The sequence below is a fragment of the Paraburkholderia sp. UYCP14C genome, assembly GCF_004197395.1.
Classification (GTDB): domain Bacteria; phylum Pseudomonadota; class Gammaproteobacteria; order Burkholderiales; family Burkholderiaceae; genus Paraburkholderia.
The window spans coordinates 55,789-111,949 of record NZ_SELS01000010.1; the positions used below are offsets into that span (position 1 = coordinate 55,789).

Sequence of the window (56,161 nt, forward strand, 5' to 3'; positions counted from 1 at the left end):
GAACGTCGCGACGGTGCCGAAGAGTGCCGATCGCGTGGAGTTCGCGATTCGGCTGCCGGGGCGACCGGAGCCGGGCGGCGCGAATACGCCGGTATGGCTGCCGATCGACGCCAAATTCCCGCGCGAGGATTACGAGCGGCTGATCGAAGCGCAGGAGCGCGCCGATCCGGTCGCGGTCGAAGAAGCTTCGCGCGCGCTCGAAGCGCGGATCCGCGCGGAAGCGCGCACCATCGCGGAGAAGTACGTGGCGCCACCGCATACGACCGACTTCGCGCTGCTGTTCCTGCCTACCGAAGGCCTGTACGCGGAAGTGCTGCGCCGGCCGGGGCTGACGGATCTGCTGCAGCGCGACTATCGCGTGACGATCGCGGGGCCGACCACGCTGACCGCGTTGCTCAATAGCTTGCAGATGGGTTTCCGCACGCTCGCGATCGAAAAGCGTTCGAGCGAGGTCTGGCAGGTGCTCGGCGCGGTGAAGACGGAGTTCGGCAAATTCGGCGACGTGCTCGCGAAGACCAAGGCGCAGCTGGAAACCGTCACGCGGTCGATCGAAGCCGCCGAAACGCGCACGCGCATGATGAACCGCAAGCTGCGCGACGTCGAGGCGTTACCGGGCGACGAGGCAAGCGGCTTGCTCGGCGATGCGCTGTCGGGTGTGGAACCGGATGAGCAATGAGCGGCGAGGCGCTGGAATTCAAGCGCCTTGAGCCAGTTGCTCCAGCGCGTCGCCGGTCACGCGCACGACGCGCCAATCCGGCAACACCGTCGCGCCCATCTTCTGATAAAAGCTGATCGCCGGCTGGTTCCAGTCGAGCACGGTCCACTCGAAGCGCGCGCATTGCCGCTTCACGGCCAGCGCAGCGACGTGTCGCAAAAGCGCGGTGCCGAGCCCGCCGCCACGCTGCGCGGGCTGCACGTAGACGTCCTCGAGATAGAGCCCGCGGCGCCCCGCGAAGCTCGAAAAATTGTGGAAGAACAGCGCATAGCCGACGATGCGTCCCGCGTCTTCGGCAACCAGCGCCTCGATCGACGGCCGCGCGCCGAACAGCGCGTCGTGCAGGCTTTGTTCCGTCACGACGAAGACGTGCGTGAGGTTTTCGAACTGTGCGAGCTCGTACGTGAGCGCGAAGATCGCGCCGGTATCCGCGGGCTCGGCAGCGCGGATCGTCGCGGACATTACGCTTCTTCCGGTGCGTCGGCCAGATGGATTTCGATGCCGCCGAAGCGCGACGCGACCCAGTTGTAGGCGTGGCACGCGATCCACAACAGCACGAAGCCGAGGATCGCGTTCAGCAGCAGCGCGCTGAACACCGTGCTCAGCTCGACCGAGCCGTAGCGCACGAAGGCGACGACCACGCCGAGCAGCACGATCGGCACCGAGAACGTCAGATACACGAGGATCAGCGCTTTGGCCGTCTGTCCTGGTGCGATGAACGAGATCTGTTTTTTCATGTAAGTCAATCCCCAGTGTGTCGTAGTAGTGATAGTGGGTGGAGCGTCGATGAAGTGCTGCGGTGGTGCCGATGTCGTGCGATCGATGTGCCGCGTCGAGCGTCAGATGAGTCCGTCGAACAGCATGATCGACACGCGATCGCCGACGTCGATGCCGCCCTCGTCGTGGCCGAGCACGATGAAGCAGTTCGCTTCGCTCATCGAGCTCAACACGCCCGAGCTTTGCGACCCGGTCGGGCTCACGTGCCAGTGTCCGTGCGCGTCCTGTTCGGCGATGCCGCGCTGGAATTCGGTGCGGCCCGCGCGTTTGTTCACCGCCACGCGGCTCGTCGCGTGAATCACCGGCAACGGCCGTGGCGTCGCGCCGGCCATCAGCAGCAGCGCTTCGCGCACGATCTGATAGAACGTCACCATCACGGCGACCGGATTGCCGGGCAGGCCGAAGAATAGCGCAGGTTTGCCGAGCCCCGCCTGCGCGCCAGACCACAGGCGGCCGAACGCGAGCGGCCGGCCGGGGCGCATCGCGAGACTCCAGAACGCGACGTCGCCGAAGGTCTGCAGCAGCTGCTTCGTGAAGTCCGCTTCGCCGACCGACACGCCGCCCGAGGTCAGCACCACGTCGGCATTGGCCGCGGCACTGCGCAGCGCGGCTTCGAGCGCCGCCGGCTCGTCGCGCACGACGCCGAGATCGAGCGCGTCGACGTTCAGGCGCCGCAGCATCGCAAACAGCGTGTAGCGGTTGCTGTCGTAGACCGAGCCGGCGTCGAGCGGTTCGCCGAGCGAGCGCAGTTCGTCGCCGGTCGAAAAGAATGCGACGCGCAGACGTCGCCGCACGCTGACTTCGCCGATCCCGAGCGATGCGAGCAGACCGAGGTCCGACGCGCGCACGATGCGTCCGGCATGCAGCGCGACGTGGCCGCGCGCGAGATCTTCGCCGGCGCGGCGGCGGTTCGCGCCCGCCGTGACCGCGCTGGCCGCAAAGCGGATCGACGGAGAATCCGCACTGTCGCGCTCCACCTGTTCCTGCGGCACGACGGTGTCGCAGCCGGCGGGCAGACAGGCGCCCGTCATCACGCGCACGCACTGGTTCGCTGCTACGCGGTCCGTGAACGGATGGCCGGCGAGCGCCTTGCCGGCGACCGTCAGTTCGACGCTCTCTGCGCCGCCTCGCATACGGGCCGCAAGCGCCGCGTGATTGAACGCGTAACCGTCCATCGCGGAGTTGTCGTGCGCGGGCACGTCGATCGGCGACACGACGTCGGCGGCGAGCACGCGCTCGAGCGCATCGCGCAACGCCACGCGCTCGACGGCCGCGACCGGCGTCGCCCACTGCCGGACGATCGCCTGAGCGGCCGGGACGGGTAGCGCATGAGGATCGTACTGCGCGACGCAGCGGGAAAAGTCGTTGAGCGTGGTCATGAATGGCTGGGCGTCGCGACCGGAGACGGGCGCGGCTGTTGCCGGGCGGCCGGAGCGGATGTCAGCCGGGGCCTCGATCGCGTTCGAGGTCGGCGAGTTCTTGTAACGAGTTGGCATTGTAGAACGCTCGCTCGTCGGCAAAGACGACTTCGACCGTCTTGTGGCGCGCGTACCACGCGCGGACCTTGCGCTCCCCGGCGGCCAGAAACGCGGCCAGGTCGTCCGCGACGGCAGTGCGCATCAGCGCGAATACCGGGTGCAGCGAGGTTTCGCCACGGGTGTCGACGGTACTGACGGTCGCGATATCGGCGTCGTTGGCGACGAGTGCGTCCGCGAGGCGCGCGGCGAGGTCGGCCGGCAGCCATGGCGAATCGCAGGGCACGCTCAGCAGATACCCGGTGCCGGCGGCACGTAGCCCGGCAAGCATGCCGGCGAGCGGGCCGGGAAAATCGGGGAGGGTGTCGGCGACTAGCGTCGCACGATACGGCGCGCCGAGCACCGCGTAGGTGTCGGGATGGCGATTCGCGCTGATCATCAGCGGGCCCGTCTGCGGCGCGAGGCGCCGCAACACGTGCGCGGCGAGTGCTTCGCCGTGAAGCGGCTGCAAGCCCTTGTCGACGCCGCCCATGCGCGTGCCGCGCCCGCCCGCGAGGACGAGCCCGGTGATCTGTTCGCGGGGGATGGACATGCGTCGGCCGCTCAGCCGCCGATGTAGGACATTTCGACGCGACGCCCGGCCGGCTCGCCCGGATCGGCCGGCTGGCTGCCGCGCAGCTGCGAGTAGCGGTCGCTGCGACCTTGCCAGATTTCGGCGATGGCGGTGGTGATTTCGGCATCGCTCGCACCGCCGCGCAACAGCGCGCGCAGGTCATGCCCGGTCGATGCGAACAGGCACAGGTACAACTTGCCCTCGGTCGACAAACGCGCGCGCGTGCAATTGCCGCAGAACGCGCGGGTGACGCTGGAAATGACACCGATCTCGCCGCCGCCGTCGACATAGCCCCAGCGCTGCGCGGTCTCCGCGGCGCTGTGCGCTTCGAGCGGCACCAGCGGGAAATGCTCGGCGATGCGGTTGACGACGTCGGCGGACGGCAGCACTTCGGTCATGTTCCAGCCGTTCGAGGTGCCGACGTCCATATATTCGATGAAGCGCAGCACCGCGTCCGTGCCTTTGAAATGACGCGCCATCGGGACGATTTCGCCGTCGTTGGTGCCGCGTTTGACGACCATGTTCACTTTGACCGGCGCGAGCCCGACCGCGTGCGCGGCGGCGATGCCGTCGAGCACGTCGGCGACCGCGAAGTCGGCGTCGTTCATGCGGCGAAACAGGGCGTCGTCGAGCGCGTCGAGGCTGACGGTCACGCGGGTGAGGCCAGCGTCCTTCAGGCTGCGCGCCTTGCGCGCGAGCAGCGAGCCGTTGGTGGTCAGCGTGAGATCGAGCGGACGGCCCGCGGGCGTGGTCAGCCGGGCGAGCCGCTCGATCAGGAATTCGAGGTTCTTGCGCAGCAGCGGCTCGCCGCCGGTCAGGCGAATTTTCTCGACGCCATGCGCGACGAACTGCTGCGTGAGCCGCTCGATCTCCTCGAAGCTCAACAGCGCGCTATGCGGCAGGAACGCATAGTCCTTGTCGAACACCGCGCGCGGCATGCAGTAGACGCAGCGGAAGTTGCAGCGGTCCGTCACCGAGATGCGCAGATCGCGCAGCGGACGCGCGAGCGCATCGTGCAGCACGCCGCTAGGCGTCTGCGCGGGGCCGGTGATGACCGGCGCCGTGCTGAGATCGGCAACAGGGATGATGCGTCGGGACATGAAATGCTTCGTCAGATGCTTGAACGGACAGCGGATGATTAATTCTATCGGAAATGCCCGCGGTGGCAGGCGGGAGGCGGGCGTTGTCGGGGTATACGGGGAGCCGCATGACGCGGCTGGCGGCAACGCCAGGCCGCCAAAAGAAAAAGCCCGCCGGAAAGGGCGGGCTTTTTCACGGACAACGAAGCGGCTTACTGCGGATGCTTGACCGTCTCGACCTGTTGCATCGGCGTGCTGTCGGCCGGCGGCAGCGCCTTGCGCTCACGGACCACGCGCGGCGGCTTGATCGTCTGCGCCGCCGCTTCCTGCGCGGCGCGCAGCTTGTCGGCGTCGGTGTTCACCCAGATCAGGCCAGCCTGCTCGAGGATCGGCTGCAATGCGTCGGCCGATACGGCGGGCGCGGCGCTGCGGGCCGGAGCCGGCTGCGGGGCCGCAGCGGCGGGCGCCGGTTCGACCACGGTCGGCTCCGTTGCGACGACCGGTTGCGGTTCGACGATCTCGGCCTGCAGTGCCGGCTCGGCTGCCGGTGCCTCGACGATCGTGGCCGGAGCCGCGGTGTCGAGCGCAACCGGCGCGACTTGCGGTTCGGCCGGGGCGGTCGGCTGCGCTACCGGGGCCGGTTCGACTGCCGGTGATTCGGCATGCGTGGCCGGTTGGACCGCAGCAACCGGTTCAACCGGAGCGACCGGTTCGCTCGCGGCCGGCGCGGCTTGTTCGGCTTGCGCCGGCGCTTCAATAGCCGGTTCCGTCGCCACGGGCTGGATCGATGCCACCGGAGCCTCTTCGACCGGCACGATTTTTTCGGTCTTTGCGGCATTTTCCGCGGCGAGAGCCGGCGTTTCGGCTGCAGCATGCAGTTCGGTCACGACGACGCTTTCCGTTGCGACAGCGGCGACCACCACTTCGACCGGCGTCACGTCCTTCGCTTCGCCGGCTGCAGGCGTGTGCTCGACCGGACGCTCGGCACGCACCGGCGCTTCGTCGCCGGCGGCAACGTTATCGCCTTCTGCTTCCGCGAGGTCCGCTGCGAGATTGCCGTTCACGTCCTCTTCACGCTCGCGACGGCCACCACGACGGCCGCGACGGCGACGACGACGCTCTTCGCCGTCACGCGCGGCCGCTTCCTGATCGACCGGCACGCCGTTTTCACCCGCTGCGTCGCGGTTGCGCGCCAGTTCGTCGGCGGCTTGCGTGTCGGTTTGGGTCAGCGCCGCGGCAGCTTCCGCCTGCGGCTTGCGACGCTCGCCACGCTCGACGCGTTCAGCGCGCTCGCCACGTTCGCCACGCTCGCGGCGCTCACCGCGTTCCTGACGTTCGGCGCGTGCCGCGCCATCGACGGCCTCCGCGCGCTCGGCGCCGCGGGTGTCGCGTTCGCGACCCTCACGGGCTTCACGCGGCTCACGGGCTTCACGCGGCTCGCGGGCCTCACGCGGTTCACGGCCTTCACGTGCCTCACGCGGTTCGCGTTGCTCACGCGGCACGCGCGGCTCACGGCCTTCGCGTGCCTCGCGGCCTTCACGCTCCTCGCGACGCTGCGACGGCTGCTGACCTTGTGCCTGACGGCCGCCGGTCGCGCCTTCGCCACGCGCTGCAGCGTCGCGGCCGCCTGCGCCGCCACGGCGGTTGCGGTTGCGATCGCCGCCACGCTCGCCCGTGCGCTCACCGCGCTCGGTGCGTTCGCCACGTTGCGGACGAGCCTGCTTGTCGGTGGTGGCCGGCGCTGCGGGTGCCGGAGCAGCCGGCTGCATGCCGAACAGATTCTTCAGCCAGCCGATGAAACCGCCGCTGGCCGGCGTCACCGCGACCGGAGCCGGGGTGGCCGCCGGACGGACCGGCGCGCTCGGGGCCGGCTTCTCGGGCGTGATGCCCTTGACCGCCGCTTCCTGCTTCGGCTTCACTTCCTCGGCGCGCTTGCTGTAGCCGGTTTCCGATTCGAGTTCGCGGGCCGCTTCCTCGGCCATCTTCCACGATGCGCGCGGATCGTCGAGGCGCGCGTCGTCGTGACGCAGACGCTCGAGCTTGTAGTGCGGCGTGTCGAGGTGCTTGTTCGGGATCAGCACGACGTTGACCTTGAAACGCGACTCGATCTTGTTGATTTCGGCGCGCTTCTCGTTCAACAGGAAGGCGGTCACTTCGACCGGCACCTGGCAATGGATCGCCGCGGTGTTTTCCTTCATCGCTTCTTCCTGAATGATCCGCAGCACTTGCAGCGCGGACGATTCGGTATCGCGGATATGGCCCGTGCCGTTACAACGCGGGCACGTGACGTGGCTGCCTTCCGACAGCGCCGGACGCAGACGCTGACGCGACAGCTCCATCAGGCCGAAACGCGAGATCTTGCCCATCTGCACGCGGGCGCGGTCGTGCTTCAGCGCGTCCTTCAGTCGCTGTTCGACTTCGCGCTGGCTCTTGGCCGATTCCATGTCGATGAAGTCGATCACGATCAGGCCGCCCAGGTCGCGCAGACGCAACTGGCGGGCGACTTCGTCGGCGGCTTCGAGGTTCGTGCGCGCGGCCGTTTCCTCGATGTCCGCCCCCTTGGTCGCGCGCGCCGAGTTCACGTCGATAGCGACGAGTGCCTCGGTGTGGTCGATCACGATCGCGCCGCCCGACGGCAGCGGCACCGTGCGCGAATACGCGGTTTCGATCTGGTGCTCGATCTGGAAACGCGAGAACAGCGGCACGTCGTCGTGGTAGCGCTTCACCTTGCCGACGTTGTCCGGCATCACGATGTCCATGAAGGCGCGTGCCTGGTCATGGATTTCGGTGGTGTCGATCAGGATTTCGCCGATATCGGGCTGGAAGTAGTCGCGAATCGCGCGGATCACGAGGCTCGACTCGAGATAGATCAGCATCGGCTGACCGCTCGTGCCACTTTGCGACGCGGCTTCGATCGCGCGCCACAGCTGCATCAGGTAGTTCAGGTCCCACTGCAGCTCTTCGGCGCTGCGGCCGATGCCGGCCGTGCGCGCGATGATGCTCATGCCTTCCGGCAGTTGCAGCTGCGCCATGGTTTCGCGCAGTTCCTGACGGTCGTCGCCTTCGATCCGGCGCGACACGCCGCCGCCACGCGGGTTGTTCGGCATCAGCACCAGATAGCGGCCGGCCAGCGAGATGAACGTGGTCAGGGCTGCGCCCTTGTTGCCACGTTCTTCCTTTTCGACCTGGACGATCAGTTCCTGACCTTCCTTCAGCGCGTCCTGGATGCGTGCGGAACGCATGTCGACGCCGTCGCGGAAGTATTGGCGGGCGACTTCCTTGAACGGCAGGAAGCCGTGACGGTCTTCGCCGTAGTTGACGAAGCAGGCCTCGAGCGACGGCTCGATGCGCGTGATGATGCCCTTGTAAATATTGCCTTTGCGCTGTTCGCGGCCGGCGGTTTCGATGTCGATGTCGATGAGTTTTTGCCCATCGACGATGGCGACGCGCAGCTCTTCCTGCTGCGTCGCGTTGAACAACATTCGTTTCATTGAACGGCTCCAGAGCGGCCTCGCCGGCCCAGCTGCGCGGTTGTCAGTCGCGAGAGCGGAGAGGGCAGACGTGCCGCGTCTTATTGTGTTTTCACAAGCACGCTGGAGCGGGAAAGATGGCGGGAGAATTGCCTGAGAGGGCCCCGCCCGATTAAAAAAACAGGCGCGGTGCCGCAGGGCACATGCGAACACGGCTTCAAATCATGGCCTGACACGCCGCGTTTAGCCAGCAGACCTTCATAAGTCTTCGTCCTGTGGAGCTGGCGCGCCAAATGGGCGCGCGAGCGAAGGGCCGAAGTCCGCGGTCATGCCGCAACGGGAAGTTCGCGCAGGCGGCGCGTCTTTTCCTGCTGGGGGTGTCTCGCCTTCTTTTGACGTCGCCATGTCTTGTACTTTCTACAAGACGCCTCGGGCGCACGCCGTATTTTCGCGGCTTGCAGCTTCGTCCAGCAGGGCGTCATACCACCCGGATCACGAAGCTGAAAGCTAAATTCTTTTTTACCAAAATTCCGTTACCGTCGAAGCCGACCTTGACCGAACGCGCCTGCGGGCGCCGTCCCTGCCGGGTGCTGACTTCGTGCGTGCAACTTGTTGCATCTCATTTTCAGGGTGAGCAACCAGACCCCGGCGCAAGTAAAATAACGGTTTATCGCTTGCGCTCGCGCAATCCACCCGCATTCCGGACGCTGTGCGAACACTGCGCCGGTCGTCGCGGACTGCTGGCCAAATTATATTCAGAATGAAAGAGTTAGGCAAAACATCCCAGAGATCGGTTGCAGGCGCGGTCGAAGGCTCGCCTGCGGGCCAGGTTTCAAGCGACCAGGTTTCGCTGATCGAAATCGACGACCGATCGGCCGGTCAGCGCATCGACAATTTCCTGCTGCGCGTCTGCAAGGGCGTGCCGAAGAGCCATATTTATCGCATCCTGCGCAGCGGTGAAGTGCGCGTGAACAAGGGCCGGATCGATGCGCAATACCGGCTCGAACTGGGCGATCTGGTGCGAGTGCCGCCCATTCGCGTCGCGCAGCCGAATGAGGCCGCAGCCCATGTGCCTGTGCCTGCGGCGGGCTTTCACATCCTGTTCGAAGACGAGCATCTACTCGTGATCGACAAGCCGGCCGGCGTCGCCGTGCACGGCGGTAGCGGTGTCGCGTTCGGCGTGATCGAGCAGATGCGCGAGGCGCGGCCGCAGGCGAAATTCCTCGAACTCGTGCACCGGCTGGATCGCGAGACCTCGGGCATCCTGATGCTCGCGAAAAAGCGCGCGGCGCTCGTCAATCTGCACGAACAGATCCGCGACAACCGGATGGACAAGCGCTACTACGCGTGCGTGCACGGCGAATGGGCGAGCGATTGGGGCCGCCGCCGCGCGGTGAAGGAGCCGCTGCACAAGTACCTGACCGCCGACGGCGAGCGCCGCGTGCGCGTGCAGGCCGACGGACTCGCTTCTCACACGATCTTCAATCTGGTCGACCGTTGGCCGGACTACGCGCTGCTGGAGGCGGAACTGAAGACGGGGCGCACGCACCAGATTCGCGTGCATTTGCAGCATCTGGCATTGCCGATCGTCGGCGACGCCAAATATGGTGATTTCGCACTGAACAAGGCGCTTGCGCGCGCCAATGCGAAGCCAGGCATCAAGCGCATGTTTCTGCACGCTTACCGGCTCAAGCTCACGCATCCGGCCACCGGCGCGCCGCTGCAGCTGGAGGCGCCGCTGCCGGCCGACTGCCGCGGCTTTATCGAGCAACTCAACGAACTACGCACTGGGTTCAACCCGGAGACGACTTTGCATGGCTAGAGAGCAATTTGATCTGATCGTGTTTGACTGGGATGGCACGCTGATGGATTCGACCGCGCACATCACGCGCAGCATCCAGGCGGCCTGCCGCGATCTCGGCCTGCCGGTTCCCGCCGACGAAGCCGCGAGCTACGTCATCGGCCTCGGTCTGCGCGATGCATTGCAGATCGCCGCCCCGACGCTCGCTCCGGCCGACTATCCGCGGCTTTCTGAGCGTTACCGCTTTCATTTTCTGGTTAAAGACCAGACCACCGAGCTGTTCCCCGGTGTGCGCGAGATGCTCCAGGAGTTGCGCGACGTCGGCTATCTGCTCGCCGTCGCGACCGGCAAGAGCCGCGTCGGGCTCAATCGCGCGCTCGACCAGGCGCGCCTGACGAGCCTGTTCGACGGCACGCGCTGCGCTGACGAAACTTTCTCGAAGCCGCATCCGGCAATGCTGCACGAGCTCACCCGCGAATTGGGGCAGGATACGGCGCGCACGGTCATGATCGGCGACACGACGCACGATCTGCAGATGGCGCTCAACGCCGGCGTGGCGGGCATCGGCGTGACGTACGGCGCGCATCCGGCGAATTCGCTGAATGCTATGTCACCGAAGTTCGTTGCGTCGAGCGTCAGTGATTTGTCCGGCTGGCTGCGGGAGAACGCATGAGCGCCGACGGCGTGGCTACCGGTGCTGCCGCGGCTGCGCAGGCAGTGCGTATTTGCGCCGCCGACGAACTGGTCGACGGTGGCGACGGCATCCGGCGCGACGCGCGGCTCGGCGGACAGGATGCCGTAGTGTTTTTCGTCCGCTATGATGGCTGCGCCTACGGCTATCTGAACCGTTGTGCTCATGTGCCGATGGAACTCGACTGGCAGGAAGGGCAGTTCTTCGAATCGTCCGGCTTATACTTGATGTGCGCGACACATGGCGCGATTTACGCGCCGGATACCGGCAAATGCGTCGGTGGTCCGTGTCGCGGGGGCAGATTGCGCCCCGTGCAGGTCGAGGAGCGAGATACGCCCGAGGGCCGTGCAGTATTCTGGTTGCCTGACGGCGAGTTGCTGCCGGTCACGCGCTGATTTCCCCTTCAATCTTTCCACTGTCCGCATGTCCGACAATTTGACCCCCGAAAAGGACCCTGCCTCGGGAGGCCGCTCCCGTGCATCCGCCGATCAGCCCGGCTGGGAGCGGGCCGCGCTTGAGCGCATCGCGCTTGAAGCGATCACCGAGCAACGCGCCGCGCGGCGTTGGCGGATTTTTTTCCGCTTCGTCTTTCTCGCCGTGCTGGCACTCGCAATCTGGGGTGTGTTGAGTTTCTCCGGCGAGCGCGTCGCCACGACCGGCCGTCATACGGCGATGATTTCGCTTGATGGCGAGATCGCAACAGATACGAACGCGAACGCAGAAGATGTCAACACTGCGCTCGATTCCGCGTTTGAAGATTCCGATACCGCCGGGGTGATTCTCTATTGCAACAGTCCCGGTGGTAGTCCCGTGCAAGCGGGCATCATCAACAGCGAAGTTCGGCGATTGCGCGGCAAATATCCGTCTATTCCGCTATATGTCGTGGTCGGCGATATGTGCGCGTCCGGCGGATATTACGCGGCCGCAGCGGCGGAGAAGATCTATGTGGACAAGGCGAGCATCGTCGGTTCAATTGGCGTGTTGATGGACAGCTTCGGATTCACGGGCCTGATGGACAAGCTCGGGATTCAGCGCCGGCTGCATACATCGGGTGAGAATAAAGGCTTTTTCGATCCGTTCTCGCCTGAAACGCCGAAGATGGACGAACATGCACAAGCTATGCTAGATCAGATCCACGCGCAGTTCATCGACGCGGTGCGTCAGGGGCGCGGCAAGCGGCTGCATGAGACACCCGATATGTTCTCGGGTCTGTTCTGGACGGGGCAGAAGAGTGTCGAACTCGGTCTCGCGGATGGGTTTGGCGACGCGGATTACGTCGCGCGTGAGATCTTCAAGGCACCAGATATCGTTGATTACACGGTGAAAGAAAGCATTACGGATCGCGTTGCCCGCAAATTCGGTGCGGCGGTCGGCGCCGGAGCGGTTCGGGCGATGGCGCTCGGCGCGAAAATGAATCTGCGTTGAACTCGCGGTAATAAAAGAAGCCCGCGCGCTCGGCCTGGGTCGATCGCGCGGGCTTTGTCATTGTGTGCGGGTTCCAGGCGCGACCAGGCCTTCGCTGCCTGGCCGGTGCCTGCGCTCAGGCCGCCAGAATCAGAAAAATCGCCGGCCGCTTATGCAGGTCGATCTCCGGCTTCTTTTTCCAGTCGGCGACGCTCCGGCTTGCGATCGTTTCGCTCGGCAGCGTCAGGTCGACTGCGACGCAGACGAGCGTCGACGGCACGCAGCTCGCGAGCAACGTATCGAGCAACGCGCGATTCCGGTACGGCGTTTCGATGAAGATCTGCGTTTGCCGGCTCTTTCGCGACTGTTGTTCGAGGTCGCGCAGGCGTTTGGCGCGCTCGGCGGCGTCGACGGGCAGGTAACCGTGGAAGGCGAAGCTTTGGCCGTTCAGCCCCGACGCCATCAGCGCGAGCAGAATCGAACTCGGCCCCACCAGCGGCACCACCTTCACGCCGCGCTCGTGCGCGCGTCGCACGAGCAGCGCGCCCGGGTCCGCGACCGCCGGGCAGCCGGCCTCGGAGACGAGTCCCGCGTCCGTACCTGAGAGCAGTGGGGCAAGCAGCTTGTCGATTTCCCCGGGCGGTGTATTGACGTTCAGTTCGCGAATTTCGATTTCCTGAATCGGCCGTTCAGTGCCGACTTTCTTCAGGAACGCGCGCGTGGTTTTGGCGTTTTCACCAATGTAATAGTGCAGCGACGCGGCGCGGGCGCGCACGGGCGCGGGCAGCACCAACTCGAGCGCGCTTGCGTCGCCTTCGCCGAGCGTATTTGGAATCAGATAGAGCGTGCCGGTCATCGTGCCCTCAGAAGCGGGTAGTTGGCCGCGAGCAGCATGTGCGACAGCGCGATCAGCGGCAGGCCGACGAGCGCGGTTGGGTCGTCGGAATGGATGGCTTCCAGCAGTGCGATGCCAAGTCCTTCGGATTTGGCGCTGCCGGCCACGTCGTAGGGCGTTTCGGCGCGCAGGTAGGCGTCGAGCGCGTCGTCCGGCAGGTCGCGAAAGCGCACCCGGGTGATCACGTCGACGGTTTGCGCGCTGTCCGTCGCGCTGTCGAACAGGCACAGCGCACTATGAAACAGCACGTCGCGGCCGCGCATCGCCTGCAATTGCGCAAGCGCCCTGTCGTGCGTGCCGGGCTTGCCGATCTGCAGACCGTCGTAAGTGGCGACCTGGTCGGAGCCGATCACGAGCGTGCGTTCGCCGTCGAGGCCTTGAGCGACCGCACGGGCTTTGGCTTCGGCGAGCCGCAGCGCGGTTGCTTCGGGCGTTTCACCGGCGAGCGGGGTTTCGTCGATCGCGGGCGCGACGACGTCGAACGGCACCCGCAGGCGTTCGAGCAGCTCGCGGCGATATGGCGAACTCGACGCCAGAATCAGGCGTGGCGGGCGTTTGGAGGAATCAGACATGGTTTGCGGGCAACGGAAGTGACGGGTCGTACGGCGTCGCGCGAGGCTCGCGCACATACGGGCTTAAGTGTTTGACTCGAAAAGACAAAACGGATATGATTTCGGGCTTTTCACGGTATGCTTGCGCTTGAAGGGTCTCGGCGCGTTCAGCGGCTTTCGGCAGTCGGAAGGTTGAGAAGGCGCAGCTAGGTTGAACGCAACAGTCGTGATCCACTGGCTACCTCGCACACCGGATTACCTTCGCGGCGGATCTGATCGTTCTTCGCGAATCACCCCGGCAACATGCTTGCCGACGCAGGAGCGCACATGACTCAACATCCTGGCAAACCTGCAGGTCTGTCCGACCCGCATGAGCTCGATCTGTTCGAATTCACGCGGAGCGGACGTCAGGCCGCGGGTGTCGTGCGCGTCTCGCAACTGCCGCGCATGTTAAACGAAGTCCCGGCGGAAGCGCCAGATCGCGACACCGCGTTCACATGGCAAGCCGAAGGGACGACGCAGCCGGAATTGCAGGACGACGGCACCGAAGGTCCCCAGCCTTATCTGCGGCTGGCGATTCACGGTGCGGCGTGGCTCGAATGCCAGCGGTGCTTGACGCCGTATTCGCAGGCGTTCAACGTCGATGCAACTTACCGGATCGTCAATACGGAGGCGGAAGCCGAAGAGTTTCCGCTCGACGAGGATGAAGTCGAGGTGATCGTCGGCTCGCGCCAGTTCGATCTCATCGACTTGATCGAAGAAGAGTTGCTGCTTTCCTTGCCGCTCGTGCCCAAACACGAAGTCTGTCCTGAAGTGCACGAGAGCCTTGTCTCTGGCGCGGACGGCAGCGAAGGCGAGGGCGACGAAGCCGCGCAGGACGAAAGCGGCGATGTCGGCGAGCCGGACCAGTCCAGCGAACGGCGCAATCCGTTTGCGGCGCTCGAAACTCTGAAGCGCGACGAACCGGGCGGCAAGAAGCACTGAACAGTTGCAGGGGGCGCGATGCGGGCGCATTGGCCATTCGGCCAGTGGTTAAGTCCGTATCGGGCTGTGTTAGAATTCGGAAAATTTTTTGGAGTTTTAGTCATGGCAGTTCAACAAAACAAGAAGTCGCCGTCGAAGCGCGGCATGCACCGTTCGCACGATTTCTTGACGGCAGCGCCGCTGGCCGTCGAGCCGAGCACGGGCGAAGTGCATCTGCGTCACCACATTAGCCCGAACGGCTACTATCGCGGCAAGAAAGTCGTCAAGACGAAGAACGACTAATCGTTGACTGCGATGCGCCCTGTGGCGTTTCGCGCAGCGATCGGCTCGCTTGACATTTTCCCGGTTCGGCAAAAAGGCGGCATTCAACTGCCGCTTTTTTGTGTCTGAAATTCGTCGCACTCCATGACAGTAAAGCTCACGATAGATTGCATGGGAGGCGACCACGGCCCGTCCGTGACCGTTCCCGCTGCCGTCAACTTCGTTCGTTCGCATCCCGACGCGCAGTTGCTGCTCGTCGGCATTGAAAGTGCGATTCGTGCGCAGCTGAAGAAGCTCAAGGCTCAGGATCTGCCGGCGCTGACCGTCGTGCCTGCTACTGAGGTCGTCGCGATGGACGATCCGGTTGAGGTCGCGCTGCGCAAGAAAAAAGATTCGTCGATGCGCGTGGCGCTGAACCGCGTCAAGGAAGGCGAGGCGCAGGCCTGCATTTCAGCCGGCAATACCGGCGCGTTGATGGCGGTCTCGCGTTATGTGCTGAAAACGCTGTCGGGCATCGAACGCCCGGCCATCGCGTTTGCCCTGCCAAATCCCACCGGCTATACGATGATGCTCGACCTGGGCGCCAACGTCGACTGCGAGCCGCAGCATCTGCTGCAGTTCGCCGAGATGGGGCACGCGCTCGTGTCCGGGCTCGAGGGAAAAGACCGGCCCACCATCGGCCTGCTCAACATCGGCGAAGAGGTCATCAAGGGCAACGACATCATCAAACGCGCCGGTGAACTGCTGCGTGCGAGTACACTGAACTTTCACGGCAATGTAGAAGGCGACGACATCTACAAGGGCACCGTCGACGTAATCGTCTGCGATGGCTTTGTCGGCAATGTCGCGCTGAAGACGTCGGAAGGTCTCGCGCAAATGCTGTCCAACATCATCAAGGAAGAGTTCGGTCGGTCGTGGCTGACCAAGGTGATGGCGGTGCTCGCGTTGCCGGTATTGATGCGCTTCAAGAAACGCGTCGATCATCGGCAATACAACGGCGCCGCGCTGCTCGGCTTGCGCGGTCTCGTAATCAAAAGCCACGGTTCCGCCGATGCCTACGCGTTTGAGTGGGCCATCAAACGCGGGTATGATGCCGTCAAAAACGGCGTGCTGGAGCGCCTTGCGCGAGCGATGGAAGAGAATGCGGGTTCTCTCGAACAGGCGGCGCGCGACGCAAGCGGTGCGGGTCACGCAAGCCCGATCGCAGGCCAGCCGGCCGAGCCCTACGCTGCGCAATCCTCGAAGGCATAATGGCTCAATCCACTATCTATTCCCGCGTGCTGGGCACCGGCAGCTGTCTGCCGCCCAACCGCGTCACCAATCAGGATCTGGCTGAGCGTCTCGCCAGTCAAGGTGTCGAGACGAGCGACGAATGGATCGTCGCGCGCACGGGCATCCATGCGCGTCACTTCGCCGAACCGGACGTCACGACCAGCGACCTCGCGTTGATCGCGTCGCAGCGTGCGATCGAAGCGGCGGACATCGATCCGCAGTCGATCGACCTGATCGTCGTCGCCACCTCCACACCTGACTTCGTGTTCCCGAGCACCGCCTGCCTGCTACAGAACAAGCTCGGCATCAAGAATAACGGTGCCGCGTTCGACGTGCAGGCAGTCTGTTCGGGCTTCGCCTATGCAATGGCGACGGTGGACGCCCTGATTCGCAGCGGCCAGCATCGCACGGCGCTCGTGATCGGCGCGGAAACCTTCTCGCGCATTCTCGATTTCAACGACCGCACCACCTGCGTGCTGTTCGGCGACGGGGCTGGCGCGGTGATCCTGCAAGCCTCCGACGAACCGGGTGTGCTCTCGAGCGCGCTGCACGCGGACGGCAGCCATTCGAACATTCTCTGCACGCCGGGCAACGTGAACCGCGGCGTGGTCGCCGGCAGCGCGTTCCTGCATATGGACGGTCAGGCTGTGTTCAAACTCGCCGTCAACGTGCTCGAGAAGGTTGCGATCGAAGCTTTGGAAAAAGCCGATCTGAAGCCCGAGCAGGTCGACTGGCTGATTCCGCATCAGGCCAATATCCGCATCATGCAGAGCACCTGCCGCAAGCTCGGTCTGCCGCAGGAGCGCATGGTCGTCACGGTGGGCGAGCACGGCAATACGTCGGCGGCGTCCATTCCGCTTGCACTCGATGTCGCGGTACGCGACGGCCGCATCAAGCGCGGCCAGAACGTGCTGATCGAAGGCGTCGGCGGCGGCTTCACGTGGGGCGCGTCGGTCATTCGCTACTGAGCGCGACGACGCATCGCAGGGCGCCGCGAGCGGCGCCCGCGCGGCCGGCGTAACCCCGCGCGCCATCTGGCAGCCGCGGCCCGCCGTCACATCCGATTAAACAGAATTTGGGGACGATATGAAATTCGCGTTCGTTTTTCCTGGGCAGGGTTCGCAGGCGGTCGGCATGCTCAACGGATTCGCCGACCACGCAATCGTGCGTGAGACGGTTCAGGAAGCGTCCGACGCACTCAACCAGGACCTCGGCAAGCTGATCGCCGAAGGCCCTGCCGAAGATCTCAATCTCACCACCAACACCCAGCCGGTCATGCTGACCGCGGCCTACGCTATCTATCGCGCGTGGCAGCAGGCGGGCGGCCCGGCGCCGGCGATCGTCGCGGGCCATAGCCTCGGCGAATACACCGCGCTCGTCGCGGCCGGCGCGCTGGCGTTTCGCGACGCGGTGCCGCTCGTGCGTTTCCGCGCGCAAGCAATGCAAACCGCAGTGCCGGTGGGCGAAGGCGGCATGGCCGCGATTCTCGGTCTCGACGACGACACGGTGCACGCGGTCTGCGTGGAAGCGTCGCCGGCGGGCGTCGTCGAAGCGGTCAATTTCAACGCTCCGGCGCAAGTCGTGATCGCGGGCCACAAAGCCGCGGTCGAGAAGGCTTGCGAAGTCGCGAAGGCGAAGGGCGCGAAGCGCGCGCTGCCGCTGCCGGTGTCGGCGCCGTTCCACTCGTCGCTGCTCAAGCCCGCGTCGGATCAACTGCGCGAATACCTCGCGAGCATCGACGTGCGGGTGCCGTCGATTCCGGTCATCAACAACGTCGACGTCGCCGTGGTCAACGAGCCGGCCAAAATCAAGGACGCGCTGGTGCGCCAGGCGGCTGGTGCGGTGCGCTGGGTCGAATGCGTGCAGGCCATGGCCGCGCAGGGTGTCACGCACGTGATCGAATGCGGTCCGGGCAAGGTCCTTGCGGGTTTGACCAAGCGTATCGACGGCAATCTGGTCGGTGCGTCGGTGTTCGATCCGGCATCGCTCGAAGAAACGCTGAAGCTCGTCACAGCGGGCTGAGCGCGCATTCTCGAGCGGGTGTCGACAGGGCAGGGCTCGCTGACGCGACAGCTCTCGACAGACGAATCAACAAGAATCAATCAGCCCTATTTGAAGGGCATCCGGACTGACAGATGGAAAAGACTCTCGACAAGCAGATCGCAATCGTGACGGGCGCATCGCGCGGCATCGGCCGTGCGATCGCGATGGAACTCGCGCATCAGGGCGCTACGGTGATCGGCACCGCGACGAGCGAAAGCGGGGCGGCTGCAATCAGCGAAGCGTTCAAGGCGGCGGGCGTGAACGGCCGCGGCGCGGTGCTCGACGTCAACGACGCGGCCGCAGCCGAAGCGCTGATCGACGGCACGGTCAAGGAATTCGGCGCGCTCAACGTGCTGGTGAACAACGCCGGCATCACCCAGGATCAACTGGCGATGCGCATGAAGGACGACGACTGGGACGCGGTGATCGACACCAACCTGAAGTCGGTGTTCCGCCTGTCGCGCGCGGTGCTGCGCCCGATGATGAAAGCGAAGGGCGGCCGCATCATCAACATCACGTCGGTGGTCGGCTCGGCAGGCAACCCGGGGCAGATCAACTATGCGGCCGCGAAGGCCGGCGTCGCGGGCATGACGCGCGCGCTCGCGCGTGAAATCGGCAGCCGCGGCATCACGGTCAATTGCGTGGCGCCTGGTTTCATCGATACCGACATGACGAAAGCGCTGCCCGAAGAACAGCAGACCGCGCTGAAAACGCAGATTCCGCTCGGCCGTCTCGGCAGCCCGGAAGACATCGCGCACGCGGTCGCGTTCCTCGCGTCGCCGCAAGCGGGCTACATCACCGGCACGACGCTGCACGTGAACGGCGGCATGTATATGCAGTAACCAGATTCGGTTACTATCCGCGCCTCGATGTGTTTGCAGAAGCACGAGGCGCAGGCGTTGACAGGAACCCGAAGCGCCGCTTTTTTGCCGGGTCAAACCTGATAAAATGCGCGCACCTGTATTTTTGAACTTCTTTTCCCTTGGAGGGGTAATGGACAATATCGAACAGCGCGTCAAGAAGATCGTCGCGGAACAACTGGGCGTTGCGGAAGCGGAAATCAAGAACGAAGCGTCGTTCGTGAACGATCTCGGCGCCGACTCGCTCGACACCGTTGAGCTCGTGATGGCCCTCGAAGACGAATTCGGCATGGAAATTCCGGATGAAGAAGCCGAGAAGATCACTACCGTTCAGCAAGCGATCGACTACGCTCGCGCGAACGTCAAGGCCTAAGGTCATTCGCGCCTGCGTTTCTGCACGGGCCGCGCATGACGCCCTGCCGTGCCGCTTGCCGGCACCAGCAGGGTCGGCGCTATGGGGCGTGTCCATTGACACACCATGCGCCGCGCCGCTTGGTCGTCAGGAGCCAGCGATGTTGACAGCGCAACTTTTCGCGCGATTGCCGACTTAAACAGCCACAGGGCACACAGGGCGATTCCTGTGGCCGCTGTGGCTTTTGCTTGTTGTCATCTATGAAAAAGGGGTTACCGTGAGCCGCCGTCGTGTTGTTGTTACAGGCCTGGGGCTGATTTCGCCTGTTGGCAATAATGTTGCCGATGGCTGGGCCAATCTGGTCGCCGGCAAGTCTGGGATTGCCAATATCACGAAGTTCGATGCGTCGAACTTCTCCACTCGTTTCGCCGGCGAGGTGAAGGGCTTCAATATCGAGGACTACATCCCCGGTAAGGAAGCGCGCCACATGGATACGTTCATCCATTACGGCGTGGCTGCGGGCATCCAGGCGATGCAGGACAGCGGCCTCGAAGTCACCGACGAGAATTCGGAGCGCATTGGCGTGGTGGTCGGTTCGGGCATCGGCGGTCTGCCGATGATCGAAATCACCCAGACCGAATTGCTCAATCGCGGCCCGCGTCGCATTTCGCCGTTCTTCGTGCCGGCTTCGATCATCAACATGATCTCCGGCCACTTGTCGATCAAGTTCGGCATCAAGGGTCCGAATCTGTCGATCGTCACCGCGTGCACGACCGGTCTGCATTGCATCGGCGAAGCTTCGCGCCTGATCGAATACGGCGACGCCGACGTGATGATCGCCGGTGGCGCGGAATCGACCGTGTCGCCGCTCGGTATCGGCGGCTTTGCGGCGGCACGCGCGCTGTCGCAGCGCAATGACGATCCGGCGACCGCGAGCCGTCCGTGGGACAAGGACCGTGACGGCTTCGTGCTCGGCGAAGGCGCGGGCGTGATGGTGCTCGAAGAATACGAGCACGCGAAGGCGCGTGGCGCGAAGATTTACGCGGAAATCGGCGGCTACGGCATGAGCGGCGATGCGTATCACATGACCGCTCCGCTCGAAGACGGCGACGGCGCACGCCGCTGCATGCTCGCCGCATTGAAGAACGCGGGTATCAACGGCGATCAGGTGAATTACCTGAACGCGCACGGCACGTCCACGCCGCTCGGCGATCTGGCGGAAACGACCGGTATCAAGCGGGCGTTCGGCGACCACGCAAAGGACATGGTCGTCAACTCGACCAAGTCGATGACGGGTCACCTGCTGGGCGGCGCGGGCGGTCTGGAGTCGGTGTTCACGGTGCTCGCCGTGCATCACCAGGTCTCGCCTCCGACCATCAACATCTTCAACCAGGACCCGGCCTGCGATCTCGATTACTGCGCGAACACCGCGCGGGACATGAAGATCGACGTCGCGCTGAAGAACTCGTTCGGGTTCGGCGGCACGAACGGCACGCTGGTGTTCAAGCGCGCCTGATCGCCTGACCACGGGTGACGAGTCAGTTCACGACGCCGGCTTCGCCGGCGCTTTCTCCCACGCCGGCAACATTGGGCAGCGCGGCGCAGCGGATTGCGCTGCGTCGTTCGGTCGCAATGCGTGCCGCGCTGGGGGCGTTCGTGCTGATTGTGACGTTAGCCGTCTATACCTGCCTCGCGCCGCGGTTGGGCGCGTGGCAGGCTGCTCCGTTGACGCTTGCCGTCGCAGCGCTGCTCGCGCTGTGCGCGGCGAGGCATGAGGCGGTGCAACCCGTCGCGCTGCGTGTCGCGATGGGCGAAATTTCCGCTTGGAACCACGCGGGCGTGTTGCTCGCGCGAGGCCGCGTGGTCGGGTGCGCGCAGTGGAGCGGCCGCTTGCTGGTGCTCGCGATCGAGCCCGAGGGTGGTCAAGGGCGCCGCCGCATGCGCTCCCTGCTGCTCACCGCCGACGCGTCGCCGTCCACCGTTTTCCGCGAACTTTCCGTGCTGGGCCGGCGTGCGGCCGGCGCCTGACTGTAACGACTGTAACCGCTGTTACCGTAGTAACGTGCCCTCACGAGGGGGACGCTACAATAGTCCCCCGCCATGCGCCCTATAGTTAACGGATTTATCAGGTGAGCGAAAAAGAAATTGATCAGGTGCTGGTCGAGCGCGTTCAGAAGGGCGACAAGGCCGCGTTCGAGCTTCTGGTCTCCAAATACCACCGCAAGATTCTCCGGCTGATCTCGCGTCTCGTGCGGGACCCCGCCGAAGTCGAAGACGTCGCGCAGGACGCTTTTATCAAGGCGTATCGCGCGTTGCCGCAGTTTCGCGGCGAGTCGGCGTTTTATACGTGGTTGTACCGGATTGCGGTCAATACCGCGAAGAACTACCTTGCCACCCAGGGCCGGCGCGCGCCGACCTCGACCGAAGCGGATGCTGAAGAAGCTGAAACTTTCTCCGACGCCGACCAACTAAGGGATATCAACACGCCTGAGTCGATGTTGATGAGCAAGCAGATCGCCGAGACGGTCAATGCTGCGATGGCGGTTTTACCGGAAGAATTGCGCACCGCCATTACTCTTCGAGAAATTGAGGGTTTGAGCTACGAGGAAATCGCTGAGATGATGGGTTGTCCAATTGGCACAGTCAGATCACGAATTTTCCGCGCTCGCGAAGCCATTGCGGCAAAATTGCGACCGTTGCTTGACACACCCGAAGGCAAGCGCTGGTAGACGTTTCTGAGCGTCCAGCCGGCTTGGCGGGGCAGCGGTGCAATATCTGGATTAGTGGTGTCACTACGGGATATTTGGAAGATGGGGAGCATCATGGGGTCGGTCTCGATGCAGTCGCAAGCGAGCTCGCACGGCGAGCGTCTGTCCGCTTTCGTCGACGGTGAGCTGTTCGGCGAAGAGCATCTGAATCTGGACAAGTTTCTTGCGGAGCTGGACGGCGATGATCGCGCCGCCTGGTCGAGCTACCACCTGATCGGCGACGCGCTGCGTTCCGACGATCTGGCAGTCAGTCCCGCACGGAGCAGCGCCTTTCTGAGCGGCTTTGCCGCGCGTCTCGAAAGCGAGCCGCATGTGCTTGCGCCAGCCGCCGCGTCCGCGTCGGTCACGCGCCGCCTGCTCGGGCTGCGCCGCCGGGTGGTGCCGGCTTTTGCCGTCGCTGCCGCCGCCGCAACGTTGACCTGGATCGTCGTGCCGCAGTTGCAGGGCGTGCCGGGTGGTCCGGGTGCCCAGCTCGCTTCGCTCCAATCGCACGGCGATACGGTGCAGCGGGTCGCCATGGCTTCGGTGCCGGCGCAAGACGCCAACATCATTCGCGACGCGAGCCTCGATCAATACCTCGAAGCTCATCAGCAGTTCGCGCAACAACCGGTGATGGCAGGCTCGATGCCGGTAATTCGCGCTGCCTCAGTCTCCACGCAGGGCCAATAGTTTGATGCAGACTCCGCGGTTCAATAAAACGACTATCTGGGGGCGGTTGCCAGCATTTCTGTTCTGTGCAGCCGTGTTGTTGTCCGCCACACCGCGGGTCTTCGCACAAGACGATCCGACCGTCGTCCGTCGCACGGCGGCGGCACTGCTCGACCGCATCCACGAGGCCGCCCAGCAGCAGAATTACGAGGGCGCGTTCGTCTATCAGCGCGGCAATTTCGTGCAGACGTCGCGCATCGCGCACTACTCCACGCATGCGGACGGCGAGTTCGAGCAGCTCGAAAGCCTCGACGGCAAGCCGCGCAAGATGCTCCGGCATAACGACGACATGTACACGTTCGTGCCCGAGCGGCGTATCGTAGTCTTCGAAAAGCGGCAGAACAAAGACTCGTTCCCTGCGCTGCTGGCCGTGAACGGCGAGCAGGTACTGTCCGTCTACGAGCCGAAAATGCTTGGCGACGACCGCGTGGCGGGCGTCGACAGTGTCGTGATGGAACTCGATCCCAAAGACTCGTACCGCTTCGCGTACAAGCTATGGGCCGACAAAAAAACCGGTCTGCTGCTGCGCGCTCAGACGCTCGACCCGAGCGGCCAGGTACTGGAGCAGCTGTCGTTTTCGCAGGTCCGCATCGGCGTTCCGGTCGACAAGACGGGCATCGTCAACGGCATTCGCAATCTCGCGGGCTGGACCGTCGTGCGTCCGCCCGTCGAGCCGGTCGACATGGCCGCGCAGGGTTGGCAGATCACGCCATCGGTTCCGGGCTTCCACATGATTCGCCAGTTACGCCGCCCGATGGCGTCGCGCGAGACGGGGCAGCCGCCAATCCCGGTCGATCAGGCAGTGTTTTCCGACGGCCTCGCGGCGATTTCGGTGTTCGTCGAGCCGGTCGAGAACAATACGCGCAAGGAGGGCACGGGCGATAGCGGCGCAACGCACGTACTGGTCAAGCGTCAGGGCGACTTCTGGATTACCCTGCTCGGTGAGGTGCCCCAAACCACATTGCAGCAGTTCGCGTCTGCCATAGAATACAAAGCTCCGAAGTAACCCTTCCGAATCCTGAAATCCCTCGGCTTGCTACGATATGACGACTTTCTCGGTGCGCAAATTCCTCGCGGCCGTAGTGGTGGCGGCGTGTTTGCCGCTTGTGCCGCATATGGCATCGGCGGCTCCCGCTGCCAATCTGCCCGACTTTACTGACCTCGTCGACAAGGTCGGCCCGGCGGTCGTCAACATTCGCACGACAACGCGCGTGTCGAACGGTAGTTCCCGCGGCGGACTGCCGCCGGGTATGGACGACGGCGACATGTCGGAGTTCTTCCGGCGTTTCTTCGGGATTCCGATGCCGCAGTCGCCGCAATCGCCGCACGGGGGCGATAACGGCGGTGGCGGTGGCGGCGGCGGCGGAAGTGGCGGCAGTCCGGATTCACCGGACAACACCGACGCCGAACAGAACAGTGGGGTAGGCTCGGGCTTCATCCTGTCGGCTGACGGCTACGTGATGACCAATGCGCACGTCATCGACGACGCGGACACGATCTACGTGACGCTGACCGACAAACGCGAATTCAAGGCGAAGCTGATCGGTGTCGACGACCGAACCGACGTCGCGGTCGTGAAAATCAACGCGTCGAATCTGCCGACCATCACGATCGGCGATTCGAACAAGGTGCGCGTCGGCGAATGGGTCGTCGCGATCGGTTCTCCGTTCGGTCTCGAAAACACGGTAACGGCCGGCATCGTCAGCGCGAAGGGGCGCGACACCGGCGACTACCTGCCGTTCATCCAGACCGACGTCGCCGTCAATCCCGGCAACTCGGGCGGTCCGCTGATCAACATGCAAGGTGAGGTGATCGGCATCAATTCGCAGATCTATAGCCGCACCGGCGGTTTCATGGGCATTTCGTTCGCGATTCCGATCGACGAGGCGATGCGCGTGGCCGATCAGCTGAAGAGTTCGGGCAAGGTGGTGCGCGGCCGCATCGCGGTGGCGATCGGCGAAGTGACGAAGGACGTCGCCGATTCGCTAGGTTTGCCGAAGGCGCAGGGCGCGCTCGTCAGCAGCGTCGAGCCGGGGGGGCCGGCCGACAAGGCCGGCGTGCAGCCGGGCGACATCATCCTGAAGTTCAACGGTCATTCGGTCGACACCGCGACGGACCTCCCGCGCATGGTCGGCGATACGAAGCCGGGCACGAAGACATCGATCACGATCTGGCGCAAGGGTCAAACGCGCGATCTGTCGATCACGATCGCCGAAATGCAGCCGGATAAGGTCGCGAAGGCAGATCAGAAGAAACCGCAGCCGCCGAAGCAGCGCGCGACCAACGCGCTCGGCATTGCGGTCAGCGACATTCCCGCCGATCAGCAGAAAGCGCTGAAGATTCAGAACGGCGTGCAGATCGACGCGGTCGACGGTCCGGCCGCGCGTGTCGGGCTCCAAAAGGGCGACATCATCCTGCGGGTCGGCGATACGGACGTGACGAGCGCGAAGCAGTTCGACGAAGTGACGTCGCACCTCGATTCGCAGAAGATGGTCGCGTTGCTGGTTCGTCGCGGCGACAACACGCAGTTTGTGCCGATCCGCCCGCGCAGCGCGCAGAAATGACGAAGACGGCATCGCTCACGCTTTATGGGCGCGCGTGGTGCCATCTGTGCGAGGACATGCGCGCCGCTCTCGAGCCGTTACTGGCTGAGTTCGGCGCGCAACTGGCGGTGATCGACGTCGACAGCGATCCGTCGCTCGAAGCGCGTTACAACGAGCTGGTGCCAGTGCTGGTTTGCGATGGCGCCGAGCTGTGCCACTACCATCTCGACGAAGCGCGCGTGCGGGCGGCGTTGGCCGCACATGCATCGCGTGTAGCGGCGGCATCCTGATTTGAGCGATCAGGTGCGTTTTTACCGCGGCTCACCGCGATGCTCTCAGTGATTTTCTTGCACCTCCTGGTCCGTCTTTCTGTCCGCGCTTAGCAAGATGCGCCGGCCGATGGCCTTTTCGGCTAAAATAGATAGGATTTTCACCTACTTACAAGGCGTGCTCCGCTATTGTCCGGGCGCGCCTTTTCGCTTGATCGGCACTGAATGGATCATATTCGTAACTTCTCGATCATTGCGCACATCGACCATGGCAAGTCGACGCTCGCCGATCGCATCATCCAGATTTGTGGCGGTCTGTCCGACCGCGAGATGGAAGCCCAGGTGCTCGACTCGATGGATCTCGAGCGTGAGCGCGGCATTACCATCAAGGCGCAGACCGCCGCGTTGTCATATCGCGCGCGCGACGGGCAGGTCTACAACCTGAACATGATCGACACACCGGGGCACGTCGACTTCTCGTACGAAGTCAGTCGCTCGCTGTCCGCGTGCGAAGGCGCGCTGCTCGTCGTCGACGCGAGCCAGGGCGTGGAGGCGCAAACCGTCGCCAATTGCTACACGGCCATCGAACTCGGCGTCGAAGTGGTGCCGGTGCTGAACAAGATCGACCTGCCGGCGGCGAACCCCGAAAACGCGATCGCCGAAATCGAGGACGTGATCGGCATCGACGCGACCGACGCGACGCATTGCAGCGCGAAGACGGGCCTCGGCGTCGAAGACGTGCTCGAGGCGCTGATCGCGAAAGTGCCGCCGCCGAAGGGCGATCCGGAAGCACCGCTGCAGGCGCTGATCATCGACTCGTGGTTCGACAACTACGTCGGTGTCGTGATGCTCGTGCGCATCGTCAACGGCACGCTGCGTCCGAAGGACAAGATCCGGCTGATGGCAACCGGCGCCCAGTATCCGGTCGAGCATATCGGCGTATTCACGCCGAAATCGAAGAATCTCGAATCGCTGTCGGCGGGGCAGGTGGGCTTCATCATCGCCGGCATCAAGGAACTCGCCGCGGCGAAGGTCGGTGACACCGTTACGCTGGTGAACCAGCCGGCTGCCGCGCCGCTGCCGGGCTTCAAGGAAGTGAAACCGCAGGTGTTCGCGGGTCTCTATCCGGTCGAAGCGAACCAGTACGACGCGCTGCGCGACTCGCTCGAAAAGCTCAAGCTGAACGACGCGTCGCTGCAGTACGAACCAGAAGTATCGCAGGCGCTCGGTTTCGGTTTCCGCTGCGGCTTCCTCGGTCTGTTGCATATGGAAATCGTGCAGGAACGTCTCGAACGCGAGTTCGACATGGACCTGATCACGACGGCGCCGACCGTGGTCTACGAAGTCCTGCAGCGTGACGGCACGACCCTGATGGTCGAGAATCCGGCCAAGATGCCGGAGCCGTCGAAGATCGAGGAAGTGCGTGAGCCGATCGTCACCGTGAACCTGTACATGCCGCAAGACTACGTCGGCGCGGTGATCACGCTGTGTACGCAGAAGCGCGGCAACCAGATCAACATGCAGTATCACGGGCGTCAGGTCCAGCTCACGTACGAAATCCCGATGGGCGAAGTCGTGCTCGATTTCTTCGACCGTCTGAAGTCGATTTCGCGCGGTTATGCGTCGATGGATTACGAGTTCAAGGAATACCGCGCCTCCGACGTCGTGAAGGTCGACATGCTGATCAACGGCGACAAGGTCGATGCGCTGTCGGTTATCGTGCATCGCTCGCAAAGCCAGTACCGCGGCCGCGAAGTGGCAGCGAAAATGCGCGAGCTGATTCCGCGTCAGATGTACGACGTAGCGGTTCAGGCCACGATCGGTTCGAACATTATTGCGCGCGAAAACATTAAAGCGTTGCGTAAGAACGTGCTGGCAAAATGCTACGGCGGCGATATTACGCGGAAGAAGAAGCTGCTGGAAAAGCAGAAGGCAGGCAAGAAGCGAATGAAGCAGGTGGGCTCGGTTGAAATCCCGCAAGAGGCTTTCCTCGCTATTCTGCGTGTCGAAGACAAATAAGTTGAATAACGGAACCCTATGAATTTTGCGCTGATTCTTTTTGTGCTCGTCGTATTGACGGGTGTCGCATGGGTCGCGGACAAACTGGTTTTCCTGCCGAAGCGGCGCCGCGATGCGGAAGCCGCGGTTGCCGAATTCGATCGTCAGCAGGCACGCATCGGCGAACGTTTCGCCGATGAAAACGCTGCGCAAACGCGCGCGCGTCTGCGCGACGACAAGCTGCGTCAACCGTGGTGGCTCGAATATACGGCGAGCTTTTTCCCGGTGATTCTGGTGGTGTTCGTCGTGCGCTCGTTCGTGGTCGAGCCGTTCAAGATCCCATCGGGCTCCATGGTGCCCACGCTGCTGGTGGGCGACTTCATCCTCGTCAATAAATTCGAATACGGTCTTCGTTTGCCGATCACCAACACGAAGATCACGCAGGGCCGTCCGGTCCAGCGCGGCGACGTGGTGGTGTTCCGTTATCCGAAGGACGAATCGGTCGATTACATCAAGCGCGTGATCGGCCTGCCGGGCGACGTGATCGAGTATCAGGACAAGAAGCTCACGATCAATGGCAAGCCGGTGGCCGAAACGCCGCTGCCCGATTATCTCGACGAAGAGCGACTCGGCTATGCGAAGCAGTTCCAGGAAGATATCGACGGCCGCAAGAACGCGATTCTGAATAATCCGGCGGTGCCGCCGTTCATCGTTGGTGCGGAAGACTATCCCTATCGCGACAACTGCCAGTACAACGCGCGCGGCGTGATCTGCAAAGTGCCGCCGGGCAATTTCTTCATGATGGGCGATAACCGCGACAACAGCGCAGATAGCCGGTACTGGGGTTTTGCGCCTGAACGCAATATCGTCGGTCGCGCATTTTTCATCTGGATGAACTTCAGCGATCTGCGACGTATCGGCTCTTTCCAGTGAGTCGCATGCATTGATCGCTGCATGAGCGCTGCATGAGCGCTTCACACACGCCGCGCGAATAACTGGCACCCGGTTATCTCGGTCGCGGCGTGTTGTCATGCCACTTTAAGAACTCGCGGTAACGTCGCTTCACCACGCTTTTTCCGCTGGCGCCCCGCGTTTCCGCCGGGTCAGGCGCCCGCGTTATACTCTGCCCATGCCCCTATCTCCGTTGGAAGGCCGTTTGCGCTACGAATTTCGCAATGCGGAATTGCTGCGCCAGGCTTTAACACACCGCAGTCATAGCTCCACGCACAACGAACGGCTCGAGTTTCTCGGCGATTCCGTTCTGAATTGCGCGGTGGCTGCGCTTTTGTTCCAACGTTTCGGCAAACTCGACGAAGGCGACCTGTCGCGCGTGCGCGCCAATCTGGTCAAACAGCAGTCCCTCTACGAGATTGCTCAGGCACTCAATATTTCGGAGGGCCTGCGCCTCGGCGAGGGCGAGTTGCGCAGCGGCGGCTTCCGCCGGCCGTCAATCCTCGCGGATACGCTAGAAGCGGTGCTCGGTGCGATCTTCCTCGACGGTGGCTTCGAGGCTGCCCAAACGGTCATCAAGCGCCTTTACGTACCGATCCTCGATCATATCGACCCGCGTACGCTCGGCAAGGACGCGAAGACCTTGCTGCAGGAATATCTGCAGGGTCACAAGATTGCGTTGCCTACCTATACGGTCGTCGCCACCCATGGTGCGGCGCACAATCAGCAGTTCGAAGTCGAATGCACGGTGCCAAAGCTGGACGTCAAGGTGTCCGGCTCGGGCGCGAGCCGTCGCGCGGCGGAGCAGGCGGCCGCAAAGAAAGCGCTCGACGAAGTGATGGCCGCGGCGCCCGCCGTGGTCGCGAAGTCGAAGCGTTCAAAGGGTGCGCGCGCCGCGAAAAACGCCGAGCAGGAAATTGTGCCGGGCGTGACCGGTGTGCAGGCCGCACTGGATTTGCGCACACCGGATCGCAAGGCGGCGCGCGGCGAAGGGCGCGCGGCTGCCGCGGCGGAAGCCCATCCCGACAAATCCGCCGTGGAAAAGCCAGCCGCCGAAAGACCTGCGGCCGAGCGTGCCGCGCCGGGTGTGGCCGGGGCGCCGCTGGCCATGATCCGCGCCGCGCATGTGGAATACAGCGGACAGGACCGGCCGGAGCGCGCCGAGAAGCCCGACAGGGCAGAGCGGGCCGACAAGCTTTCGGTCCACGCGGGCGAGAAACCGGTCGACAAGCCGGCCGAAAAACCCGCAGCGGACAAAACCCCCGACCTCAAGACCGACGCACCGTCACACGCTCGCAGCGCTGAGCGTCAGCGCGGCCGCGAAACCGCGCCGGGCACCGCCGCATCGAGCGTGAGCGCCGCGACCGCGCCGGTCGTGCCGCCGGCCCAGGCCCCTGCCGAACACGAACCCGGCGTCCCCGACGCGGTGCACACGCGCGTCGCCGATGCTGGCCATTGATTGCCTCGGCGCGTGCTTCGCGCGTGCCGAACCGAACCTGCCGTAGTCCGAATATGAACGCTCCCACTCCCACTGGTTTTCGCTGCGGCATGGTCGCGATCGTCGGCCGCCCGAATGTCGGCAAGTCCACGCTGATGAACGCGCTGGTCGGCCAGAAAGTCAGCATCACATCGCGCAAGGCGCAGACCACGCGCCATCGCATCACCGGCATCAATACGCTCGAAGACGCCCAGTACATCTTCGTCGACACGCCCGGTTTCCAGACCAAACACAGCGGCGCGCTGAACCGCTCGCTGAATCGCGCCGTCACGTCGACGCTGACCTCGGTCGACGCGATCCTGTTCGTCATCGAGGCGGGCCGCTTCGGCCCTGACGACCAGAGGGTGCTCGACCTGATCCCGCCGAAGGCGCCGACGCTGCTGATCGCGAACAAGCTCGATCGTGTGTCGGATAAAGACTCGCTGTTCCCGTTCATGCAGCAGATGAGCACGCTGCGCGAGTTCAACGAGATCGTGCCGCTGTCGGCGAAAAATGCCGACGACATCAAGCGTTTGATGGCGACCATCAAGCCGTTCCTGCCGGAAGGCGCGCCGATCTACGGCGAGGACGATCTGACCGATCGCAGCGAGCGTTTTCTCGCCGCCGAAATCCTGCGCGAGAAAGTGTTCCGCTGGACCGGCGACGAACTGCCGTACACCAGCACCGTGCTGATCGACAAGTTCGAAACCGAAGGGCGGCTGCGCCGGATCTTCGCGACGATTCTCGTCGATCGCGACATGCACAAGGCGATGATCATCGGCCAGAAGGGCGCGAAGCTGAAGCAGATCAGTACCGAGGCGCGCCTCGACATGGCGAAGCTGTTCGACGGGCCGGTGTACCTGGAAACCTTCGTCAAGGTGAAGAGCGGCTGGGCCGACAACGAAGCCGGGCTTCGTGCGTATGGGTACGAATGACGCGTGGATGACGCTGAATTCAGACGAGGTTCCGGACCAACCGGAGCACGAGCCGTCGCGGCCCGCGCGTAGCGCGAGGAAATCCCCGGCCCCTGCAAAAACCGCGAAAAGTGCGCCCGCCGACGACGGCGAGCCGCGCAAAACGTCGGCGCGCCGCGCGCCGCGCGCCTCTGCATCCGACTACCGGATCGCCGAGCAGCCGGCGTTCGTGCTGCATAGCTACCCGTATCGCGAGACCAGTCTGATCATCGACGTGCTGTCGCGCGATCACGGCCGTCTCGCGCTCGTCGCAAAGGGCGCCAAGCGCCCACACTCCGCGCTGCGCGGCGTGCTGCAAACCTTCCAGCCGCTGTCGCTTGCGTGGTCGGGCAAGTCCGAAATGCGCACGCTGACGGGCGCCGAATGGGTCGGCGGCATGCTCCCGCTGACCGGCGACGCGCTTTTGTGCGGCTTCTACGTCAACGAATTGCTGGTGCGCTTCTGCGCGCGCGAAGACCCGCATCCGCAGTTGTTCCATCACTACGTCGTCACGCTCACGCGGCTCGCGCACGATGAGCCGCCGGTGCAGGTGCTGCGCTCGTTCGAACTCGTGCTGCTGCGCGAGACCGGTTACGCGATGGCGCTCGACCGCACGGTCGCCCGCAAAGCGGTGCTGGCCGACGGCCGCTACGTGTTCGATCCCGAGCGTGGCGTGCGCGAAGCATCGGACGAGTGGCCCGCGCAGTGGCCGGTGGTGTCGGGACAAACCTTGCTCGATATGGAAAAGGACGATTACCATCGAGCGCAGACCGTCGCGCAAAGCAAAACGCTGATGCGCTTCCTGCTCAACACCTATCTCGGCGGCGCGCCGCTTGCGACCCGCCAGATCCTGATCGACCTGCAGAACTTATGAGCTTCTTCCTGACTTCGCCGACCGTGATCGACCTCGGCGTGAACATCGACCACGTCGCCACGCTGCGCAACGCGCGCGGCACGTCCTATCCCGATCCGATCCGCGCCGCACTGATGGCCGAAGAGGCGGGCGCCGACGTGATCACGCTGCATCTGCGCGAAGACCGCCGGCATATCGTCGACGCCGACGTCCACAAGCTGCGACCGCTGCTGAAAACGCGCATGAATCTCGAATGTGCGGTCACACCTGAAATGCTCGACATCGCGTGCGAAGTGCAACCGCACGACGTGTGCCTCGTGCCGGAGAAGCGCGAGGAACTGACGACGGAAGGCGGCCTCGACGTCGCCGGACAGTTCGAGGCGGTGCGCGCCGCATGCAAGCAACTGGCGGACGCGAACTCGCGCGTGTCGCTCTTCATCGACCCCGATGAAACGCAGATTCGCGCGGCGCACGAAGCCGGCGCGCCGGTGATCGAGCTGCACACCGGCCGTTATGCGGAAGCGCACGATCCCGCGGAGCAGCAGCGCGAATACGAGCGCATCGTGCGCGCGGTCGAATTCGGCGCGACGCTCGGCCTCAAGGTGAACGCGGGCCACGGTCTGCACTACACGAACGTGCAGCAGATCGCGGCGATCGACGGCATCGTCGAACTCAACATCGGCCATGCGATCGTCGCGCACGCGATCTTCGCGGGCTGGGACAACGCGGTGCGCGAGATGAAGGCGATCATGGTCGCCGCGCGTCTCGGCGCGCGCGCGTAACGCAATCTCGCGACGGACGCACGCATGGCAATCTACGGCATCGGCACCGACATCGTTCAGGTGAGCCGCGTAGCGGCGGTGATGACTCGCACCAACGGCCGGTTCGCCGAGAAGGTGCTCGGCCCCGACGAACTACGCGTCTATCACGCGCGCCAGGCCCGTTCGGCGGCGCGCGGCCTCGCGTTTCTCGCGACGCGCTTCTCGGCGAAAGAGGCGTTCTCGAAGGCAATCGGCCTCGGCATGCACTGGCCGATGACCTGGCGCGCGCTGCAGACGCTGAACCGCCCGAGCGGCGAGCCGATGGTGGTCGCCTCCGGCGAGTTGGCCGACTGGCTCGCCGCGCGCGGTATCACGGCGCGCGTGACGATCAGCGACGAACGCGACTACGCGGTGTCGTTCGTGATCGCCGAGACGCAGCGGGGGGGCGAGGCGGAAGCCTCGCCTGGCGCGTCGGCATCGCGGGCTTCGTCCGCTCAGTCCGCCACCGAATAAAAACGTTGAACGCGACCGCCGGCGGTCGCGTTTGTCTTTGTCTCAGGCTCCTTTCCAGCGGAATTCGATGAAAACCACACCCGGACCGGTGATGCTCGACGTGACCGGCAAAACGCTGAACCGCGACGACAAACGACGTCTCGCTCACCCGATGACCGGCGGCGTGATCCTGTTCGCGCGCCACTACGAGAGCCGCGCGCAACTGGTTGCGCTGACCGATGCAATCCGCGCGATTCGCCCGGATCTGCTGATCGCCGTCGATCACGAAGGCGGCCGCGTGCAGCGCTTTCGCACTGACGGCTTCACGGTGCTGCCGTCGATGGGCAAGCTCGGCGCGCTGTGGGACCAGGACGTGCTGCATGCGACCAAGGTGACGACCGCGGTCGGCTATATCCTCGCCGCGGAGCTGCGCGCGTGCGGTATCGACATGAGCTTCACGCCGGTGCTCGACCTCGACTACGGGCACTCGAAGGTGATCGGCGATCGCGCGTTCCATCGCGATCCGCGCGTGGTCGCGCTGCTCGCGAAGAACCTCAATCACGGTCTGGCGTTGGCCGGCATGAGCAATTGCGGCAAGCATTTTCCTGGGCACGGCTTCGCGCAGGCGGATTCGCACGTCGCGATGCCGGTCGACGAACGCCCGCTCGACGAGATCCTCGGCAACGACGTCGCGCCGTACGACTGGCTCGGTCTGTCGCTCGATGCGGTGTTGCCGGCGCACGTCGTGTATCCGCGGGTCGATGCGAAGCCGGCCGGCTTCTCCCGCATCTGGTTGCAGGACATCCTGCGCGGCAAGCTCGGCTTCGAAGGCGCGATCTTCAGCGACGATCTGTCGATGCAAGCCGCGCGCCAGGGCGGCACGCTGACCGAAGGCGCGCAAGCCGCCCTGGAGGCCGGCTGCGACATGGTGTTGATCTGCAACCAGCCGGACGAAGCGGAGAAGGTGCTCGACGCGCTGCGCGTCACGCCGTCGAAGGAATCGCGGCGGCGGCTGAAGCGCATGCGGCCGCGCGGCGAGGCGCTCACGTGGAGCAAGCTGATGGCCGAGCCCCGGTACGCCGAAGCGCAGAGGCTGGTGCGCAGTACGTTCGCATAAACGGAAATGGCGCCTTGAAGCAATTCAAGGCGCCATTTTTTATCGGCTCCGAACGGTGCGAGCCCCCGTCGAGTTTTGACGGGCATGCACGGCACACGCGATTCGACTTCTCAGTTCAGGCGCATCCGCTGCAACTTGTTGTACAGCGTCTTCGGGCTGATTCCCAGCAACGATGCCGCGCGATGCCGCGTGCCGCCAACGGCGTCGAGCGTCGCGCGAATCAGCATTTCTTCGACGTCCGCGAGCGGCGTGCCAACCGTGACCTGCACGCGGCTGCCGTTCAGATCGCGGCCGTTGGCCGTGCCAGACTCGTCGGCGCGCAACGACTCGATCACGTCGCCCGATGCCTGATAGGCGCGCCGCACGCGTTCCTGCAGCTCTCGCACGTTGCCCGGCCAATCGTACGCGAGGCATTCGCGCAGGAAGTTCGGCCCCGCCTGCTTCGCGACTTCGGAGGTGCCGCGCGCGCCCGCTTCCACATTCAGTTCGTCGATGACTGCCTGCGCGATCAGCACCGGATCCTCGCCGCGTTCGCGCAGCGGCGGCAGCATGACCGCGGCCGCTTCGAGGCGCAGCGCGAGCTCCTGATGCAGCGAGCCGGCCGCGACCGCCGCCCGCGGCGGCACGCGCGTCGACGCGATCAGCCGGAAGTCGGTAACGATCTGGTTGGTGCCGCCCACGCGCATGAAGGTCTGCGAATCGAGCGCGCGCAACAGCGCTTCCTGCTGCGCGCGCGGCAACTCGGTGATTTCGTCGATGAACAGCGTGCCGCCGCTCGCCTGTTCGAAGAGGCCCGGCTCGCGCTGCTCGGCGCCGCCGAACGCACCGCGTTCGTGGCCGAACAGCATGCTGTCGAGCGACCGATTGAGGCCGCCGGCCGTCGCGCCGCGGCAATCGAACGTGATGAACGGACCTTTGCGGCGGCGACTCATGTCGTGCAGCGTACGCGCGGCGACCTGCTTGCCGGTGCCGGCCTCGCCGCAGATCAGCACCGCGGCTTCGGTCGGCGCGAGACGCTCGATCGTGTCGTACACGTGCTGAATGGCGCCGCTGCGGCCGAGCATCGAACCGAAGTGTCCAAGCTGACGCAGCGACGCGCGCAGTGCCTGGACTTCCTCGGTCAGCTCATAAGGCCGCGGAATGCGCGCGAGCAGGCTGCGCAGACGCGGGATGTTGACCGGTTTCAGCAGATAGTCCCAGATGCCGTGCCGCAAGCCCTCGATCGCGCTTTCGACGGTCGCATTGCCGGTCATCACGATTACCGGAAGCGCACCGCCTGGCGGATGCGCGGGCAGATGCTGCAACAGGTCGAGGCCGCTGCCGTCCGGCAGATTCAGGTCGACGAGCACGACGTCGGGGATGAAGCGCGTCAATGCGCCGCGGGCCTCGGCGAGGGTGGTCGCGGTGTCGACCGAAAAGCCGTCGGCGGCGAGGATTGCCGACAGACCGGACAGGCTATTGGGATCGTCTTCAACAATCAGAGCGTGTGGCATGGCGAGCGCAATTTTATGAATGGGTTGAATGCCCGGCGCGCCGCCAACGCTGATGGCGCGGACTCGGGCTCTGGGGGCTCGATGACAGGGCTAAACGAACGGTCCTTGGGCGGTGAAAAAACGACAGCCGCCGGCACTACGCCTGGAGCCGCGCGGGCCGCGTCTGTAGTTCCTTCACCCGTCCTGTCAGAAATCCCGGTTGCTATCGAAAAACCGGCGCACTTCGAGTTCCGCCTGTTCACGGGTTTTGCCATAGCGTTCCTGAATCAAACCAGCGAGCTTATCGGCCCGGCCTTCGGCCTTGATCAACTGGTCGTCCGTCAGTTCGCCCCATGCGGCTTTTGCCTTGCCGACCATCTGTCTCCATTTGCCTTCAGCGATGTCGTTGTTCATGGTGCCTCTCCGAGGATGGAAATGAGCGGTACTCGCGTAACTCTCTCCATCAAGCAGGGATCGTGCCAAAGACTTTGGATGAAATGGATCAAGGGCTTGCCGCACGCGCGGCGCGAAATCGGGATGTCGCAATGGCAATTTTGAGAAATTTGCCGGTAAAGTTTTCCTAAACCATACACGGCGCGACAGAAAAGAAAAAGCGCCCAAAATTGAGCGCTTTTTGTGCAGGCCGGCAGAGCGCCGGCGCAGGCGGGTGACGCAGACGGCGCTTAGGCGCGGCTGCGGTATTCGTGCGTACGCGTGTCGATTTCGATCTTGTCGCCGATGTTGCAGAAGAGCGGCACTTGCAGTTCGAAGCCGGTGTTCAGCTTGGCGTTCTTCAGCACTTTGCCCGACGACGTATCGCCCTTGACTGCCGGTTCCGTGTAGATGATTTCGCGAACCAGCGTGGTCGGCAGTTCGACCGAGATCGCCTTCTCGTTGTAGAACACGACTTCGCAAGCCATGCCGTCTTCGAGGTAGTGCATCGCGTCGCCCATCATTTCGGCTTCGACTTCGTACTGGTTGTAGTCGGCGTCCATGAACACGTACATCGGATCGGCGAAGTACGAATACGTCACTTCCTTGCGCTCGAGCACGACGACGTCGAACTTGTCGTCCGCCTTGTACACGGTTTCCATGCCTGCGCCGGTCAGCAGGTTCTTGAACTTCATCTTGACGACGGCGGAGTTACGGCCCGATTTGTTGTATTCGGCCTTTTGCACGACCATTGCGTCTGCGCCGATCATCACGACGTTGCCGGTGCGGAGTTCCTGTGCGGTCTTCATAAAACTGTCCTGTACGAGATAAATAGCTTAACTGTTGCTCAACGGCATAGGCGCCAAGCGGCTTCGGCGTTTCGCCCACCGTCTGCCACGCGCCGCTTGAAGCGACCGCAGCCCGGATGCGTGAAACGGGACCGGCTCGCGGCGAAGACCCAAGGTGTGATACCCCGGCGTTTCCGCCTGTCCGTTACCTGATTTTTACCCTGTTCGGGCGTGTACACGAGTGGCGCCGATCTGCAATACGCCCAAACATACGTCCCTTTTCTGACATTCGCGTGCCCGACCGGAAGATTGGGATGCGTGCCGTGTTTTTCGAGGGGACCGGTCAGACGGGCTGACCATGGGGTTGTTGCTCGAATCGGGCCGCGCTTGCGTCGTCGGCCGTTGGATAACCGCTTATTTTAACTGAGTTTTTGCGAACGAGGTCAGATTTCCGGCGAGATCGCCGACTTGCGAGAGTTCGACCGCCCAGGCGGCGGCGCGCTGCTTAAGGGCCGGATGGTGGCGCTGGAATTCCGCCCAGTCCGGTTGACCCGCGCCGTTCCACGCGTGCCAGAAGCGCTCGAGCGCGGCACGCACGTCAGCGGGCAGCGTGCGGGTGTAGTGCGCGAGTGCGGCGTCCAGCTTTGGCAGATGGGCGTCGTCGGCTTGCGGGTAGATGTGCCAGACGAACGGCTTCGCGGCCCACTGCGCGCGCACGAACGAGTCCTCGCCGCGTACAAAATTGACGTCGCTCGCCCATAGCAGCGCGTCGTAGCCTGGCTGTTCGGTGAATGCGAGCGCGTGCGCGGTGAGGTTGCCGCGCGTCGCATGGGTGCCCGCTGCGAACGACGGAAGGCCGAAAAAGCGCGCGAGCGCGCCGGAAATGCGTCCTTCGGGCACCAGCAGCACGATCGGGCTTGCGCTGTCGCGCCATTGTTCGAGCAGGCTGTCGACGGCCGGGTTTTCGTAGGCGAACAGCGACACGACGGTCGCGTCGGCGGCAGGCGGCGGGTGGCCCGTGGCGTTGCGCCACCAGTCGGTGCGCGCGGCCGGCGAGCCTTCGAACGCGGCGCGCGCGGCGTCGAGATCGCGCTCTTTCAGAACGCCACCGGTGCCGGGGCCGAGGCCGGGAAAAAAGAAGGTCTTGCTGAGCGCGTAGCGCGGGTGAGGCGACGGCCGCAGATGAAAATCGGCGATCCAGTCCTCGGCGCTCAGATATTCGAGGTTGAGCCACAGCGGCGCGCGCGCGCGTCCGGCCATCGCCGCGATATAGACGGGCGGCAGCTCGCAGGCGAACGCCTCGATCACGACGTCGGCGACCTCGAGCGTATCGCCCGCATGGGACGGCTCGTGCCAATGCTCGATGACGATGTCGTCGATCGTTTGCCGCGCACGCTCCAGCGCGAGCGACGGGCACAGCCTCCTGAACGCATGCAGATCGTCGACGAACACGCGCATCTGCCAGCCGTGCTCGCGCGAGAGTTGGCGCGCGAGGCGCCAGCACACGCCGATGTCGCCGAAGTTGTCGATCACCGCGCAGAAGATATCGCAGGCGATCGGGGTGGCAGGGGCGGCGGGTGATCCGGAATCGGGCGCGACGGAGGACATGGCAGCTCGGCTGGCTCGGTGACTCCGCCGACGCGGAGCGGGTTCGAACGAACGTGGAATGTTCTAAACTGGCGATTCTAAAGCCTCGCTAGCGATCGCGCGCGCCCTTTGCCCGACCCGCGGGCCGCATGGCGCGACACATGGCGTGACGCGCGACACGACCTTCGGTACACGACGCCGCGCACCAGACGGCTCAAGCGACGCAAGCGGTGCAAGCGACGAGGCAACACGAGACAGTCCCACCCCAATCGATCCCGCATGACCGAACCCGAAGCAACCGACACCTTCGAGCCGAAAAAAGTGCTCGTCCAACTGCCGCATCTGCCCGGCGTCTACCGCTATTACGACACCGGCGGCGCGGTGCTCTACGTCGGCAAGGCGCGCGATCTGAAGAAGCGCGTATCGAGCTACTTCACGAAGACGCAACTGTCGCCGCGGATCGCGATGATGGTCACGCGCATCGCGCGCATCGAGACGACGGTCACGCGTTCCGAGGCCGAGGCACTGCTGCTCGAAAACAACCTGATCAAGGCGCTCACGCCGCGTTACAACATCCTGTTTCGCGACGACAAGTCGTATCCGTATCTGAAGCTGACCGGCCACAAGTTTCCGCGCATGGCCTATTACCGCGGCTCGGTCGATCGGAAGAATCAGTACTTCGGTCCGTTCCCGAGCGCGTGGGCGGTGCGCGAGAGCATCCAGATCCTGCAGCGCGTGTTCCAGCTGCGCACCTGCGAAGACTCGGTGTTCAACAACCGCACGCGGCCGTGTCTGCTGCATCAGATCGGCCGTTGCACGGCGCCGTGCGTCGCGAACATCAGCGAAGAGGATTACGCACGCGACGTCGCCAACGCGTCGCGCTTTCTGCTCGGCCGCCAGGGCGAGGTGATGAAGGAGCTCGAGCAGAAGATGCATGCGTTCGCGAGCGAGCTGAAGTTCGAGCAGGCCGCGGCGGTGCGCAACCAGATGAGCTCGCTGTCGACGGTGTTGCATCAGCAGGCGATCGAAGTCGGCAGCGATAGCGATGTCGATATTCTCGCGGTGGTCGCGCTGGGCGGTCGCGTGTGCGTGAATCTCGCGATGGTGCGCGGCGGCCGGCATCTCGGCGATAAGGCGTACTTCCCCACGCACGTGGAAAGCGCGTTGACGGCGGAGGAAGGCGGGCTCGAAGAAGGCGGCGAGCTGGACGACGCATCGGCGGATACGCGTGAGCGCGCGCCGTCGGCCGAAGCGGCGAGCGCCACGGCCGATGCGCTTGCGATCGCGCAGGATATGCCGTCGGAAGACGAAGATGCCGATGCCGGTGACGAAGACGCGCTCGACGAGGCGGTCACAGCGACTGCGGACACCGTCAGCGACGAAGACGCCGACGGGAACACGGAATCCTCCCCGGCGGCGAAGCGGCGTAAAGGCCGCGCGCCCGGCGCCATCGAATCTGAAGTGCTCGAAGCGTTCGTCGCGCAGCATTACCTTGGCAATCGCGTGCCGCCGGTGCTGGTGGTCAGCCACGCGCCGGCGCGAGAACTCGTCGACGTGTTGATCGAGCAGGCGGGCCACAAGGTGTCCGTGCTGCGTCAACCGCAAGGACAGCGACGCGCATGGCTCGCAATGGCCGAGCAGAACGCGCGGCTCGCGCTCGCGCGGCTGCTCTCCGAGCAGGGCTCGCAGCAGGCGCGCACGCGCGCGCTGACCGACACGCTGAGTCTGGAGTGCGACGACCTCGCGCATCTGCGCATCGAATGCTTCGATATCAGTCACACGATGGGCGAGGCGACGCAGGCGTCGTGCGTCGTCTATCACCATCACAAGATGCAGTCGTCCGAGTATCGCCGCTACAACATCACTGGCATCACGCCCGGCGACGATTACGCGGCGATGCGCCAGGTGCTCACGCGCCGCTACGAGAAGATGGTTGCGCAAGCGGCCGCGAATGCGAGCGACGAAGCCGCCGAATCGCAAAGCGACGCGGCCGCCGATCCCTCGCTCGCCGCCGATGCCGCTGAGCCGGCCGCGGCCGGCGGCATACTGCCGACCATCGTGCTGATCGACGGCGGCAAGGGGCAGGTGGAGATCGCGCGGCAGGTGTTCACGGAGCTGGGGCTCGATACCGGCATGCTGGTCGGCGTCGCGAAGGGCGAGGGGCGCAAGGTCGGCCTCGAGACGCTGATTTTCGCGGACGGCCGCACGCCGCTCGAACTCGGCAAGGAAAGCGCCGCGCTGATGCTGGTCGCGCAGATCCGCGACGAAGCGCACCGCTTTGCGATCACCGGCATGCGCGCCAAGCGCGGCAAGACGCGCCAGACTTCGCGGCTCGAAGAACTCGAAGGCGTGGGGGCGAAGCGGCGGCAGCGTCTGCTGGCGCGCTTTGGCGGCTTGCGCGGAGTGGTGGCCGCGAGCGTCGAGGATCTCGCGAGCGTCGAAGGCATTTCGCAGGCGCTCGCTGAGCAGATCTATCGACAACTGCATTGAATTGGGGGACCGCGTCGCGCTGTTTTCTGAATGACCGCTCGCCGGGCCCCGGCGTCGCGCTGCGGATGCGCCGGTTGCGCGAACTCCGCGCTGGGCGCGGCCCGCTTGCCGCCCCCGCGTGGCCATGCCTGGGCCGCTTGCTTGTGGCAGTCCTTGCGACACGGCACAATTGCAACTCACTCGTCAGACGCTGCGCCTGCCCCATGCCGTTTAATTTCCCGATATTCCTGACCTGGTTGCGGATCGTGCTGATTCCGCTCGTCGTCGGTGTGTTTTATTTGCCCGACATGATGATGAGCCCCGCGCACCGCAATCTCGCGGCCGCGACGATCTTCATCCTGGCGGCGCTCACCGACTGGTTCGACGGCTATCTGGCCCGCAAATGGAATCAGACCTCGGCCTTCGGCGCGTTTCTCGATCCGGTCGCCGACAAGCTGATGGTGACCGCGGCGTTGCTCGTGCTCGTGCAGCTCGCGCGAATCGATTCGGCGATCGCGCTCGTGATCGTCGGACGCGAAATCGCGATCTCGGCGCTGCGCGAATGGATGGCGCAGATCGGTGCGTCGAAGAGCGTCGCCGTGAACTCGCTCGGCAAATTCAAGACCGCTTGTCAGATGGTCGCGATTCCGATGCTGCTGTTCTACGGCCCACTGCCGCTCGGTGGCGGCGTGACGGTCGACACGCGCGTGTGGGGCTTGTGGCTGATCTATCTGGCCGCGTTCCTGACGATCTGGTCGATGCTGTACTACATGAAGCTCGCGTGGCCACAGATTCGCGAGCGCGGCGGCATCGCGTGACGGTGTGAACAGAAGGGGCGCGCGGGCGCAAAAGTGTGTTCGAACCCCGCGCTACTACGAGCGAAATATTTTCTTTAAAACAGATGGGCAAAAGGGGTTGACACGTTTCAGTCGATTCTCCATAATCTCGTTTCTCCGATGCACGCAGCGCGAAACACCGGAGACGCAGTAAAGCAGTAGCAGTAAATGCAGTACGACGCGGGAATAGCTCAGTTGGTAGAGCGCAACCTTGCCAAGGTTGAGGTCGCGAGTTCGAGCCTCGTTTCCCGCTCCAGTTTTCGAAGCATCGCGTTGTTTGGCGAAGTAAAAAACGCAGCGCGGTGTGAAGCAGTTCAATGCGGGAGTAGCTCAGTTGGTAGAGCGCAACCTTGCCAAGGTTGAGGTCGCGAGTTCGAGCCTCGTCTCCCGCTCCATACATCAGGGGAAGCAACGCTTCCCTTTTTGTTTGGAAGACCGGTCGTTCTGAACTTTCCAGAGCTTCGGTTCTTCTGGTGACCGCCAGATAAATCTGCGAACCCGTGTCTAGGTTCCAGTCCGCTTGCGGCGCGATAGCAAAGCGGTTATGCAGCGGCCTGCAAAGCCGTTTAGGCCGGTTCGACTCCGGCTCGCGCCTCCAGTCTTTGATGTAAAGCAAAAGCCCCGACTTGTCGGGGCTTTTCTTTTTTGTGCTCATTTTTTGCCTGTTGAGGCCGGTGAGGTGCTGTCGTGGGTGTACGACTCATCTCCGACCGTTGGCCGCATTGCCCATCGCGCTATTCGTGAAGAGTTCGGATGACGACGCGGAACTCAGGCCGCTGAGTAAAACGACGGTGTAACTGTTACCAGGCAAGGTGCAGATCACGCGGTACTGCCATCGGTCGCCAGAGCGTCTGCCTGTAGTGCGGGGTTGAAGGCGATAAACGTGCTGCTCGAACCGACCGACAGCGCGCCCGCCGAGTTCGTGCTGAACGAATAGCCGGCGTCCACAGAATCCAGTCCACCGTCCGACGACAGCGCAAAGCTCTCATCGCCCTGCGCATCGCTCAGACCACAGGTACTCGCTGTCGATCCTGAATTGCTGGATGAACTTTCATTTATATTCTGTTTTCTTTCTAATTTATACCGCAGCTATAAATGCAATTTAATCCGTCGTGGGGCGGCGCCGCTTTAGCAGCATTCATGTAAAGTGATCGCCGGCATTGTGCTCTTTAAAGTCTGCCATCAGGTATTCGCCCGCATGGCTCGGACAACTTATTCGTTGCACATAGAACCTATATTCGGCCCATGAAAAAATCAGAACCGCCGCCATTCTGCTGAGCCTCGCTTTGCCGTTGTCGGCGATCGCGCAATCGGCGCCGGCTCCCGACGTCAAACCCGGGGACACGTGGACGTACACGTCGACGAGCGAAAGAGGACCGTCCGGCTGGAACCAGACACACGAGCAGGTGACGGTGCTGCGCACGACATCGACGCACATCTATTTCGAATCGAAGATCGTGGGCTCGACGCAGACGCCACGCGAGGTGATCGCCGGAGCGGACTGGAGCCGCGAGCGCAGCGTGAACGGCACGGATATGGTCGTGAACCGGCCGTTCGTGTTTCCATTGTCGCCGGGCAAGAGCTGGAACGTCGAATATGCCGAGCAGCACCCTAACCGGGTCTTCGCATTGCAGAAGTGGAATTCGCAGTATCGGGTGGTCGGAACGGAAACCGTCGAAGTGCCCGCCGGAAAATTCCAGGCGATCAAGATCGAAGCCGAAGGCGACTGGGTCGCGCAACTCGAGCCGCGTCAGACGGGCACGCGAGCCACCCAGGTCGAGCAGGGCGATACCGCGATGATCACGCATGCGCAGAAAATCGGTCCTGTTCAGGCGACCGGGCGCACATATAAAGCGTTCTGGTATGTGCCGGAAGTGGGTCGTTGGCTGAAATCGGTGGAAGTGTATTACGGCAGCAATGGCGTGAGAAACGAGCGCTATACGACCGAACTCGAGTCGTCTAAAAAAGCTGGCCAATAATCGGCGGTCAGGCGTTTGATGCGTTGATGCATTCATTGGCGCATCGCCAATTATTGCATTTGATTTTGGCTCACGCCCGGCCAGCGCATTCGATTAACGGCGCGTGCGGCACGCGTAGGGGAACGGCAACGCACACCGGCGCGCCCTATCGAAATCGGGCGATAGAATTGCGGCATCGTCATCGCCCGTTTTCATTGAAGCCGCATGTATTTCCAACTTACCGGCACCCAGGTGCGCCTGCTCGGCTCGATGCATCTGTTTCCCGCGACGAGCCGTCGAACGCCGCCGTGGGTCGCCGAAGCCTATGACTGGGCCGACGCGCTCGTATTCGAGTCCGACCCAGCGACAATCCTGCCGTTTCTCAAAGCCGACGCGCACTCAGACGCCGCGCAATTGCGACCCTTGATGCGCGACGAAGCCTGGACGCAACTGCAGGCGCTGTGGCCGACCGATGGTCTGCTCGCGCCGCTTGAAACACTGCGTCCGTGGGCCGCGCTGATCGTCGCGCCGACGCTGCTGCAGCAGGTCGTCGAGGGTGTCGAGCCGCGCATGCTGCGCTCGGCGCTTGCGCAGTCGAAGCCGTATCGCTATCTCGAGTCCGCGCAGGACGTCGCAGTCGCGCTCGAATCGATTCCGCTCGAAGCCGTTGCCGCCGCGCTCGATATGCTGATGGCCGATCGCGGCGAACCGCAGCGCACGCTCGAACGGATGCACGCGGCGTGGCTGGAGGGCGATCTGCGCGCGATAGAGCAAATCGCGCTCGAATCGCCGATGTTCAATTTGCCCGGCATCCGTCAGGCCATCCTCGACGTGCGCAATCGCGCGTGGGCCGTGCGGCTGAACGAATTGCTGGACGCGCGCGAGCGTACGCTGGTGGTCGTCGGCGCGCTGCATCTGTGCGGTCCCGACAATCTGCCCGACTGTCTCGCGCGACCCATGCAAGCGGTGTTCTGAACGCTCGCGCAGCTTTCGCGACCGAACGCAGCCGGTCGGCCACCCGCACGACTGGCTGTTGCCGCGATTCCGCGCTCCCGAATGCCGCTATACACTAACCGTTATCATTCGATCATCCGACGCCCGCCGAGCTCACTCCATGCTTGTTCCACCGACGCCCAGCAATGAAAGCGCCCGTCTCGACGGATTGCACGCACTGCATATTCTCGACACCGCGCCGGAAGAGCGCTTCGATCGCCTGACCCGCCTCGCGCGGCGACTTTTCGGTGTGCCGATAGCCGTAGTGAGTCTCGTCGATGCGAACCGGCAGTGGTTCAAATCGTGCATGGGCCTCGAGGCGAGCGAGACCTCGCGCGACGTGTCGTTCTGCGCGCACGCGATTCTCGGCGACGATATTCTCACGGTGCCCGACGCGCTCGCCGACCCGCGCTTCAGCGACAATCCGTTCGTCATCGACGAGCCGAAGATCCGTTTCTACGCAGGCTGTCCGCTGACGGTTTCGAACGGCAGCAAGGTCGGCACGCTGTGTCTGATCGACACGAAGCCGCGCATGCTCGATGACGAGGATCGCGCGTTGCTGCGCGATCTCGCGCGCATGGCCGAACAGGAGCTCGTCGCGATCCAGCTTGCTACGCTCGACGACCTCACGCATCTGTCGAACCGGCGCGGTTTCGAAGTGCTCGCGCAACACGCGCTGAACGTCTGTAGGCGGATGGATAAGCCGGCGTCGCTGCTGTTCTTCGATCTGAACGACTTCAAGCAGATCAACGATACGCTCGGGCACGCCGAAGGCGACCGCGCGCTGCAAGCGTTCGCCGAGGTGCTGCGCACCGCGCTGCGCGAAAGCGACGTGATCGGGCGGCTCGGCGGCGACGAGTTCGTCGCGCTGCTGAGCGGCGCGACGAACTCGGAGACGCATGAAGTGACGCAGCGTCTCGGCCACCTGCTCGAGCAGCGCAATGCCGAGCGGCTGCGTGGCTACCAGATCCACTTCAGCGTGGGCCAGGTGACGTACGAGCCGACGAGTCACGGCACGGTCGCCGAACTGCTCGCCGCGGCCGATGCGGCGATGTATAGCCACAAGCAGGCTTCGAAGGCGCGCTCGGCGCAACGGTGCTGACGGGCTCCGATTTCGGTCGGTAGCCCGAGGCGGGCACGCGCGGCATAATTGCGGATCGCTCCGCGCTGTCGCGCATTGACCCTGAAAGCTCCCGATGACTGATCTGCAGCACACCGCCGCCGCGCGGCTCGCCCAACTCGAATGGCGCTGGAAGCCGTTCGGGGACATGACGGGCGTCGAAGTCTATGAGATGCTGGCCGCCCGCAGTGGGGTGTTCGTCATCGAACAGAATTGTTTGTATGGCGATATCGACGGGCTCGACGTCGATGCCTGGCATCTGCTCGCGTATGGCAACGGCGACGATGGGGCGCCGCCAGCCCTGGCCGGCTATCTGCGCGTGTTGTTGCCCGATGCGGCGGATGCCGACGTGCGCATCGGCCGGGTATTGACGACCGCGTCGTTTCGCGGCATCGGTCTCGGCAACGCGATGCTCGAGCGCTCGCTCGCGCATATCCGCACGCAGTGGCCCGATACACCGATCCGTCTGCACGCGCAGGCGCATCTGCAAGGCTTTTACGGCGCGTTCGGCTTCGAGCCGGTTTCTGAGATTCACGAGGAAGACGGCATTCCGCACGTCTGGATGCGCTCGCTCCGAGCTTGAACGGGTCAGCGGGGCCCGTTGGCGGTCGTCGATGCCGCATGCGTGAGTCCGCGCGCCGCTTCCACACGCCGCTCGGCGCGCAGGCGTCCGCGCGCCGATAGCCGCATCCAGTGACGCAGCGCGATCAGCGCGCCGATCACGCTCATCATCGAACCCGGAATCCATAGCAGGAGCCCGCCGAGCTGCTGATCGCGCATCGGGCTCAGCCACGTGAATGCGCGGCCGCAGATCGAATAGATCGGATACAGCTCGCGCGGCGTAAAGAAGATGAATGCGCCGAGGATGATCTGCGGCGGAATCGCCGCGATCACCACGAGCACGCGCTTGCCCGGCGACAAACGCGCGGGCGGCGCCGGACGCGGATCGAGCACGAGCCACCAGAACAGCAAGCCGTCGATCGCCATGCTCCAGTTCATCACGCGATACAGCCGCCAGTCGAGCATCGCGACGAAATGGATCGGCGACAGCAGCCAGAAATAGATCAGCCCGACGAATAGCGTGACCGCGACCACCGGGTGCATGACCACATCGAGCACCCTGCGCACGAGCGGTGTTTGCAGCGCCGGCCGCACGAAGCGCCGTCGCCAGCGCAACGGAATGCCCGCGCGTAACGCCGCGCCCGGATACGACAGCGCAATGAAGAATGGCCCGAGATGATGCAGCACCAGATGCTGCAAGCGATGCATGAAGAACTCATGCTCGAAGAAATAATCGAGCCGCGTATGCAGCACGACATATAGCGCGACCAGCCCGAACCAGAACGACAGTCGCCGCGCGAACGACAACCGCGCCTTGCGCGCGCCGCGCACGAACAGGATCGCCGGGATCAGCAACGCGATCACGACGGTCGGCGAAAACTCCCAGGGATCGAGCCAGTAGAGCAGGTTCATGGCGATGGCGTGTGCGGTGGCTGCGGCCCGTGATGCCGCTTACTTCGCCTGGGCCGGCGACTTGACCGGGAACGGCGCGCTCAGCGTTTCGCCATCGGAGAACTTCAGCGTCAGATGCACGGTGTCGCCCGGCGCGACCTTGTGCTTCGCGTCCTCGAGCATCACGTGATAGCCGCCCGGCGCGATCGCGACCTGGCCATGCGCGGGCACCGTCAGCTTGTCGACCATCACCATCTTCTGCGTCGAACCATTCGATACCGTTTGATGCAGCATCGCGTCGCCGTAGTCGTCGCTCGAAATGTCGACGAGGTCGATCGGTTTGTCGCTCGCGTTGACGAGCGTCGCGTAGCCGGCCGCGGGCAGGTTGTTCGGCAACCAGCGCACCCACGCGTCCTTGACGCTGATCGCGTGCGCGTCAGCCGCCTGCGCGGTCGAGGCGATACCGAACGACAGCGCGAAGGCGCCGGCCAGTGAAGCGAACGTTTTGAGCTTGATCGTCATGATGGGATCGATTGGGATCGAATAAGAATCAGGATTGGTCGTCGATGATGCGGCGCAGGTCCTGCGCGATCGCATCGGGGGTGTCGTGATCGGTGGCGAGCAGGCGAGCGTGGCCCTCGCCGTCGAACACATAGACGGCGGAGCTGTGCGTGACCTCGTAGTTGCCGTTCGGGTCGCGCTTTTCCATCTGATAAGCGACACGATAGCGCTTCGCCAACGACTCGATCTGCCAGTCGGTGCCGGTCAGCCCTTCGGCGTGCTGTGCGTCGAACGCGCCGACATAGTCGTGCAACGCCCGCGGCGTGTCGCGGGCTGGATCGACGGTGATGAACAGGATGCGCACTTTCTGCGCATCGGGGCCGAGCTTGCCGAGCACCTGCATCAGGCGGCCCATCGTTTCGGGACAGACGTCCGGGCAATGCGTGTAGCCGAAGTAGACCAGCGACGCGCGGCCCTTGAACGAAGCGGCGTTGACGGGGCGGCCGGTGTCGTCGGTCAACGTGAAGTCCAGATCCGGCAGGTGGCCGGTCACGTCGGTCAATTGCCACGGCTCGGCGCGTTGCGTGCAACCGGCCAGCGTGGTGAGCGCGACCAGCGTACCCAGCGCCGCTGCCGCCGCAAACCGGCGTGCCACCCCGTGCATCGACCGTTGCACGTGTCGCTCGGGTCGTGAGCGGGACAGGTTCGGCTTGGGGTGCAGTGGCGGGAGGATCGGGAACAAAGCAGGGTTCAATGACTCGATTGAAGAGCAGGCGGCACGAATCGATGGAGCAGGGGGGCCGCACCTCCGCCCGATCATGCCGCGCAAGATTCGCGCGCGATACGCGATTGAGCGACAGCATGCAACGCTGTCCATCGTGCCGACCCTCCGCGTGGCAGCGACTGTAGCGCAAAATTGGCGCCAGCGTCGCGCGGCGCGCCGGGCGCACGATTTGCGAGTCAATTTGACGCAGCTGGCTGAAAGCTCGGTGAAGCCCGATCGTTGCGCTTTTGAACGCAATCGACGCAAGCGGGCGGACAGACCGCCCATCGGGCTTGAGTCCAGGCTTACTTTCTCGAAAAATTGACGGATGCGCGGTAAGATGCGCACACTTTTCCGGCCATAGAAGGCTGAAAGGCGAACCCAGGCGATGCAAGCACTTCCGGCTGTTCTGTCTCCGAGCGAGACGGCATTTTTCTTCGATTTCGACGGCACGCTCGTCGAACTCGCCCCTACGCCGGACGGCGTGCTGGTGCAGCCGCGCGTGATCGACCTGCTGCGCGAACTGCGCAGCCTGACGAATGGCGCGGTCGCGGTGGTGTCGGGGCGCGGCATCGACAGCATCGACAGCTTTCTCGGCATGCCCGATCTGCCGGTCGCCGGTTTGCACGGCGCGGAGCGGCGCGATGCCAACGGCGACACGCAGCGCATCGGCTTTCACGACGAGCGCCTGTTGCGCATGGAGCAGGTGCTCGCGCAGGTCGTCAACGAACATCCGGGCATGCTGCTCGAGATCAAGGGCGCGGCGCTCGCGCTGCACTACCGCAATGCACCGGACCGCGAGCCGGTCGCGCGCGAGGCGACCGAGCGGCTCGTCGCCGATTACCCGGCGTCCTACGTGCTGCAGCCCGGCAAGATGGTCTACGAGATCAAGCCGAAGGACGTCGACAAGGGCCGCGCGACGCGCGCGTTCCTCGACGAGCTGCCGTTCACCGGCCGCACGCCGATATTCGCCGGCGACGATCTGACCGACGAGAAGGGCTTCGCGGTCGTCAACGAGCGTGGTGGCCTGTCGATCAAGGTCGGTGCGGGCGAAACGATGGCGCGCACCCGTGTCGAATCGGTGTCGTTGCTGCTCGACTGGCTCGAGACGATTGTCGCGGCGGCACGCGGCGCATGACGCCGGCGCCCAGTTCAACGAAAACAACATACTGCATCGGGAATCGCGCTTCATGAGCCGACTGATCATTGTTTCGAATCGGGTGGCGCCTATTTCGGAGGGCGGCCCGGCTGCGGGCGGTCTGGCGGTCGGCGTGTACGACGCGCTGAAGGAGACCGGCGGCATGTGGTTCGGCTGGAGCGGCGACGTGCTCACCTCCGGCCACCCGCAGATCAAGGTCGAGGAGCGCGGTCCGGTGACCTTCGCGACCGTCGCTTTGATGCGCCGCGATTACGACCAGTACTACCGCGGTTTCTCGAACGCGACGCTGTGGCCCGCGTTCCACTATCGAACCGACCTGCTGCATTACGACCGGCACGACTTCGAAGGCTACTGCCGCGTCAACGCGTGGCTCGCGCAGCAACTGGTGCCGCTGTTGCGCGAAGACGATGTGATCTGGGTGCACGACTATCACCTGATCCCGTTCGCGCAGGCGCTGCGCTCGGCGGGCGTGAAGAACCGCATCGGGTTTTTTCTGCACATTCCGTTTCCGGCCTCGCAGGTGCTGCTGACGGTGCCGCCGCATCGCGAGCTCGTCGAGGCGCTGTGTTCGTTCGACCTGCTCGGCTTCCAGACCGGCCCCGATCTGCGCGCGTTCTGCGATTACGTGACCAACGAAGGCGGCGGCTCGATCGACGCGTCGGCGCAAGGGCCGCTCACCGTGCATGCGTTCGGCCGCACGCTGCGCGCGTCGGCGTATCCGATCGGCGTCTATCCGGACGAGATCGCCGAGCTCGCGAAAGCGGGCGAGCGCGGCAAGCCGGTGCGCACGATGAAGGCGACGCTGCATTCGCGCAAGCTGATCATGAGCGTCGACCGGCTCGACTATTCGAAGGGGCTGGTCGAGCGATTCCGCGCGTTCGAGCGCCTGCTCGAACATTCGGCCGCACAACGCAACAAGGTGTCGTTCCTGCAGATCGCACCGCCGACGCGCGCCGACCTGCACGCGTATCAGGACATCCGGCTGCAGCTCGAAGGCGAATCGGGACGGATCAACGGACGTTTCGCCGAGCTGGACTGGACGCCGATCCTGTACATCCATAAGCAGTACGAGCGCTCGGTGCTGGCGGCGCTGTTCCGCACCGCGCACGTCGGCTATGTGACGCCGTTGCGCGACGGCATGAACCTCGTCGCGAAGGAATATGTGTCGGCGCAGGATCCGGAGAATCCGGGCGTGCTCGTGCTGTCGCGCTTCGCGGGCGCGGCGCAGGAGCTCGATGGCGCGCTGATCGTCAACCCGGTCGATATCGACGGCATGGCCGAAGCGCTTGCGTGGGCGCTCGGTATGCCGCTCGCCGAGCGGCAGGCGCGCTATCGCGACATGATGGCGCAGCTGCGCGAGAACAACGTGTCGGTGTGGCGCGACAACTTCATGCGCGATCTGCAGAGCGTCGATGGCGCGAAGCGCGCCAGAAGCGGGAAGGCGCGCGCGGCCGCGGGTGCGGCGGGCACCGCGAGGAAGAGGGCGGCGCGCGAGAGCGTGACCGGCTAAGCCAGCCGCGAGCCAGACAGCAAAAAGCCGCTCCGGGGAGCGGCTTTTTTTCGTGCGATCGACAGCGCGTGGACGCGGCGTGACTCAGGCCACGTGCTGTTCGTCGACCTTCTTGCCGCCGACATGCAGCGTCTGGCCCTTGCCGTATTGCTTCGCCAGCAGGTCGCGATAGAGGCCCGGACGCTGGCGCAGTTCTTCCGGCGAACCGTCGTCGATGACCTTGCCGGCGCTCATCACGATGATCCGGTCGAAGTTGTTCAGGGTCGACAGACGGTGCGCGATCGCGATCACGGTACGGCCGACCATTAGCCGGTCGAGCGCCTTCTGGATCGCTTCTTCGGACGCGCTGTCTAGCGCGGAGGTGGCTTCGTCGAGCAGCAGGATCGGCGCGTTTTTCAGAATCGCGCGTGCGATCGCGATGCGTTGGCGCTGGCCGCCCGACAGCTTCACACCGCGGTCCCCGACGATCGTGTCGTAGCCTTCCGGCATCGCTTCGATGAAGTCCGCGCAACGTGCCTCGCGCGCGGCGGCGAGCACTTCCTCGCGGCTCGCTTCGGGGCGGCCGTACGCGATGTTTTCGTACACCGTGCGATGGAACAGCGAAATGTCCTGGGGCACCAGCGCGATCGCGTGGCGCAGGCTGTCCTGGGTAATCGACGCGATGTCCTGGCCGTCGATCTTGATCGCACCACCCTGGGTTTCGTAGAAGCGCTGCAACAGCGCGAGCACCGTCGATTTGCCGGCGCCCGACTTGCCGATCAGGCCGACGCGCTGACCCGGTTCGATATTGAGGTCGAAGTGATCGAGAATCGGCCGGCGGCGCGGATAGGCGAATGTGACGCCTTCGAACGCGACGCGGCCGCCCTGCGGCACGAGTTCGGTCGCGTCGTCGCGATCGGGCATGCCGTGCGGTTCGAGCAGCGTGCGCACGGCTTCCGCGAGTCGCGCGACGTGCTGGGTGACGTCGACGAGTGCGACCGCCAGGTCGCGCGTGCCGTGCAGGATCGTGAAGCCGAGCGAGCTCACGAGCACGATGTCGCCCGAGGTCGCGCGGCCCTGGTCCCACAGCCACAGCGCCCAGCCGAGCAGTCCGGCCGACAGCAGCGCGGTGATCACCGCATGCAGCAGACGCAGCTTTTCCAGATACAGCAGGCTTTGCTGGCGCGCGTCCATCTCCGACTTGACCGTCGACGCGAAGCGCCCCTGCTCGCGAAACGTCATGCCGAACGCGCGCACGAGGCCCATGTTGCTGATCACGTCGACGAGCTCGCCGTCGACCGATGCCGCCTTGGTCGCGAAATTATGGTGGCGCGCGGAGCCGCGGCCCGCCAGCTTGTACAGCACGACCGACAGGATCGCCGAGCACAGCATCAGGCCGGCGGCCATCAGCGGGTTCACCGAGATGATCATCACGATCGCGCCGAGCACCGCGATGCACGGCGGCAGCACGTTCCACGCGGTGGTGTTTTCGGCGGTGTAGACGGCGTTCGAGGTCGCGGTGATCCGGCTTGCCAGCATGCCGGGCTGCTTTTCGGCGTAGTAGGTCGGCGAATGGCCGCTCAGGTACTGGAACAGGTCGCGCCGCAAATCGCCCGTCACGGCGACGAACGTGTGCGCGGCGAACCAGCCGCCGACCCGCCACAACAAGTTGTCGGCGGCGATCAGGCCGACGAGGATCGCGAATGCGCCCCACAGCGGCCCCGGATGATGGCGGCCGCCGCCGAGCACGTCGATCAGATGTTTGATCGCGTATTGCGAAGCGAGTGCACAGCCCACGGCCGCAATCACGCTGCACAACACGATCGCATGCGCGACCGGATGGCGGCGGATAAAGCGGAAGAGAAACGCAAGCGGCCGGTGCGCATAGCTCGCGAGCTTTGCGTTCTGGGCGTTACGCTGGGCGATGGTCAAGTGTTCCAATTGAGCTGAGATCGATGTGTTTCGGGTTGTGCTTGCAAGGCGCGGACCACACGGACAAGCATGTCTCTGCGCGAAGCCGATGCTTCGCATTGTAAACATGCAATGACGATTGCGCCCTGTGTATCCGGGCTTTGACGCGATTGATTTCGCGATGGACCTCCGCGATCTGCGTCGTCTCGACGCACCAGCCGGCGGGCGATTCAGGCAGATTGCGGATATTTTCGAGATATAATTACAAATTGCATTCAACCGCGCCGCGGCAATTTTGTAGTTCCTACCGGCGAGGTCGATGCACGAGAGCTCACGAACACGGTACCGCCGTGCCTCGCGAAACCTCGTGGACACTGTAGAACTGTCTTAGAAAACAAGGGTTTGCAAAGTGTTTCGCGTTTGTAACAACATAAAGACTTTGAAATGCCGTGGTGCGGCAACAATTCGGGCACCGATAATGCGTGCTCGTTAGCCCGGCAAAATTTCTGACAGTTTGTCAACGTAGGTGCACGGTGCGCGTTTACTCGCACATGCGCAGACACTGATCCACTTGTCTGGGCTCGTTACCCAAGCGATCCATCGCAGGATTTCTCGAAAGAATCAGGCCCGCGCCGGCATCTCCGGCCAGACTGCCCTGGCGAGCAAGCGAGTCGCTTTTTCCAAATGCAGTACTTTTGCCTGATTTTTTACTAGGAGTTCGTCAATATGCGAATCGCTCAAATCGCTCCGCTGCACGAGGCGGTTCCTCCCAAGCTGTACGGTGGTACGGAACGCGTGGTGTCCAATCTGACCGAGGCGCTGGTCGAGCTGGGCCACGACGTCACGCTGTTTGCAAGCGGTGATTCGCAAACCTCGGCGAAGCTCGAAGCTTTCTGGCCGCAGGCGCTGCGCCTCGACCCGACGATTCGCGACGTGATGGCGCCGCACATGCTGCTGCTCGAAGAAGTGCGCCGTCGCGCGGACGAATTCGATGTGCTGCACTTCCACATCGACTACTACCCGTTCTCGCTGTTCGCGCGTCAGCCGGTGCCGTTCCTGACCACGATGCACGGCCGTCTCGATCTGCCGGAACTGCAGCCCATCTTCAATACGTTCAACGACGTGCCGGTCGTGTCGATTTCCGACAACCAGCGCATCCCGCTGCAACAGGCGAACTGGCTGCAAACCGTCTATCACGGTCTGCCGGAAAACGTGCTCACGCCGATCCCCGACGTCGAACCGGGCTACCTCGCATTCCTCGGCCGCGTCTCGCCGGAGAAGGGTCTCGACCGCGCGATCCGCATCGCCGGCCAGGCAGGCATGAAGCTCAAGGTCGCCGCCAAGATCGACAAGGCCGACCGTGCTTACTACGAAGAAGTGATCAAGCCGCTGATGGCGCTCCCGCACGTCGAGTACATCGGCGAAATCGGCGAAGCCGAAAAGCGTGAGTTCCTCGGCAACGCGCATGCGCTGGTGTTCCCGATCGACTGGCCGGAGCCGTTCGGCCTCGTGATGATCGAAGCAATGGCGTGCGGTACGCCGGTGATTGCGTTCAACCGCGGTTCGGTGCCGGAAGTGATCGAAAACGGCGTGTCGGGTTTCGTCGTCGAAGACGAAATCAGCGCGGTCGCGGCCATCAAGCGTCTGCACACGCTGCCGCGCGCTGGCGTGCGCAAGGCGTTCGAGGCACGTTTCTCGTCGAAGGTGATGGCGCAGAACTACGTCGCCACGTACGAAGAGCTGCTGCGCCGCAAGCATCGCACGGTGCTGCGCGAAGTCAACGCAGGCTGATCGACGGTTGATGCGCCTCAGCTGATTCGCAGTAGACAAACGCTGGCGGCAGGAGCGCGTCGTACGCTTCCTTCGCTGCCCTTGACGCCCCGCTGGCCCGTTGCCGGCGGGGCGTTGTTGCATGCGCGCCGCAGTTTTCGTCGGCGCGCAACGGAAAATGCGGGATTCCGCGCGGCGCGAACGAGCCAGTCTCGGTAATATCCCTATAATGGCCGTGCCGCAAAATGGGCTGCGGCGCCGCCGACGACAGGAGGATGCCTTGCCGAGAACGAAAGAGACGCGTGCGAACGCGGCGCCCGGCGCCGGAACGATTTTTACGTTACGCGCCATCGGTCTCGTGCTCGCCGCCCGCTGGTTTTTTTCGATGTCCCAGATGAACCTGTCCACCGCGTTGACCGCGATGGCGTCGTCACCTTGGGCATGCATCAACCTCGTCTTCCTGTTCCTGCTGATCTTCCTGCCGGGCGCGCGCGCCGTCGCCGAGCGTCCGTTTCATCCGCTGCCGCAATGGCTGCGTCAGGCGCTGCGCCTGTTCGCGTTCCTCGGGTTTCTGTTTGCGCTGTGGTCGGTCGGCGCGTTCGTCGCGAGCGCCGGCTGGCGTCGCGCGGTGCAGGCGGTCGCGGCCACCAACGGCTGGCTCGTCGCGGCGCCGGTGCTGTATGCGATCGTCCTGTGGATTTGCCGGCCGCTGCCGCTGTGGCGCACCAATGTGGCGGCGCGGCGCTTTGCGATCGGCCGCTATGCGGTGTCGCTCGATCCGGTGACGCGCACCGTGGTTGTCTGGGCCGAGCGGCGCAAGGTCGGGCAATACGATGCACGCGAATTGTCGGTGCGCTGGGATAACGGACCGGACGTGCGGCCGACGCCGGCGCCCACCCCCGCGGTCGCGTTCGGTGCGGCGGGCGAGGCCGGCGCGTCAGCGGCGCCGATGGCGTCGGTCGCGGCGCCATCGCTTGCGCGCAGCGTGTTCGGCGTTCGTCCGAAGGTCGAGTTGTTGTGGGATTCGCCCGCCGCCGCAGGGCATAACCGGCAGACCGTTTTCCGTGCCCCGCTGACGACCGAAGGCGATCGCGTCGCCGCCCGCGCGCTCGACACGACGCTGCGCCAGGTCTGACGCTGCACGTTTTGTGCTGTCGCTCACATCGCGTGGCCGATGCACGCATCCCGGAGCGTTGCTTCGTCGATAATGCAATCAAGGCGCCCGGCCTGCAGGCGGGCGAGTGGGACACTCATCGATCGTATCGCGTCTTTCGCAGGAGTCGCCATGCTGGTTCGCTGGTTGCTTGCCGCCCTTCATCTGCTCGCCT

55 protein-coding genes and 3 tRNA genes (2 of these 58 running past the window's edge) are annotated in these 56,161 nt (G+C 64.1%); 41 read left to right on the forward strand and 17 right to left on the reverse strand.

What is annotated here, in order from left to right:
• On the forward strand, positions 1-676 hold the end of the coding sequence (locus tag EVC45_RS11755) for a DNA recombination protein RmuC (protein WP_129958161.1). 773 nt of this gene lie to the left of the window's left edge; only the last 676 of its 1,449 coding nucleotides appear in the window; the start codon falls outside the window, past its left edge; the stop codon is at positions 674-676.
• Positions 677-694: 18 nt separating this feature from the next.
• On the opposite strand, the gene EVC45_RS11760 is transcribed toward EVC45_RS11755, so the two are convergent.
• The 6 genes from EVC45_RS11760 to EVC45_RS11785 all read right to left on the reverse strand — a co-directional run bounded on the left by EVC45_RS11760 (position 695) and on the right by EVC45_RS11785 (position 8,150).
• A complete protein-coding gene (locus EVC45_RS11760) occupies positions 695-1,177 on the reverse strand; it encodes a GNAT family N-acetyltransferase (protein ID WP_129958162.1) in 483 nt (160 codons plus the stop codon).
• The gene (locus EVC45_RS11765; protein WP_008923126.1) at positions 1,177-1,452 is read right to left on the reverse strand and encodes a hypothetical protein; all 276 of its coding nucleotides are present in this window, start codon (positions 1,450-1,452) and stop codon (positions 1,177-1,179) included. The genes EVC45_RS11760 and EVC45_RS11765 overlap by 1 nt, the downstream gene beginning before the upstream one ends.
• A gap of 102 nt (positions 1,453-1,554) precedes the next feature.
• On the reverse strand, positions 1,555-2,871 hold the full coding sequence (gene glp, locus EVC45_RS11770; RefSeq protein ID WP_129958163.1) for a gephyrin-like molybdotransferase Glp: 1,317 nt from the start codon (positions 2,869-2,871) through the stop codon (positions 1,555-1,557).
• Between the two features lie 61 nt (positions 2,872-2,932).
• The gene (gene mobA / locus EVC45_RS11775) at positions 2,933-3,559 is read right to left on the reverse strand and encodes a molybdenum cofactor guanylyltransferase MobA (protein ID WP_129958164.1); all 627 of its coding nucleotides are present in this window, start codon (positions 3,557-3,559) and stop codon (positions 2,933-2,935) included.
• Between the two features lie 11 nt (positions 3,560-3,570).
• Entirely contained in the window at positions 3,571-4,680 is a 1,110-nt protein-coding gene (gene moaA, locus EVC45_RS11780; protein WP_129958165.1) for a GTP 3',8-cyclase MoaA, read from the reverse strand.
• 191 nt (positions 4,681-4,871) lie between these two features.
• Positions 4,872-8,150 (reverse strand): Rne/Rng family ribonuclease, encoded by a 3,279-nt coding sequence (locus EVC45_RS11785; protein ID WP_129958166.1) that lies wholly within the window; start codon positions 8,148-8,150, stop codon positions 4,872-4,874.
• A 739-nt stretch (positions 8,151-8,889) separates the two neighbouring features.
• On the opposite strand from EVC45_RS11785, the gene EVC45_RS11790 reads away from it, so the two are divergent.
• From EVC45_RS11790 to EVC45_RS11805, 4 genes are read left to right on the forward strand one after another with little or no spacing between them, the layout of a single operon-like run.
• A complete protein-coding gene (locus tag EVC45_RS11790) occupies positions 8,890-9,951 on the forward strand; it encodes an RluA family pseudouridine synthase (RefSeq protein WP_129958167.1) in 1,062 nt (353 codons plus the stop codon).
• Complete coding sequence (locus EVC45_RS11795) at positions 9,944-10,603, forward strand: HAD-IA family hydrolase (RefSeq protein ID WP_129958168.1); 660 nt, start codon at positions 9,944-9,946, stop codon at positions 10,601-10,603. The genes EVC45_RS11790 and EVC45_RS11795 overlap by 8 nt, the downstream gene beginning before the upstream one ends.
• Positions 10,600-11,016, forward strand: coding sequence for a Rieske 2Fe-2S domain-containing protein (locus EVC45_RS11800; protein ID WP_129958169.1), 417 nt, complete (start codon positions 10,600-10,602; stop codon positions 11,014-11,016). Before EVC45_RS11795 ends, EVC45_RS11800 begins: the two co-directional genes overlap by 4 nt.
• 28 nt (positions 11,017-11,044) lie before the next feature.
• Positions 11,045-12,046: a S49 family peptidase gene (locus EVC45_RS11805; protein ID WP_129958275.1), complete on the forward strand. Its 1,002-nt coding sequence runs from the start codon at positions 11,045-11,047 to the stop codon at positions 12,044-12,046.
• 115 nt (positions 12,047-12,161) lie between these two features.
• Here EVC45_RS11805 and EVC45_RS11810 read toward each other — a convergent pair whose 3' ends face one another.
• Together EVC45_RS11810 and EVC45_RS11815 are read right to left on the reverse strand one after the other, a co-directional pair.
• A complete protein-coding gene (locus EVC45_RS11810; RefSeq protein WP_129958170.1) occupies positions 12,162-12,881 on the reverse strand; it encodes an SAM-dependent methyltransferase in 720 nt (239 codons plus the stop codon).
• A complete protein-coding gene (locus EVC45_RS11815) occupies positions 12,878-13,492 on the reverse strand; it encodes a Maf-like protein (protein ID WP_129958171.1) in 615 nt (204 codons plus the stop codon). The genes EVC45_RS11810 and EVC45_RS11815 overlap by 4 nt, the downstream gene beginning before the upstream one ends.
• Before the next feature lie 306 nt (positions 13,493-13,798).
• Here EVC45_RS11815 and EVC45_RS11820 point away from each other — a divergent pair, with 306 nt between their 5' ends.
• From EVC45_RS11820 to nagZ, 22 genes are all read left to right on the forward strand, one after another.
• Positions 13,799-14,455: a DUF177 domain-containing protein gene (locus EVC45_RS11820; RefSeq protein WP_129958172.1), complete on the forward strand. Its 657-nt coding sequence runs from the start codon at positions 13,799-13,801 to the stop codon at positions 14,453-14,455.
• Positions 14,456-14,557: 102 nt separating this feature from the next.
• Positions 14,558-14,737, forward strand: a complete 180-nt coding sequence (rpmF, locus tag EVC45_RS11825) for a 50S ribosomal protein L32 (protein ID WP_006401275.1) — start codon at positions 14,558-14,560, stop codon at positions 14,735-14,737.
• A 123-nt stretch (positions 14,738-14,860) separates the two neighbouring features.
• Positions 14,861-15,967, forward strand: coding sequence for a phosphate acyltransferase PlsX (gene plsX / locus EVC45_RS11830; protein ID WP_129958173.1), 1,107 nt, complete (start codon positions 14,861-14,863; stop codon positions 15,965-15,967).
• On the forward strand, positions 15,967-16,956 hold the full coding sequence (locus EVC45_RS11835; RefSeq protein WP_129958174.1) for a beta-ketoacyl-ACP synthase III: 990 nt from the start codon (positions 15,967-15,969) through the stop codon (positions 16,954-16,956). Before plsX ends, EVC45_RS11835 begins: the two co-directional genes overlap by 1 nt.
• A 118-nt stretch (positions 16,957-17,074) precedes the next feature.
• On the forward strand, positions 17,075-18,010 hold the full coding sequence (gene fabD, locus EVC45_RS11840; protein ID WP_129958175.1) for an ACP S-malonyltransferase: 936 nt from the start codon (positions 17,075-17,077) through the stop codon (positions 18,008-18,010).
• A gap of 113 nt (positions 18,011-18,123) precedes the next feature.
• Positions 18,124-18,873, forward strand: coding sequence for a 3-oxoacyl-ACP reductase FabG (gene fabG, locus EVC45_RS11845; RefSeq protein ID WP_129958176.1), 750 nt, complete (start codon positions 18,124-18,126; stop codon positions 18,871-18,873).
• Between the two features lie 151 nt (positions 18,874-19,024).
• Complete coding sequence (gene acpP, locus EVC45_RS11850; RefSeq protein WP_004197638.1) at positions 19,025-19,264, forward strand: acyl carrier protein; 240 nt, start codon at positions 19,025-19,027, stop codon at positions 19,262-19,264.
• 256 nt (positions 19,265-19,520) lie between these two features.
• The gene (gene fabF, locus EVC45_RS11855) at positions 19,521-20,759 is read left to right on the forward strand and encodes a beta-ketoacyl-ACP synthase II (protein ID WP_062127833.1); all 1,239 of its coding nucleotides are present in this window, start codon (positions 19,521-19,523) and stop codon (positions 20,757-20,759) included.
• Positions 20,760-20,773: 14 nt separating this feature from the next.
• Positions 20,774-21,271, forward strand: a complete 498-nt coding sequence (locus EVC45_RS11860) for a hypothetical protein (RefSeq protein WP_129958177.1) — start codon at positions 20,774-20,776, stop codon at positions 21,269-21,271.
• 101 nt (positions 21,272-21,372) lie between these two features.
• Positions 21,373-21,972, forward strand: a complete 600-nt coding sequence (rpoE, locus tag EVC45_RS11865) for an RNA polymerase sigma factor RpoE (RefSeq protein WP_006051939.1) — start codon at positions 21,373-21,375, stop codon at positions 21,970-21,972.
• 93 nt (positions 21,973-22,065) lie between these two features.
• Entirely contained in the window at positions 22,066-22,680 is a 615-nt protein-coding gene (locus tag EVC45_RS11870) for a sigma-E factor negative regulatory protein (RefSeq protein ID WP_129958178.1), read from the forward strand.
• 4 nt (positions 22,681-22,684) lie between these two features.
• On the forward strand, positions 22,685-23,725 hold the full coding sequence (locus tag EVC45_RS11875; protein WP_129958179.1) for a MucB/RseB C-terminal domain-containing protein: 1,041 nt from the start codon (positions 22,685-22,687) through the stop codon (positions 23,723-23,725).
• A gap of 37 nt (positions 23,726-23,762) precedes the next feature.
• Entirely contained in the window at positions 23,763-25,283 is a 1,521-nt protein-coding gene (locus EVC45_RS11880) for a DegQ family serine endoprotease (RefSeq protein WP_129958180.1), read from the forward strand.
• On the forward strand, positions 25,280-25,552 hold the full coding sequence (locus tag EVC45_RS11885) for a glutaredoxin family protein (RefSeq protein WP_129958181.1): 273 nt from the start codon (positions 25,280-25,282) through the stop codon (positions 25,550-25,552). The genes EVC45_RS11880 and EVC45_RS11885 overlap by 4 nt, the downstream gene beginning before the upstream one ends.
• A 204-nt stretch (positions 25,553-25,756) precedes the next feature.
• On the forward strand, positions 25,757-27,550 hold the full coding sequence (gene lepA, locus EVC45_RS11890) for a translation elongation factor 4 (protein WP_129958182.1): 1,794 nt from the start codon (positions 25,757-25,759) through the stop codon (positions 27,548-27,550).
• A gap of 18 nt (positions 27,551-27,568) precedes the next feature.
• On the forward strand, positions 27,569-28,462 hold the full coding sequence (gene lepB, locus EVC45_RS11895) for a signal peptidase I (RefSeq protein ID WP_129958183.1): 894 nt from the start codon (positions 27,569-27,571) through the stop codon (positions 28,460-28,462).
• Between the two features lie 196 nt (positions 28,463-28,658).
• A complete protein-coding gene (gene rnc / locus EVC45_RS11900; protein WP_129958184.1) occupies positions 28,659-29,939 on the forward strand; it encodes a ribonuclease III in 1,281 nt (426 codons plus the stop codon).
• A 53-nt stretch (positions 29,940-29,992) separates the two neighbouring features.
• The gene (gene era / locus EVC45_RS11905) at positions 29,993-30,892 is read left to right on the forward strand and encodes a GTPase Era (protein WP_129958185.1); all 900 of its coding nucleotides are present in this window, start codon (positions 29,993-29,995) and stop codon (positions 30,890-30,892) included.
• Positions 30,879-31,784, forward strand: a complete 906-nt coding sequence (gene recO / locus EVC45_RS11910) for a DNA repair protein RecO (RefSeq protein ID WP_129958186.1) — start codon at positions 30,879-30,881, stop codon at positions 31,782-31,784. The genes era and recO overlap by 14 nt, the downstream gene beginning before the upstream one ends.
• Positions 31,781-32,545, forward strand: a complete 765-nt coding sequence (gene pdxJ / locus EVC45_RS11915) for a pyridoxine 5'-phosphate synthase (RefSeq protein WP_129958187.1) — start codon at positions 31,781-31,783, stop codon at positions 32,543-32,545. Before recO ends, pdxJ begins: the two co-directional genes overlap by 4 nt.
• Before the next feature lie 24 nt (positions 32,546-32,569).
• A complete protein-coding gene (gene acpS, locus EVC45_RS11920; RefSeq protein WP_129958188.1) occupies positions 32,570-33,037 on the forward strand; it encodes a holo-ACP synthase in 468 nt (155 codons plus the stop codon).
• A gap of 67 nt (positions 33,038-33,104) precedes the next feature.
• On the forward strand, positions 33,105-34,133 hold the full coding sequence (gene nagZ, locus EVC45_RS11925) for a beta-N-acetylhexosaminidase (protein ID WP_129958189.1): 1,029 nt from the start codon (positions 33,105-33,107) through the stop codon (positions 34,131-34,133).
• A gap of 110 nt (positions 34,134-34,243) precedes the next feature.
• Here the strand turns inward: nagZ and EVC45_RS11930 are convergent, their stop codons facing one another.
• The 4 genes from EVC45_RS11930 to earP all read right to left on the reverse strand — a co-directional run bounded on the left by EVC45_RS11930 (position 34,244) and on the right by earP (position 38,433).
• Positions 34,244-35,626, reverse strand: a complete 1,383-nt coding sequence (locus EVC45_RS11930) for a sigma-54 dependent transcriptional regulator (RefSeq protein WP_129958190.1) — start codon at positions 35,624-35,626, stop codon at positions 34,244-34,246.
• Positions 35,627-35,812: 186 nt separating this feature from the next.
• Entirely contained in the window at positions 35,813-36,019 is a 207-nt protein-coding gene (locus EVC45_RS11935; protein ID WP_129958191.1) for a CsbD family protein, read from the reverse strand.
• A gap of 269 nt (positions 36,020-36,288) precedes the next feature.
• Positions 36,289-36,846, reverse strand: coding sequence for an elongation factor P (efp, locus tag EVC45_RS11940; protein WP_008919334.1), 558 nt, complete (start codon positions 36,844-36,846; stop codon positions 36,289-36,291).
• A gap of 393 nt (positions 36,847-37,239) precedes the next feature.
• Positions 37,240-38,433, reverse strand: a complete 1,194-nt coding sequence (gene earP / locus EVC45_RS11945; RefSeq protein ID WP_129958192.1) for an elongation factor P maturation arginine rhamnosyltransferase EarP — start codon at positions 38,431-38,433, stop codon at positions 37,240-37,242.
• Positions 38,434-38,691: 258 nt separating this feature from the next.
• Here earP and uvrC point away from each other — a divergent pair, with 258 nt between their 5' ends.
• The 5 genes from uvrC to EVC45_RS11970 all read left to right on the forward strand — a co-directional run bounded on the left by uvrC (position 38,692) and on the right by EVC45_RS11970 (position 42,315).
• A complete protein-coding gene (gene uvrC / locus EVC45_RS11950) occupies positions 38,692-40,902 on the forward strand; it encodes an excinuclease ABC subunit UvrC (protein WP_129958193.1) in 2,211 nt (736 codons plus the stop codon).
• A gap of 203 nt (positions 40,903-41,105) precedes the next feature.
• Positions 41,106-41,699 carry a CDP-diacylglycerol--glycerol-3-phosphate 3-phosphatidyltransferase gene (gene pgsA / locus EVC45_RS11955; protein ID WP_129958194.1) on the forward strand — a complete coding sequence of 198 codons (594 nt, stop codon included), beginning with the start codon at positions 41,106-41,108 and terminating at the stop codon, positions 41,697-41,699.
• 198 nt (positions 41,700-41,897) lie between these two features.
• Positions 41,898-41,973: transfer RNA gene (locus tag EVC45_RS11960), tRNA-Gly, on the forward strand.
• Between the two features lie 63 nt (positions 41,974-42,036).
• Positions 42,037-42,112, forward strand: a tRNA-Gly gene (locus EVC45_RS11965).
• A 129-nt stretch (positions 42,113-42,241) separates the two neighbouring features.
• A tRNA-Cys gene (locus tag EVC45_RS11970) sits at positions 42,242-42,315 on the forward strand.
• Positions 42,316-42,536: 221 nt separating this feature from the next.
• Here EVC45_RS11970 and EVC45_RS47620 read toward each other — a convergent pair.
• Positions 42,537-42,665 (reverse strand): hypothetical protein, encoded by a 129-nt coding sequence (locus tag EVC45_RS47620; RefSeq protein WP_306770774.1) that lies wholly within the window; start codon positions 42,663-42,665, stop codon positions 42,537-42,539.
• A 338-nt stretch (positions 42,666-43,003) separates the two neighbouring features.
• Between EVC45_RS47620 and EVC45_RS11975 the strand changes: the two genes are divergently transcribed.
• The 4 genes from EVC45_RS11975 to EVC45_RS11990 all read left to right on the forward strand — a co-directional run bounded on the left by EVC45_RS11975 (position 43,004) and on the right by EVC45_RS11990 (position 46,371).
• A complete protein-coding gene (locus tag EVC45_RS11975; RefSeq protein WP_248295097.1) occupies positions 43,004-43,696 on the forward strand; it encodes a hypothetical protein in 693 nt (230 codons plus the stop codon).
• 204 nt (positions 43,697-43,900) lie between these two features.
• A complete protein-coding gene (locus EVC45_RS11980; protein ID WP_129958196.1) occupies positions 43,901-44,650 on the forward strand; it encodes a TraB/GumN family protein in 750 nt (249 codons plus the stop codon).
• Between the two features lie 139 nt (positions 44,651-44,789).
• Positions 44,790-45,770 (forward strand): diguanylate cyclase, encoded by a 981-nt coding sequence (locus EVC45_RS11985; RefSeq protein WP_129958197.1) that lies wholly within the window; start codon positions 44,790-44,792, stop codon positions 45,768-45,770.
• A 94-nt stretch (positions 45,771-45,864) separates the two neighbouring features.
• Complete coding sequence (locus EVC45_RS11990; RefSeq protein WP_129958198.1) at positions 45,865-46,371, forward strand: GNAT family N-acetyltransferase; 507 nt, start codon at positions 45,865-45,867, stop codon at positions 46,369-46,371.
• 5 nt (positions 46,372-46,376) lie between these two features.
• Here EVC45_RS11990 and EVC45_RS11995 read toward each other — a convergent pair whose 3' ends face one another.
• From EVC45_RS11995 to EVC45_RS12005, 3 genes are read right to left on the reverse strand one after another with little or no spacing between them, the layout of a single operon-like run.
• A complete protein-coding gene (locus tag EVC45_RS11995) occupies positions 46,377-47,261 on the reverse strand; it encodes a cytochrome c oxidase assembly protein (protein WP_129958199.1) in 885 nt (294 codons plus the stop codon).
• Between the two features lie 39 nt (positions 47,262-47,300).
• Positions 47,301-47,762: a copper chaperone PCu(A)C gene (locus tag EVC45_RS12000; protein WP_129958200.1), complete on the reverse strand. Its 462-nt coding sequence runs from the start codon at positions 47,760-47,762 to the stop codon at positions 47,301-47,303.
• Positions 47,763-47,790: 28 nt separating this feature from the next.
• The gene (locus EVC45_RS12005) at positions 47,791-48,405 is read right to left on the reverse strand and encodes an SCO family protein (RefSeq protein WP_211193414.1); all 615 of its coding nucleotides are present in this window, start codon (positions 48,403-48,405) and stop codon (positions 47,791-47,793) included.
• A 487-nt stretch (positions 48,406-48,892) separates the two neighbouring features.
• Between EVC45_RS12005 and otsB the strand changes: the two genes are divergently transcribed.
• The gene (otsB, locus tag EVC45_RS12010) at positions 48,893-49,642 is read left to right on the forward strand and encodes a trehalose-phosphatase (RefSeq protein WP_129958201.1); all 750 of its coding nucleotides are present in this window, start codon (positions 48,893-48,895) and stop codon (positions 49,640-49,642) included.
• A gap of 52 nt (positions 49,643-49,694) precedes the next feature.
• The gene (gene otsA / locus EVC45_RS12015; RefSeq protein WP_129958202.1) at positions 49,695-51,173 is read left to right on the forward strand and encodes an alpha,alpha-trehalose-phosphate synthase (UDP-forming); all 1,479 of its coding nucleotides are present in this window, start codon (positions 49,695-49,697) and stop codon (positions 51,171-51,173) included.
• An 84-nt stretch (positions 51,174-51,257) separates the two neighbouring features.
• Here otsA and EVC45_RS12020 read toward each other — a convergent pair whose 3' ends face one another.
• Positions 51,258-53,093: an ABC transporter ATP-binding protein gene (locus EVC45_RS12020; RefSeq protein WP_129958203.1), complete on the reverse strand. Its 1,836-nt coding sequence runs from the start codon at positions 53,091-53,093 to the stop codon at positions 51,258-51,260.
• A 696-nt stretch (positions 53,094-53,789) separates the two neighbouring features.
• Between EVC45_RS12020 and EVC45_RS12025 the strand changes: the two genes are divergently transcribed.
• The 3 genes from EVC45_RS12025 to EVC45_RS12035 form a co-directional block, all read left to right on the forward strand.
• Positions 53,790-54,854 (forward strand): glycosyltransferase family 4 protein, encoded by a 1,065-nt coding sequence (locus EVC45_RS12025; RefSeq protein WP_129958204.1) that lies wholly within the window; start codon positions 53,790-53,792, stop codon positions 54,852-54,854.
• Between the two features lie 259 nt (positions 54,855-55,113).
• Positions 55,114-55,968 (forward strand): hypothetical protein, encoded by an 855-nt coding sequence (locus EVC45_RS12030; RefSeq protein ID WP_129958205.1) that lies wholly within the window; start codon positions 55,114-55,116, stop codon positions 55,966-55,968.
• Positions 55,969-56,118: 150 nt separating this feature from the next.
• Positions 56,119-56,161: the start of a DUF2214 family protein gene (locus tag EVC45_RS12035; RefSeq protein WP_129958206.1), read on the forward strand. It continues 422 nt past the right edge of the window; 43 of the gene's 465 nt are visible here — the first part of the coding sequence; it begins with the start codon at positions 56,119-56,121; the stop codon falls past the right edge of the window.

What these genes read in the sequence shown, in the direction of transcription:
- EVC45_RS11760 (WP_129958162.1), bottom strand. Translation starts at nt 1,177, where the DNA reads ATGTCCGCGACGATCCGCGCTGCCGAGCCCGCGGATACCGGCGCGATC.
- EVC45_RS11765 (WP_008923126.1), bottom strand. Translation starts at nt 1,452, where the DNA reads ATGAAAAAACAGATCTCGTTCATCGCACCAGGACAGACGGCCAAAGCG.
- glp (WP_129958163.1), bottom strand. Translation starts at nt 2,871, where the DNA reads ATGACCACGCTCAACGACTTTTCCCGCTGCGTCGCGCAGTACGATCCT.
- mobA (WP_129958164.1), bottom strand. Translation starts at nt 3,559, where the DNA reads ATGTCCATCCCCCGCGAACAGATCACCGGGCTCGTCCTCGCGGGCGGG.
- moaA (WP_129958165.1), bottom strand. Translation starts at nt 4,680, where the DNA reads ATGTCCCGACGCATCATCCCTGTTGCCGATCTCAGCACGGCGCCGGTC.
- EVC45_RS11785 (WP_129958166.1), bottom strand. Translation starts at nt 8,150, where the DNA reads ATGAAACGAATGTTGTTCAACGCGACGCAGCAGGAAGAGCTGCGCGTC.
- EVC45_RS11790 (WP_129958167.1), top strand. Translation starts at nt 8,890, where the DNA reads ATGAAAGAGTTAGGCAAAACATCCCAGAGATCGGTTGCAGGCGCGGTC.
- EVC45_RS11795 (WP_129958168.1), top strand. Translation starts at nt 9,944, where the DNA reads ATGGCTAGAGAGCAATTTGATCTGATCGTGTTTGACTGGGATGGCACG.
- EVC45_RS11800 (WP_129958169.1), top strand. Translation starts at nt 10,600, where the DNA reads ATGAGCGCCGACGGCGTGGCTACCGGTGCTGCCGCGGCTGCGCAGGCA.
- EVC45_RS11805 (WP_129958275.1), top strand. Translation starts at nt 11,045, where the DNA reads ATGTCCGACAATTTGACCCCCGAAAAGGACCCTGCCTCGGGAGGCCGC.
- EVC45_RS11810 (WP_129958170.1), bottom strand. Translation starts at nt 12,881, where the DNA reads ATGACCGGCACGCTCTATCTGATTCCAAATACGCTCGGCGAAGGCGAC.
- EVC45_RS11815 (WP_129958171.1), bottom strand. Translation starts at nt 13,492, where the DNA reads ATGTCTGATTCCTCCAAACGCCCGCCACGCCTGATTCTGGCGTCGAGT.
- EVC45_RS11820 (WP_129958172.1), top strand. Translation starts at nt 13,799, where the DNA reads ATGACTCAACATCCTGGCAAACCTGCAGGTCTGTCCGACCCGCATGAG.
- rpmF (WP_006401275.1), top strand. Translation starts at nt 14,558, where the DNA reads ATGGCAGTTCAACAAAACAAGAAGTCGCCGTCGAAGCGCGGCATGCAC.
- plsX (WP_129958173.1), top strand. Translation starts at nt 14,861, where the DNA reads ATGACAGTAAAGCTCACGATAGATTGCATGGGAGGCGACCACGGCCCG.
- EVC45_RS11835 (WP_129958174.1), top strand. Translation starts at nt 15,967, where the DNA reads ATGGCTCAATCCACTATCTATTCCCGCGTGCTGGGCACCGGCAGCTGT.
- fabD (WP_129958175.1), top strand. Translation starts at nt 17,075, where the DNA reads ATGAAATTCGCGTTCGTTTTTCCTGGGCAGGGTTCGCAGGCGGTCGGC.
- fabG (WP_129958176.1), top strand. Translation starts at nt 18,124, where the DNA reads ATGGAAAAGACTCTCGACAAGCAGATCGCAATCGTGACGGGCGCATCG.
- acpP (WP_004197638.1), top strand. Translation starts at nt 19,025, where the DNA reads ATGGACAATATCGAACAGCGCGTCAAGAAGATCGTCGCGGAACAACTG.
- EVC45_RS11870 (WP_129958178.1), top strand. Translation starts at nt 22,066, where the DNA reads ATGGGGTCGGTCTCGATGCAGTCGCAAGCGAGCTCGCACGGCGAGCGT.
- EVC45_RS11875 (WP_129958179.1), top strand. Translation starts at nt 22,685, where the DNA reads ATGCAGACTCCGCGGTTCAATAAAACGACTATCTGGGGGCGGTTGCCA.
- EVC45_RS11880 (WP_129958180.1), top strand. Translation starts at nt 23,763, where the DNA reads ATGACGACTTTCTCGGTGCGCAAATTCCTCGCGGCCGTAGTGGTGGCG.
- EVC45_RS11885 (WP_129958181.1), top strand. Translation starts at nt 25,280, where the DNA reads ATGACGAAGACGGCATCGCTCACGCTTTATGGGCGCGCGTGGTGCCAT.
- lepA (WP_129958182.1), top strand. Translation starts at nt 25,757, where the DNA reads ATGGATCATATTCGTAACTTCTCGATCATTGCGCACATCGACCATGGC.
- lepB (WP_129958183.1), top strand. Translation starts at nt 27,569, where the DNA reads ATGAATTTTGCGCTGATTCTTTTTGTGCTCGTCGTATTGACGGGTGTC.
- rnc (WP_129958184.1), top strand. Translation starts at nt 28,659, where the DNA reads ATGCCCCTATCTCCGTTGGAAGGCCGTTTGCGCTACGAATTTCGCAAT.
- era (WP_129958185.1), top strand. Translation starts at nt 29,993, where the DNA reads ATGAACGCTCCCACTCCCACTGGTTTTCGCTGCGGCATGGTCGCGATC.
- recO (WP_129958186.1), top strand. Translation starts at nt 30,879, where the DNA reads ATGGGTACGAATGACGCGTGGATGACGCTGAATTCAGACGAGGTTCCG.
- pdxJ (WP_129958187.1), top strand. Translation starts at nt 31,781, where the DNA reads ATGAGCTTCTTCCTGACTTCGCCGACCGTGATCGACCTCGGCGTGAAC.
- acpS (WP_129958188.1), top strand. Translation starts at nt 32,570, where the DNA reads ATGGCAATCTACGGCATCGGCACCGACATCGTTCAGGTGAGCCGCGTA.
- nagZ (WP_129958189.1), top strand. Translation starts at nt 33,105, where the DNA reads ATGAAAACCACACCCGGACCGGTGATGCTCGACGTGACCGGCAAAACG.
- EVC45_RS11930 (WP_129958190.1), bottom strand. Translation starts at nt 35,626, where the DNA reads ATGCCACACGCTCTGATTGTTGAAGACGATCCCAATAGCCTGTCCGGT.
- EVC45_RS11935 (WP_129958191.1), bottom strand. Translation starts at nt 36,019, where the DNA reads ATGAACAACGACATCGCTGAAGGCAAATGGAGACAGATGGTCGGCAAG.
- efp (WP_008919334.1), bottom strand. Translation starts at nt 36,846, where the DNA reads ATGAAGACCGCACAGGAACTCCGCACCGGCAACGTCGTGATGATCGGC.
- earP (WP_129958192.1), bottom strand. Translation starts at nt 38,433, where the DNA reads ATGTCCTCCGTCGCGCCCGATTCCGGATCACCCGCCGCCCCTGCCACC.
- uvrC (WP_129958193.1), top strand. Translation starts at nt 38,692, where the DNA reads ATGACCGAACCCGAAGCAACCGACACCTTCGAGCCGAAAAAAGTGCTC.
- pgsA (WP_129958194.1), top strand. Translation starts at nt 41,106, where the DNA reads ATGCCGTTTAATTTCCCGATATTCCTGACCTGGTTGCGGATCGTGCTG.
- EVC45_RS11980 (WP_129958196.1), top strand. Translation starts at nt 43,901, where the DNA reads ATGTATTTCCAACTTACCGGCACCCAGGTGCGCCTGCTCGGCTCGATG.
- EVC45_RS11985 (WP_129958197.1), top strand. Translation starts at nt 44,790, where the DNA reads ATGCTTGTTCCACCGACGCCCAGCAATGAAAGCGCCCGTCTCGACGGA.
- EVC45_RS11990 (WP_129958198.1), top strand. Translation starts at nt 45,865, where the DNA reads ATGACTGATCTGCAGCACACCGCCGCCGCGCGGCTCGCCCAACTCGAA.
- EVC45_RS11995 (WP_129958199.1), bottom strand. Translation starts at nt 47,261, where the DNA reads ATGAACCTGCTCTACTGGCTCGATCCCTGGGAGTTTTCGCCGACCGTC.
- EVC45_RS12000 (WP_129958200.1), bottom strand. Translation starts at nt 47,762, where the DNA reads ATGACGATCAAGCTCAAAACGTTCGCTTCACTGGCCGGCGCCTTCGCG.
- EVC45_RS12005 (WP_211193414.1), bottom strand. Translation starts at nt 48,405, where the DNA reads ATGCACGGGGTGGCACGCCGGTTTGCGGCGGCAGCGGCGCTGGGTACG.
- otsB (WP_129958201.1), top strand. Translation starts at nt 48,893, where the DNA reads ATGCAAGCACTTCCGGCTGTTCTGTCTCCGAGCGAGACGGCATTTTTC.
- otsA (WP_129958202.1), top strand. Translation starts at nt 49,695, where the DNA reads ATGAGCCGACTGATCATTGTTTCGAATCGGGTGGCGCCTATTTCGGAG.
- EVC45_RS12025 (WP_129958204.1), top strand. Translation starts at nt 53,790, where the DNA reads ATGCGAATCGCTCAAATCGCTCCGCTGCACGAGGCGGTTCCTCCCAAG.